Source organism: Rhizobium herbae (assembly GCF_017873135.1).
In the GTDB taxonomy this organism is placed as follows: Bacteria; Pseudomonadota; Alphaproteobacteria; order Rhizobiales; family Rhizobiaceae; genus Pararhizobium; species Pararhizobium herbae.
The window spans coordinates 165849-223519 of the sequence record NZ_JAGGJV010000001.1 but is presented as its reverse complement, the minus strand read 5'-3'; the positions used below and the strand labels follow the sequence as shown (position 1 = coordinate 223519).

47 protein-coding genes and 1 tRNA gene (2 of these 48 cut by a window edge) are annotated in these 57671 nt (G+C 59.9%); 13 read left to right on the top strand and 35 right to left on the bottom strand.

Annotated elements, in window-relative coordinates; genetic code table 11:
- The 4 genes in view from phaC to radC are tightly spaced (at most 30 nt apart) and all read left to right on the top strand, a layout consistent with a single transcriptional unit that may run on beyond the window.
- Positions 1–1832, top strand: partial view of a poly(3-hydroxyalkanoate) polymerase subunit PhaC gene (gene phaC, locus J2Z75_RS01135; protein WP_209846477.1) — the 3' portion only. It extends 22 nt beyond the left edge of the window; 1832 of the gene's 1854 nt are visible here — the last part of the coding sequence; its start codon lies beyond the left edge, outside the window; the stop codon is at positions 1830–1832.
- Between the two features lie 22 nt (positions 1833–1854).
- Positions 1855–2574 carry a DNA/RNA nuclease SfsA gene (gene sfsA, locus J2Z75_RS01130; RefSeq protein WP_209846472.1) on the top strand — a complete coding sequence of 240 codons (720 nt, stop codon included), beginning with the start codon at positions 1855–1857 and terminating at the stop codon, positions 2572–2574.
- A 30-nt stretch (positions 2575–2604) separates the two neighbouring features.
- Entirely contained in the window at positions 2605–3432 is an 828-nt protein-coding gene (gene map / locus J2Z75_RS01125; protein WP_209846469.1) for a type I methionyl aminopeptidase, read from the top strand.
- 8 nt (positions 3433–3440) lie between these two features.
- Positions 3441–4232 carry a RadC family protein gene (radC, locus tag J2Z75_RS01120; protein ID WP_209846467.1) on the top strand — a complete coding sequence of 264 codons (792 nt, stop codon included), beginning with the start codon at positions 3441–3443 and terminating at the stop codon, positions 4230–4232.
- A 12-nt stretch (positions 4233–4244) separates the two neighbouring features.
- Here radC and J2Z75_RS01115 read toward each other — a convergent pair whose 3' ends face one another.
- Positions 4245–5264 (bottom strand): magnesium and cobalt transport protein CorA, encoded by a 1020-nt coding sequence (locus J2Z75_RS01115; RefSeq protein WP_234937138.1) that lies wholly within the window; start codon positions 5262–5264, stop codon positions 4245–4247.
- A 311-nt stretch (positions 5265–5575) separates the two neighbouring features.
- On the opposite strand from J2Z75_RS01115, the gene sthA reads away from it, so the two are divergent.
- Positions 5576–6982 carry a Si-specific NAD(P)(+) transhydrogenase gene (gene sthA, locus J2Z75_RS01110; RefSeq protein ID WP_209846463.1) on the top strand — a complete coding sequence of 469 codons (1407 nt, stop codon included), beginning with the start codon at positions 5576–5578 and terminating at the stop codon, positions 6980–6982.
- A gap of 144 nt (positions 6983–7126) precedes the next feature.
- On the opposite strand, the gene J2Z75_RS01105 is transcribed toward sthA, so the two are convergent.
- Entirely contained in the window at positions 7127–7399 is a 273-nt protein-coding gene (locus tag J2Z75_RS01105) for a hypothetical protein (protein WP_209848868.1), read from the bottom strand.
- Between the two features lie 518 nt (positions 7400–7917).
- On the opposite strand from J2Z75_RS01105, the gene J2Z75_RS01100 reads away from it, so the two are divergent.
- Entirely contained in the window at positions 7918–10998 is a 3081-nt protein-coding gene (locus J2Z75_RS01100) for a M10 family metallopeptidase (protein WP_209846461.1), read from the top strand.
- Positions 10999–11200: 202 nt separating this feature from the next.
- On the opposite strand, the gene tig is transcribed toward J2Z75_RS01100, so the two are convergent.
- The 4 genes from tig to J2Z75_RS01080 all read right to left on the bottom strand — a co-directional run bounded on the left by tig (position 11201) and on the right by J2Z75_RS01080 (position 14834).
- The gene (gene tig / locus J2Z75_RS01095) at positions 11201–12676 is read right to left on the bottom strand and encodes a trigger factor (RefSeq protein ID WP_209846458.1); all 1476 of its coding nucleotides are present in this window, start codon (positions 12674–12676) and stop codon (positions 11201–11203) included.
- Between the two features lie 172 nt (positions 12677–12848).
- A tRNA-Leu gene (locus J2Z75_RS01090) sits at positions 12849–12933 on the bottom strand.
- 210 nt (positions 12934–13143) lie between these two features.
- A complete protein-coding gene (locus J2Z75_RS01085; RefSeq protein ID WP_209846455.1) occupies positions 13144–13725 on the bottom strand; it encodes a GDYXXLXY domain-containing protein in 582 nt (193 codons plus the stop codon).
- Positions 13722–14834, bottom strand: coding sequence for a DUF2157 domain-containing protein (locus J2Z75_RS01080; RefSeq protein ID WP_209846452.1), 1113 nt, complete (start codon positions 14832–14834; stop codon positions 13722–13724). The genes J2Z75_RS01085 and J2Z75_RS01080 overlap by 4 nt, the downstream gene beginning before the upstream one ends.
- A 1012-nt stretch (positions 14835–15846) precedes the next feature.
- Here J2Z75_RS01080 and J2Z75_RS01075 point away from each other — a divergent pair.
- From J2Z75_RS01075 to trmFO, 3 genes are all read left to right on the top strand, one after another.
- Positions 15847–15990 (top strand): DUF1127 domain-containing protein, encoded by a 144-nt coding sequence (locus J2Z75_RS01075; RefSeq protein WP_068955544.1) that lies wholly within the window; start codon positions 15847–15849, stop codon positions 15988–15990.
- A 494-nt stretch (positions 15991–16484) separates the two neighbouring features.
- Entirely contained in the window at positions 16485–16628 is a 144-nt protein-coding gene (locus tag J2Z75_RS29635; protein WP_081927849.1) for a DUF1127 domain-containing protein, read from the top strand.
- A 146-nt stretch (positions 16629–16774) separates the two neighbouring features.
- Positions 16775–18187, top strand: a complete 1413-nt coding sequence (gene trmFO / locus J2Z75_RS01065; RefSeq protein ID WP_209846447.1) for a methylenetetrahydrofolate--tRNA-(uracil(54)-C(5))-methyltransferase (FADH(2)-oxidizing) TrmFO — start codon at positions 16775–16777, stop codon at positions 18185–18187.
- Here the strand turns inward: trmFO and J2Z75_RS01060 are convergent.
- The 5 genes from J2Z75_RS01060 to yajC all read right to left on the bottom strand — a co-directional run bounded on the left by J2Z75_RS01060 (position 18184) and on the right by yajC (position 22978).
- Positions 18184–18624 (bottom strand): hypothetical protein, encoded by a 441-nt coding sequence (locus J2Z75_RS01060; protein ID WP_209846444.1) that lies wholly within the window; start codon positions 18622–18624, stop codon positions 18184–18186. The two genes, trmFO and J2Z75_RS01060, sit on opposite strands and share 4 nt — an antisense overlap.
- Positions 18625–18753: 129 nt before the next feature.
- Positions 18754–19629 (bottom strand): phytoene/squalene synthase family protein, encoded by an 876-nt coding sequence (locus J2Z75_RS01055; RefSeq protein WP_209846440.1) that lies wholly within the window; start codon positions 19627–19629, stop codon positions 18754–18756.
- A gap of 3 nt (positions 19630–19632) precedes the next feature.
- A complete protein-coding gene (locus J2Z75_RS01050; protein ID WP_209846437.1) occupies positions 19633–20019 on the bottom strand; it encodes an Mth938-like domain-containing protein in 387 nt (128 codons plus the stop codon).
- Between the two features lie 2 nt (positions 20020–20021).
- Positions 20022–22583, bottom strand: coding sequence for a protein translocase subunit SecDF (gene secDF / locus J2Z75_RS01045; protein ID WP_209846434.1), 2562 nt, complete (start codon positions 22581–22583; stop codon positions 20022–20024).
- Positions 22584–22642: 59 nt separating this feature from the next.
- On the bottom strand, positions 22643–22978 hold the full coding sequence (yajC, locus tag J2Z75_RS01040; protein ID WP_209846431.1) for a preprotein translocase subunit YajC: 336 nt from the start codon (positions 22976–22978) through the stop codon (positions 22643–22645).
- A 245-nt stretch (positions 22979–23223) separates the two neighbouring features.
- Between yajC and J2Z75_RS01035 the strand changes: the two genes are divergently transcribed.
- Positions 23224–24096, top strand: a complete 873-nt coding sequence (locus J2Z75_RS01035; protein WP_209846428.1) for an ATP-binding protein — start codon at positions 23224–23226, stop codon at positions 24094–24096.
- 62 nt (positions 24097–24158) lie between these two features.
- On the opposite strand, the gene J2Z75_RS01030 is transcribed toward J2Z75_RS01035, so the two are convergent.
- From J2Z75_RS01030 to J2Z75_RS00965, 14 genes are all read right to left on the bottom strand, one after another.
- Positions 24159–25697: a LysM peptidoglycan-binding domain-containing M23 family metallopeptidase gene (locus tag J2Z75_RS01030; RefSeq protein ID WP_209846425.1), complete on the bottom strand. Its 1539-nt coding sequence runs from the start codon at positions 25695–25697 to the stop codon at positions 24159–24161.
- A 297-nt stretch (positions 25698–25994) separates the two neighbouring features.
- Complete coding sequence (locus tag J2Z75_RS01025; protein ID WP_209846422.1) at positions 25995–26651, bottom strand: biotin biosynthesis protein BioC; 657 nt, start codon at positions 26649–26651, stop codon at positions 25995–25997.
- 310 nt (positions 26652–26961) lie between these two features.
- A complete protein-coding gene (locus tag J2Z75_RS01020; protein ID WP_209846419.1) occupies positions 26962–27615 on the bottom strand; it encodes a protein-L-isoaspartate(D-aspartate) O-methyltransferase in 654 nt (217 codons plus the stop codon).
- Positions 27612–28382, bottom strand: a complete 771-nt coding sequence (gene surE, locus J2Z75_RS01015) for a 5'/3'-nucleotidase SurE (RefSeq protein WP_209846416.1) — start codon at positions 28380–28382, stop codon at positions 27612–27614. The genes J2Z75_RS01020 and surE overlap by 4 nt, the downstream gene beginning before the upstream one ends.
- Positions 28383–28407: 25 nt before the next feature.
- Entirely contained in the window at positions 28408–29691 is a 1284-nt protein-coding gene (serS, locus tag J2Z75_RS01010) for a serine--tRNA ligase (RefSeq protein ID WP_209846413.1), read from the bottom strand.
- A gap of 71 nt (positions 29692–29762) precedes the next feature.
- Complete coding sequence (tatC, locus tag J2Z75_RS01005) at positions 29763–30581, bottom strand: twin-arginine translocase subunit TatC (RefSeq protein WP_209846409.1); 819 nt, start codon at positions 30579–30581, stop codon at positions 29763–29765.
- On the bottom strand, positions 30578–31204 hold the full coding sequence (gene tatB, locus J2Z75_RS01000; RefSeq protein ID WP_209846406.1) for a Sec-independent protein translocase protein TatB: 627 nt from the start codon (positions 31202–31204) through the stop codon (positions 30578–30580). The genes tatC and tatB overlap by 4 nt, the downstream gene beginning before the upstream one ends.
- Positions 31205–31276: 72 nt before the next feature.
- The gene (locus J2Z75_RS00995) at positions 31277–31483 is read right to left on the bottom strand and encodes a twin-arginine translocase TatA/TatE family subunit (protein ID WP_209846403.1); all 207 of its coding nucleotides are present in this window, start codon (positions 31481–31483) and stop codon (positions 31277–31279) included.
- Positions 31484–31741: 258 nt separating this feature from the next.
- The gene (gene scpB / locus J2Z75_RS00990) at positions 31742–32476 is read right to left on the bottom strand and encodes an SMC-Scp complex subunit ScpB (protein ID WP_407692724.1); all 735 of its coding nucleotides are present in this window, start codon (positions 32474–32476) and stop codon (positions 31742–31744) included.
- Positions 32469–33287 (bottom strand): segregation and condensation protein A, encoded by an 819-nt coding sequence (locus J2Z75_RS00985; protein WP_209848663.1) that lies wholly within the window; start codon positions 33285–33287, stop codon positions 32469–32471. Before J2Z75_RS00985 ends, scpB begins: the two co-directional genes overlap by 8 nt.
- Positions 33288–33368: 81 nt before the next feature.
- The gene (nagZ, locus tag J2Z75_RS00980) at positions 33369–34385 is read right to left on the bottom strand and encodes a beta-N-acetylhexosaminidase (protein WP_209846400.1); all 1017 of its coding nucleotides are present in this window, start codon (positions 34383–34385) and stop codon (positions 33369–33371) included.
- A 153-nt stretch (positions 34386–34538) separates the two neighbouring features.
- The gene (locus tag J2Z75_RS00975) at positions 34539–37538 is read right to left on the bottom strand and encodes an SPOR domain-containing protein (protein WP_209846397.1); all 3000 of its coding nucleotides are present in this window, start codon (positions 37536–37538) and stop codon (positions 34539–34541) included.
- A 63-nt stretch (positions 37539–37601) separates the two neighbouring features.
- Positions 37602–39362, bottom strand: coding sequence for an arginine--tRNA ligase (gene argS / locus J2Z75_RS00970; protein WP_209846394.1), 1761 nt, complete (start codon positions 39360–39362; stop codon positions 37602–37604).
- A 107-nt stretch (positions 39363–39469) separates the two neighbouring features.
- Positions 39470–40687, bottom strand: a complete 1218-nt coding sequence (locus J2Z75_RS00965) for a deoxyguanosinetriphosphate triphosphohydrolase (protein ID WP_209846391.1) — start codon at positions 40685–40687, stop codon at positions 39470–39472.
- 209 nt (positions 40688–40896) lie between these two features.
- Here J2Z75_RS00965 and erpA point away from each other — a divergent pair, with 209 nt between their 5' ends.
- Positions 40897–41229 (top strand): iron-sulfur cluster insertion protein ErpA, encoded by a 333-nt coding sequence (gene erpA / locus J2Z75_RS00960; RefSeq protein ID WP_209846388.1) that lies wholly within the window; start codon positions 40897–40899, stop codon positions 41227–41229.
- A 26-nt stretch (positions 41230–41255) separates the two neighbouring features.
- Here the strand turns inward: erpA and J2Z75_RS00955 are convergent, their stop codons facing one another.
- Positions 41256–42716, bottom strand: a complete 1461-nt coding sequence (locus tag J2Z75_RS00955; RefSeq protein WP_209846385.1) for a phospholipase D-like domain-containing protein — start codon at positions 42714–42716, stop codon at positions 41256–41258.
- Positions 42717–42860: 144 nt separating this feature from the next.
- Between J2Z75_RS00955 and xth the strand changes: the two genes are divergently transcribed.
- Positions 42861–43649 carry an exodeoxyribonuclease III gene (gene xth / locus J2Z75_RS00950; RefSeq protein ID WP_209846383.1) on the top strand — a complete coding sequence of 263 codons (789 nt, stop codon included), beginning with the start codon at positions 42861–42863 and terminating at the stop codon, positions 43647–43649.
- An 18-nt stretch (positions 43650–43667) separates the two neighbouring features.
- On the opposite strand, the gene exoR is transcribed toward xth, so the two are convergent.
- From exoR to J2Z75_RS00920, 6 genes are all read right to left on the bottom strand, one after another.
- Positions 43668–44465, bottom strand: a complete 798-nt coding sequence (gene exoR, locus J2Z75_RS00945; RefSeq protein ID WP_209846381.1) for an exopolysaccharide production regulator ExoR — start codon at positions 44463–44465, stop codon at positions 43668–43670.
- 618 nt (positions 44466–45083) lie between these two features.
- The gene (locus tag J2Z75_RS00940; protein ID WP_209846380.1) at positions 45084–46325 is read right to left on the bottom strand and encodes an OmpP1/FadL family transporter; all 1242 of its coding nucleotides are present in this window, start codon (positions 46323–46325) and stop codon (positions 45084–45086) included.
- 494 nt (positions 46326–46819) lie between these two features.
- On the bottom strand, positions 46820–49660 hold the full coding sequence (locus tag J2Z75_RS00935) for a valine--tRNA ligase (protein ID WP_209846378.1): 2841 nt from the start codon (positions 49658–49660) through the stop codon (positions 46820–46822).
- 127 nt (positions 49661–49787) lie between these two features.
- Entirely contained in the window at positions 49788–50651 is an 864-nt protein-coding gene (locus J2Z75_RS00930) for a PopZ family protein (RefSeq protein ID WP_209846369.1), read from the bottom strand.
- A gap of 225 nt (positions 50652–50876) precedes the next feature.
- Positions 50877–52265 (bottom strand): TolC family outer membrane protein, encoded by a 1389-nt coding sequence (locus tag J2Z75_RS00925; protein WP_209846367.1) that lies wholly within the window; start codon positions 52263–52265, stop codon positions 50877–50879.
- Between the two features lie 308 nt (positions 52266–52573).
- Entirely contained in the window at positions 52574–53239 is a 666-nt protein-coding gene (locus J2Z75_RS00920) for a protein-L-isoaspartate O-methyltransferase family protein (RefSeq protein ID WP_209846365.1), read from the bottom strand.
- 277 nt (positions 53240–53516) lie between these two features.
- On the opposite strand from J2Z75_RS00920, the gene J2Z75_RS00915 reads away from it, so the two are divergent.
- Positions 53517–54098: an acyloxyacyl hydrolase gene (locus J2Z75_RS00915; RefSeq protein WP_209846363.1), complete on the top strand. Its 582-nt coding sequence runs from the start codon at positions 53517–53519 to the stop codon at positions 54096–54098.
- Positions 54099–54112: 14 nt separating this feature from the next.
- On the opposite strand, the gene exbD is transcribed toward J2Z75_RS00915, so the two are convergent.
- The 3 genes from exbD to J2Z75_RS00900 all read right to left on the bottom strand — a co-directional run.
- Positions 54113–54538: a TonB system transport protein ExbD gene (gene exbD, locus J2Z75_RS00910; protein WP_209846359.1), complete on the bottom strand. Its 426-nt coding sequence runs from the start codon at positions 54536–54538 to the stop codon at positions 54113–54115.
- 4 nt (positions 54539–54542) lie between these two features.
- Positions 54543–55556 (bottom strand): tonB-system energizer ExbB, encoded by a 1014-nt coding sequence (exbB, locus tag J2Z75_RS00905; protein WP_209846356.1) that lies wholly within the window; start codon positions 55554–55556, stop codon positions 54543–54545.
- Positions 55557–55784: 228 nt separating this feature from the next.
- On the bottom strand, positions 55785–57671 hold the 3' portion of the coding sequence (locus tag J2Z75_RS00900) for a ComEC/Rec2 family competence protein (protein ID WP_407692735.1). The gene runs 552 nt beyond the window's last position; 1887 of the gene's 2439 nt are visible here — the last part of the coding sequence; the start codon falls outside the window, past its right edge — the gene reads right to left on this strand; its stop codon occupies positions 55785–55787.

Sequence of the window (57671 nt, the reverse complement as noted above, 5' to 3'; positions counted from 1 at the left end):
AGGGCCAGACGGGCACCAGCGCGGATGGTTTCACCGGTTTCGACCCGAAATCCGTCGATCCCTATATCGTCAAGGACCCGGAAGCCTTCGCGATGAATCTCGCACGCTCCGTCGAGCAGCTCGGCAAGGCTGCGTCCGCATGGCTGGCGCCGCGCGAAAGCGGCGAGAAGACAGACATGGTGGCCGATCCGGTCGTCGACATGGTCAAGACGCTCTCGAAAGTATCCGAATACTGGCTTTCCGATCCGCGGCGCACTCTGGAAGCGCAGACTTACCTTATGGGGAGCTTCTTCTCCATGTGGACGCGTACCCTGCAGAAGATGGGCGGCGAGACGGTCAGCGATCCCGACGACGTTCCACGCAACGACAAGCGCTTTTCGGATGCCGACTGGGTCGCAAATCCGTTCTTCGACTTCCTGCGGCAGGCCTATTTCATCACCTCTAACTGGGCTGACCGGATGGTGCGTGACGCCGAAGGCCTCGACGACCACACTAAGCACAAGGCCGCCTTTTATGTGCGGCAGATTTCCAGCGCCCTTTCGCCCGCCAATTTCGTCACGACCAACCCGCAGCTCTACCGGGAGACGGTCGCCTCCAGCGGCGCCAACCTCGTCAAGGGCATGCAGATGCTGGCCGAGGACATCATCGCCGGCAAAGGCGACCTCAAGCTTCGCCAGACGGACGTGAGCAAATTCGCCGTGGGCGAGAACATCGCGATTACGCCCGGCAAGGTAATCGCCCAGAGCGACGTCTGCCAGGTTCTGCAATATGACGCCTCCACCGAGAAGGTACTGAAGCGGCCATTGCTGATCTGCCCACCCTGGATCAACAAATTCTACGTGCTGGATCTCAACCCGCAGAAATCCTTCATCAAATGGGCGGTGGACCAGGGCCATACCGTCTTCGTCATTTCCTGGGTCAACCCGGACGAGCGCCACGCCAACAAGGATTGGGAATCCTACGCCCGCGAAGGCATCGGCTTTGCGCTCGACACCATCCGCCAGTCGACAGGCGAAGAGGATGTGAATGCCATCGGTTATTGTGTCGGCGGAACCCTGCTGGCAGCCACCCTCGCCCTGCATGCGCAGGAAGGCGACAAGCGTATCCGCTCGGCAACGCTGTTCACCACGCAGGTCGACTTCACCTATGCCGGCGACCTTAAGGTTTTCGCCGATGAGGAACAGATCGCCCAGATGGAAGAGCGGATGAAGGAGACCGGCTATCTCGACGGCTCGAAGATGGCCATGGCTTTCAACATGTTGCGGGCGTCGGATCTCATCTGGCCCTATTTCGTCAACAACTACCTGAAGGGCCAGGAGCCGACGGCGTTCGACCTGCTCTACTGGAACTCCGATTCCACCCGCATGCCGGCCGCGAACCACTCGTTCTACCTGCGCAATTGCTATCTCCAGAACAACCTGACCAAGGGTGAAATGGTGCTGGCCGGTAAGAAGATCTCGCTCGGGAACGTGACGATTCCGATCTACAATCTCTCCACCAAGGAAGACCATATCGCGCCGGCAAAGTCGGTGTTCGTCGGCAGCCAGTTCTTCGGCGGCGACGTAACCTATGTCATGTCCGGCTCAGGCCATATCGCCGGCGTCGTCAATCCGCCGGACAAGGGCAAATACCAGTTCTGGACCGGCGGCCCTGCCAAGGGCGATTTCGACGACTGGGTGAAAACGGCAAAAGAGACGCCGGGATCCTGGTGGCCGCACTGGCAGGCCTGGATCGAGGCGCTGGACGGCGAGCGGGTGCCCGCGCGAAAGACCGGGGGCAAGCTCAATTCGCTGGAAGAAGCGCCGGGCTCCTACGTTCGTGCCCGCGCCTGACCGATAACGGACGTCCAGAAACATGCTCTTCGACCGGCCGCTGGTGCCCGCCGTCCTCATCCAGCGCTACAAACGATTTCTCTTCGATGCCGTGCTTGAGGACGGAAGCGCGATCACCGGCTCGTGCCCCAATACCGGCTCGATGCGCGGATTGACGACGCCCGGTTCGCGCATCTGGCTTTCCGAACATGACAGCACGACGCGCAAATATCGGCATATGCTGGAGATGGTCGAAGTCGGCGGCACCGTCGTCGGCATCAACACCGGGCTGCCGAACAGACTGGCCGAGGAAGCAATTCGCGCCGGGCAAGTCGGCGATCTTCATCTCTATTCGATGCTGCAGCGTGAACAGAAATACGGCCGCAATTCACGCATCGACATGCTGCTCACCGATCCCGAGCGCGGCCGCGCCTATGTCGAGGTCAAGAATGTGCATTTCAGCCGGGCATCCGGCCTGGCAGAATTTCCCGACAGCCCAACGGCACGGGGCGCCAAGCACCTGGAGGAACTCGGCGATATGGTCGAGGCGGGTCATCGAGGCATCATGATCTACCTGATACAGCGCGACGACTGCGCGACGTTTCGGATCTGCGACGATCTCGATCCGCTTTATGCCCAGGCGTTCCTTCGCGCGATGCGGCGCGGCGTCGAGGCCTTTGCCGTCAAATGCCGGGTTTCGCCGCAGCAAATTGCGCCTGACGGCCTGATCCCGATGGACGAACCCGCCTGTGCTGATCTATGACAATTGCGAAAGACAACTGAAAGTATTGTAATGGTCACCTATATCGAGGCAGCGTCCGCGCCCTATAAGAATACCGGCGTCATCCGTCTCTATACGCCGGAGGATTTTGCCGGGATCAAGCGCGCCTGCCAGATTACCGCCCGCTGCCTCGACGAACTGGCAAGCCGCGTCAAGCCGGGCGTAACGACTGACGAGATCGATCGCTTCGTCTTCGACTTCGGCATGGATCACGGCGCCCTGCCTGCAACATTGAACTATCGGGGCTATACCAAGTCGTCCTGTACATCGATCAATCACGTCGTCTGCCATGGCATTCCCAACGAGAAGCCGCTGCGCGAAGGCGATATCGTCAACATCGACGTCACCTACATCATCGACGGCTGGCACGGCGATTCCAGCCGGATGTACCCGGTCGGCGAGATCAAGCGTGCGGCCCAGCGCCTGCTTGAAGTCACCCACGAGTGCCTGATGCGCGGCATTGCCGCCGTCAAGCCCGGCGCGCGCACCGGCGCCATCGGCGAAGCCATCCAGACTTTCGCCGAGGCTGAACGGTGTTCCGTGGTTCGCGATTTCTGCGGGCACGGCGTCGGCCGGCTGTTTCATGACGCGCCGAACATCCTGCATTACGGCCGGGCGAACGAAGGTCCGGAAATGCGCGAAGGCATGATCTTCACCATCGAGCCGATGATCAATCTCGGCCGTCCGCATGTGAAGGTACTGGCCGACGGCTGGACGGCGGTCACCCGAGACCGGTCGCTGTCGGCCCAATACGAGCACGCGGTCGGGGTCACCGCCGATGGCTGCGAGATTTTCACCCTGTCGCCGGGCGGCCTCGACCGCCCGGGCCTGCCAGCATAGGGCACGCGATGACCAAGCCCCCTTTCTCTTCCGACGGCGACAGTTCGCAACCGGCCGATGAGAGGGGCTTTTTCGCCGGGCAAAAGCCAAAACGGCCTGGCCTCGGAATGCCGGCAGCGCAGCAGGATGACGCGCACTATCACGGCCATCGCGACCGGTTGCGGACGCGCTACAAAGATCACGGCGACACGGCGCTGGCCGACTATGAAATCCTTGAACTCCTCCTGTTCCGGCTGATCCCGCGCAGGGACACCAAGCCGATCGCCAAGGCGCTGCTCGAGCGCTTCGGCACGCTTGCCGGCGTCTTCGGCGCCTCGCCGGCATTGCTGCAGGAAGTGAAGGGAATCGGCGAAGCCGTAGCCTTCGACCTGAAGCTCATTTCGACCGTTACCCATCGCACCTTGAAGAGCGACCTCAAGGGCAAGCAGGTGCTGGGCTCCTGGTCATCGGTGATCGACTATTGTCATGCTGCGATGGCGCATGAAACCCGCGAGCAGTTCCGCATCCTGTTTCTCGACAAACGCAATGCGCTGATTGCCGACGAAGTCCAGCAGACAGGGACCGTCGATCACACGCCGGTCTATCCGCGCGAAGTGGTCAAGCGCGCGCTCGAACTCTCGGCGACAGCGTTGATTCTCGTGCACAACCACCCCTCCGGCGATCCGACCCCGTCCAGGGCCGACATCGAGATGACCAAGACGATCATCGACACGGCAAAGCCGCTGGGTATCGCCGTCCACGATCACATCATTATCGGCAAGGACGGGCATGCCAGCCTCAAGGGCCTGCGCCTGATCTGAGCGAGCGCTGCCTCAGAGCCACTTTGCGCGTCGAAACATCCGGTAGAGCATGCTGCACACCATGATGATGAACCCCAGGATGACGAAATAGCCATACTTGAACTTCAGTTCGGGCATATCCTCGAAATTCATCCCGTAGATACCGGCAATCGCCGTGGGCACGGCGAGGATCGCGGCCCAGGATGCGAGTTTCCGGGAAATCTCTGTTTGTTCGGACTGCCCGATCATCAGGCTGGCCTCGAAGGTGAAGGCCAGCACTTCGCGCAGGGTGTCGATATCCTCCTGAACCCGGCGCACATGGTCGGTGACGTCCCGAAACAGCGCGTGCAGCGTCGCGTCCATGCCGGGAAGATCGAGATGCTCGTGCCGTCGGCAGACATCGACCAGGGGCACGACGGCATTGCGCAGGCGAAGCAGGCTTCGGCGCAGGAAATAGAGCCGCTCGATATCCTTCTTGTCGAGCCGATCGCGCAACACCCGCTCTTCCAACTCCTCCACTTCGGCATGGATGCCCTCGACAACCGGCATGTAGTTATCGACGATGAAATCGAGGATGGAATAGAGGATGTAATTCTCGCCGTGCGCCAACGCTGCCGGCGAAGCCTCGCAACGCTGCCTTACCAGATTGTAGGAGGTCGACGGCCCATGCCGCACCGAGACGACATAACCGCGGCCGACAAAAAGATGGGTTTCGCCGAAGACGATTTCCCCGCCCCCCATATGGGCGGTCCGCGCAACGACGAAGATCGAATCGCCGTAGATCTCAAGTTTCGGGCGCTGGTGGGCGTGATTGGCGTCTTCGATAGCCAATTCAGGCAGTCCGAATTCGGCCTGAACTTCCCGAAGCAGCGCTTCGTCCGGTTCGTGCAGGCCGATCCAGACCACGGCCTTTTCGCGGCCCCGCCATTTATGCGCTTCCTGTATCTCGATATCGTGGGTGCGCTGGCCGTGTTCGTAGACGGCCGCGGCAACAACGCCTGGTCGACTGCGCGGCCTTTCCGGTATCGCCGCACTCTCTTTTTCCGAAGGCATGGAGAGACCCGGGTCCTGTTTATCGTCCGTTTCAAGCAAAGCCATCATCACCTCCCGAATGCAAAACCACGTCTCTCCACGCGGCAATGTCCTGTCTCGACCATCCGCTTCCGACAGACCGCGCGCTGGCGCTCCCGGCGAACATCCCATGCTGATGCGCCAAATATAATCGCTTTCCATAAAATAAGCATCCGCAAGCGTTGGGGCAGTTCATAAGGCTTTATTAAACTGTAAGATTGACGTTATAGACGCTTGCAAGCGACATTTACCGCAACGCACAATGATTCTCACTCCATCATCGGAAACGCGTCATGAACCAGTACGATCTCGTGGTTGTCGGTAGCGGTCCTGCAGGGCGCAGGGGCGCTATTCAGGCCGCCAAACTGGGCAAGAAGGTTCTTGTCGTCGAACAGGGTAAGCGGGTCGGCGGCGTCTCGGTGCATACCGGTACCATTCCCTCCAAGACCCTGCGCGAAACCGCGCTGAACCTGACCGGCTGGCGCGAGCGCGGGTTTTACGGACGCGCCTATCGCGTCAAGCAGGAAATCAGCGCCGAGGACCTGCGCCGACGCCTTTTGATCACCCTCGATCACGAAGTCGAAGTGCTCGAACACCAGTTTGCCCGCAACCGGGTTCAGCACATCCGCGGCAAGGCGAGTTTCATCGACCCACAGACGCTGCAGATCGTCAAGGAAGACGGAGAGATCATCCAGGTCTCCGCGACCAGCATCCTGCTAGCCGTCGGCACGAAGCCCTTCCGTCCGGATTACATTCCGTTCGACGGAAAGACGGTGCTTGATAGCGATGAGCTTCTGGAAATCGAGGACCTGCCGCGCTCCCTGGCGGTGATCGGTGCCGGGGTCATCGGTATCGAATATGCAACCATCTTCAGCGCGCTGGATACGCAGGTCACCTTGATCGATCCGAAGTCGACCATGCTCGATTTCATCGACAAGGAAATCGTCGAGGACTTTACCTATCAGCTGCGCGACCGCAATATGAAGCTGCATCTGGGGCAAAAGGCCGACAAGGTCGAGCGCACGCCGGATGGAAAATGTGCGATCACGCTCGACAGCGGCCGTGTGATCAGCTGCGAAATGGTTCTGTTTGCCGCAGGCCGCATGGGTGCGACGGATTCGCTCAATCTGGCGGCGGCCGGCCTTGAAGCCGACAGCCGCGGGCGGCTCAGCGTCAATCCGGAAACGTTCCAAACCACGGTTCCGAACATCTACGCGGCGGGCGACGTCGTCGGTTTCCCGAGCCTTGCCTCCACCTCGATGGAACAGGGCCGCATCGCGGCGCGTGTCGCGGTCGGCGCGATCGCCAAGGAGCCGCCGAAATTTTTCCCCTACGGCATCTATGCCGTGCCCGAAATCTCGACCTGCGGCCTGACCGAAGAAGAAGTCAAGGAGCGCGGTATCCCTTATGAATGCGGCATTGCCCGCTTCCGGGAGACGTCGCGCGGTCACATCATGGGGCTCGATTCCGGCCTGTTGAAGCTGATCTTCTCTTTGAAGACGCGGCGGCTGCTCGGCGTCCATATCGTCGGCGAAGGTGCCACCGAACTCGTCCATATCGGCCAGGCCGTGCTGAACCTGAAGGGTACCGTCGAATATTTCGTCGAGAACACCTTCAACTACCCGACGCTGGCCGAAGCCTACAAGATCGCAGGCCTCGATGCCGGCAACCGGATGGGTGAGATCACGCCAAAGGCGTGATGTAAAGTTTACGACAGCACCCGGATGGGTTTTTGCGCAACATGAACGGCGCGCCATCGGTTACGTGCAAGATTGAAACAACTCACGACAGGCCGCCTTGAAACGCTTAACCGAGAAGACAAAAGTCGTCTGACGGCCAGAACATCAGCTGCCCCGCAGCTTTTTCAACTCTCGTCGCGCGTCATCTGCGAGTGGGTGGTCTGGGTGTCGCTCGATGAAAAGCTCGTAGGCTTCAATCGTCCCGCGTGCCTTGAGCAACCGGTATTCAGACAGTACGGCCTGCTCCGGATCCGGGGGTCTATCCATTGTTTCAAGGCCTTTGTTAGGTTGGCTCGCAGACACGGGCGCCGAAACAGCCATCGACGCCGCCACGAACGCAACTACAATCGTCACTAGCACACGAAGTTGGCTCTTCATGCCGCTTACTCCCTTTCACACGGCTCCGCTCCAGGGGGGCGTTCACTAAATTCTGCACATATATCCTGTCGCACGTCGGGGAGCTGTGAAAGCTTCACAGCCCACGGCCAGGGGACATTAGCCTTGTCATGCATCCTAAATTAGCGTAACCTAATTACTAGTGGTGATGGGGCGAGAATGAGGCGAAACCAAATATCATTTCGTCAATATTGTTCTTTGCCCTTTATATCTGGAGATAATATTTTGGTTGTATATCAACCGCAATTATATCCTTTCAGACCAGTCCATAGAACGAAACCTTTAGACCACAGTTGTTTCGATGCAGGTCGTCGCTATCGTCCCATTGTTTAAACACTGCGGCGAATGCAATGCAGTTGTCGATGGATATGCTGAAACCAGCGTGAAGCGGTTTTCGGCAGGTGTATTTCTGCGCTTTACGGAGGAGTTCGTAAATAAACGCCACAATGAGTGTTGCAAAAGCTGCATGGACGAATGCGGGATGCAACCAGGGAGGTATCATGAACGTCAGGGTACGAACCAATTCTCTCCTCGTTGATCCGGCAGGTTTGGATCAAAACGGGACCACTTGGTCTTTGGCACTTAACGGGCAAGCCAGCCAATCAACATCTTTGAACCGATTGTTCAACGTTGCAGTCCCCGACTGGACCGCCGGGTGGAGCCCCACCAAAACGATCATTGCACCGACGATCGGCGCTTCCGATGCGATAGGTGCCCCGGATTTAGGAGCGAGCCCCAGCAATGACGCACAGGTGCCGGAAGAAAACGGCGATGCCTCTGTGACTATCGCGGTCGCGGCAACCGGCAACGCGCTGATTGATGGTGTTCTCAGCGGCGTGCGCTGGAACGAGACATCTATCACCTACAGCGACACAGATTCAGCAGCCGACTACCAGGCCGGCTACAACTCGGACCAGAACGGCAATGCCATAAGCGCGCAGAATGAAGCCTTTTCGCAATTCACTGCGCAGCAAATGATTGCCTTCCACTCGGCATTGAACCAGTCGGTTTATACCCAGCTAACTGGCGCGGGCGGATTTTCGGTCGAGGGGTTTACCAACCTCAGCATTACCTACAATGGTGCAGGCACCAGCAATTCGACGATCCGCGCGGCAAATTCCGGCGACGCGGGAACCGCATATGCCTTCTACCCGAACAACAACGTCTATGGCGGCGATACGTTTTTCGGAAACACTTACGACGGGACAAGCAATAGCTTGAAGAACCCGATCGCCGGCAATTATGCCTGGCATACGATGATCCACGAACTGGGCCATTCGCTGGGCTTGAAACACGGCCATGAATTGGGGGGCCCCGGCAACACGGCTGTGCCGGCAGCATACAATTCGGTCGAATTCACCGTGATGACCTACTCGACCTACATCGGCGACGTAACCGGCGGCTACGACTACGAAACTTTTGGGGCGCCGCAAACTTATATGATGATCGACATTCTTGCCCTGCAAACAATGTATGGCGCGGATTTCACCATCAACAGCGGCAACACTGTCTATACTTGGGATCCGACCAACGGCAACTCCTACGTCGACGGTGTATTGGCCATCGACCCCGGCGCCAACCGCATCTTCTCAACCATCTGGGACGGCGACGGCATCGATACCTATGACCTGTCGAACTATACGACGAACCTCAGGCTCGACCTGCGCCCCGGTGAAAATTCAACATTTTCCGCTGCACAGCTGGCTTTCCTCGGCGGCGGCCCGAACGGCGGCTTCGCCCGCGGCAACGTCTTTAACGCTTTCCAGTTCGGTGGTGATGCGCGCTCGTTGATCGAGAATGCCAATGGCGGTTCCGGCAACGACACGATTACCGGCAACAATGCAAACAACACGCTCAACGGAAACGGTGGCAACGATACGCTACTCACCGGCACTGGCATCGACGTGATCAATGGCGGCGATGGCGATGATTGGATCGAGGGCGGCTTCTCCAAGGACACCGTCAATGGCGGTAACGGCAACGATACGTTTTATGTCCGCGAAGGCGAGTTCGGCGACGATACGGACGGAGGTACCGGGAACGATGTGCTCGATTTGAGCAACCATACAACAAGGGGCGCTATCGTCAATCTTGGCGCCAATACCTATGACTTCTCTCCGACCTTCGGCGGCCCGTATTCGATCGTTAACGTCGAAAACGTAAGGGGCACGCAGCTGGCCGACACGATCACCGGCGATGCTCTCGCCAACGCCATCGACGGCAATGGCGGGAATGACAGTCTGCTTGGCGGCGCAGGCAACGACAGCATTGACGGCGGCGACGGCAACGACACCATTCAGGGCGGCGATGGCGACGATGTGATCATTGGCGGTTCGGGCGTCGATCTGATGTACGGCAATGCAGGCAATGACACATTCCGGATTTTCGCAGGCTGGACTGGCGGCATCGGGGAAGCGGTCTTTGGCGGCGCGGGCTATGATAGTTTCGACACATCGGGAGTGCTTCTCGACGCGACCATCAACCTGCAAGATGGAACCTTTACTTACTTGCCTGGCGGAGCCGGTCCCATATCGCTTTCCAGCATCGAAAAGGCTGTTACCGGGGGCGGCACAGACGACCTGACGGGCTCTGCCGAGGCAAATGCCTTGCTGGCTGGCGCCGGTGACGACAAGCTCTACGGCCTGGCCGGCAACGACACCTTGGGTGGTGGTGACGGCAATGACCGCATGGATGGCGGCGCAGGTGCCGACTATCTGAGCGGCGGCACGGGTTCCGACACCGCCGATTATTCAAGTTCTTCGATTGGCCTGGGCGTCAGCCTCTACAATCCTGCGGTCAATACGGGAGATGCGGCGGGCGACACCTACAACTCCGTCGAGAACTTGACCGGCTCCGACTTCGATGACGGTTTGAACGGCACGCTGAGTGCGAACATCATCCGGGGTGGCGACGGCAATGACACCCTCAAGGGCTATGACGGGATCGATACACTCTATGGCGACGGCGGTAACGACATCCTGATTGGCGGCGAAGATGGGGATGCATTGCTGGGCGGGGCGGGTTCGGATACCGCTTCCTACAAAGGTGCGACTGCCGGTGTCACTGCCAGCATGGCCAACACAGCCATCAACACCGGCGATGCCTTGGGCGACACCTATACATCGATCGAAAACATCACCGGTTCGGATTTCGACGACTTGGTTTACGGCAATAGCAGCGCCAATATTGTCAACGGTGGCGCTGGCAACGACATATTAAAAGGCTATGCAGGAAACGATACGCTCACCGGCGGTGCCGGCAACGATCAGTTCAACTTCAATACGGCACTCAATGCCGCAACCAATCTTGATATCATTACCGACTTCAACGTTGCCGCCGACACGATCTTGTTGGACAACGCGATCTTTACTGCAATTGGCGCGCTCGGCACGCTGGCTGCAGCGGCATTCCGGGCAAACACCACCGGACTTGCCGGTGATGCCACCGATCGCATCATCTATGAGACCGACACGGGCGACCTCCTGTACGATTCCGATGGTACGGGCGCCGGCGCAGGTGTGCAGTTCGCAAGACTTACTGCGGGATTGGCGCTCTCGAACCTGGACTTTATAGTCGTCTGAGTTCGACCGACTGCGGCAGTCAATCATAAAAGGACCACCCCGACGCTTCGTCGGGGTGGTCCTTCTAAATTGGGAAATAAGCTGCGCGCAAAAACAGCGTCGCAAAAACATCTGGCTTGCGCCCGATCCGCCATGCCCCTGCAACGAAGAAGGCCGCCCCTTGCGGGACGGCCTTCTCAAACTCATTCGAAAACCGCAGAACTTATTCCGCGCTGTCGTCAGCGGCCTTCTTCTTGGACGGAGCCTTCTTCTTCGGTGCGGCGGCTTCTTCGCCTTCCGCAGCGTCAGCCTTGGCAGCGGCCTTCTTCTTCGGAGCGGCCTTCTTCGTTTCCGAAGCGTCGTCCTCATCGTCAGCCAGCAGTTCTTCCTTGCTGACGGTCTTGTCAGTAACCTTCACTTCGGACAGGAGATGATCGACGACCTTTTCTTCAAAGATCGGCGCGCGCAGCGAAGCGGCGGCACCCGGGGTCTTCTGGAAGTAGTCGATGATCTGCTTTTCCTGGCCTGGGAACTGGCGCAACTGTTCGAACAGCGAACGCTGCATTTCGTCGTCGCTCACCGTAACACCGGCCTTTTCGCCGATTTCCGAGAGAACGAGGCCGAGGCGGACGCGGCGTTCAGCCAGCTTGCGGTATTCGCCGCGGGCTTCTTCTTCCGTCGTCTCTTCGTCGGCGAAGGTCTTGCCGGCCTGCTCGAGGTCGGTGTTGATCTGGCGCCAGATGTTGTCAAACTCGGCATCGACAAGACGCGACGGGGTGTCGAACTGGTAGAGTTCGTCCAGCTGGTCGAGGATCTGACGCTTGACCTTCTGGCGGGTCATCGAGCCGTACTGGCTTTCGATCTGGCCGCGAACGACTTCCTTCAGCTTGTCAGCCGATTCGAGGCCGAGCTTGGTGGCGAGGTCGTCGTTGATTTCAATTTCGGCGGCAGCGGCAACATCCTTGACGGTGATGTCGAAGGTGGCTTCCTTGCCGGCGAGGTTGGCAGCCGGATACTCAGCCGGGAAGGTTACGGTGATGACCTTTTCGTCGCCAGCCTTAAGGCCGACGAGCTGCTCTTCGAAGCCGGGGATGAAGCGGTTGGAGCCGAGAACCAGCTCAGCGTCTTCGTCCTTGCCGCCGTCGAAGGCTTCGCCGTCGACCTTGCCGAGATAATCGATGGTGACGCGGTCGCCGTTGGCGGCCTTGCCCTTCTTGGTCTCGTAGGTGCGGGCATTTTCAGCGATCTTGAGGATCTGCTCGGTGACTTCGGCTTCGTCGATATCGACGACTTCGCGCGTCACCTTGATGCCGCTGATGTCCTTGAGCTCGATCGCCGGGATGATTTCATAGGCAAGCGTGAATTCGAAATCGGCTTCGGCGCTGAGAATCTTGTCCGCTTCGGCTTCGTTCTCGGTCATCGCGATTTCCGGCTGGGTCGCCGACTTTTCGCCGCGCTCCGACAGGATTTCGGTCGGCTTTTCGCGGACAAGCTCGTTGACGAGCTCGGCCATGATCGACTTGCCGTACATCTTCTTCAGATGGGCGAAAGGCACCTTGCCCGGACGGAAGCCGTTGATGCGGACCTTGTCCTTGGTTTCGGCCAGACGCTCGTTCATCCGAGCTTCCATGTCCTTGGCCGGGATAACGACCTTGAGTTCGCGCTTCAGCCCTTCAGCGAGCGTTTCGATAACCTGCATGTTCAAACCTTCATTTCACGTTGACAGGGCTCTGTCGGTGTTCTTGTACACGAGCACTTGAGCCGATCCATTTGCCGGGAGTGGCTTTACGCAAATCAGTCACCGTTTTGCAAGCAAAATGGCGCCGTCCTCTCGATCGACGCCAAGGACAAACCCTGGACGTCCTTCATTCTGGTGCGGGTAGAGAGACTTGAACTCCCACGCCTTGCGGCACCAGAACCTAAATCTGGCGTGTCTACCAATTTCACCATACCCGCGTTCAGAAAACCGCAGCGCCTGCTCACATCGATACAGGAAAGTCACGGCGACAACGCCTTTGACAAGCCCGCACCGGGTTCAGGGCGTTCCCGAGCGCGGCGTCTCTATATCACCCGTTTCCCATGGATCAAAGGAAAAATGGGGATCGCAGGAAAAATGCGGCTTTTGTCGTGTTCTTGTCACTTGCCCGGCGAATGCTGCTGCACACATCAATAAAGAGGCTCTTCATAAAGCGGCTTCCCGTCGATCGAAATGGACCGGATCTGCATCGTGCCGGCATCGCTGACCCCAGCCGTCACGGACAGCGCACTGGCATTGCGTGCTTCCTCGAGTACCTTCCCCTCGCCTTCCGGCACATAATATCGCTCTATGCCGTATTCGACATTCAGAGAGGATGGCGGGCTGTCCGGTGTCGGGTAGAAATAGAAGGGCGTGCTGTGGGCAATGACACTGCCTTCCTTGGGCGCAAGCGTACCAAAGGACGCTTCAGTAACACCCGAGAATCCGTCCGGCTGCCTTTCCAGACGCACCGAGATCTGCGCATCGGTCGCCTCGGCGGGAAAACCGCCGGTCAGCTTGTCCGCCGGAATCGTCGAAATGTCGTAGGCAAGGATGACATAGTCGCCGCGCAGGAGATCGCGCGGATCGACCGGCACGGTCTTTAGAACCACATCGACACCGTTGCGCAGGATCGAAGCGCGGCTTTCGATCATGTAGCCGAGGAAGGCTGTTTGCAGGAGAGCCACCAGAATGGCTGCGAACAAGGGGCGGACCAACGGATTTTTGATCATGCCACGCTCCCTTCAGCTGCTGTTTTCGCCGAGAGGCGCTTTTCCAGGCGGATCACCAGCCAGGCAATCAGGGCGACGACGACGCCGGAAATCAGGAAGAATCCGGATGTACCGAGGATGCTGCCCAGCGTCTCGGATGCCAGATAGAGGGTTTCGGTCGCGAAAACCGCATAGCCCAGAAAGCGGACGGCGCCATTCAGACGGCCGGCGATGGCAATGCCGCCGAGAGCCACCGCGAGTGTCGTTGCCCCGATCGCGATCTCCGGACCAAGGCCGTCCACTTCGGTATGCAATGCCGCCAAGCCCAGGACAGTCAGCGCGAAGCTATAAAAGGCGGGCGCGGCACCGGCGTCGCTGGCAAAACGATAGAGGGGCGAGACGGGAAGGCTTGTGACCAGGAACGCCAGCAAGCCGGCTCCAAACAGCAGCGCGGCAAGCCAGAGTTCCGGCAACTCAATATAAAACCACCCGAGCCATGCCAAAGCGAGCAGATAGGCAAGATGCCGGGCCATGCCGGCATTGGTATAGCGCACCAGGGCAATCACGATGACGATCAATAAAGGAACGAGATAGATGTAGCCGTTGCCTTCGAAACTGGCGTCATTGTCGAATACCAGCTGGCCGAAAACCGCCCATGCCAGAAATCCGGACAGGACAGACAGCGCGGGCGAGCGAAATACCAAAGTGGCGAAGCAGGACGCTGCGAACCAGACCAGCAGCGCATCGGCCGCATCGCCCGACAGATGATACATCTGCCCCACCAGCGCGATGGCACCGCCGAAAGTCATGGTCGCCAGAACAAGCAGTGCTGCGCCCATTCCGTTGAAGCCACGGCCAAGGCAGAAAGCGGCGGACAGATAAAACGCCCAGATCAGGCCAACGATACCGCCGACGCGAACGAGGCGCGGAATAGCCTCCCAATTAGCAGCCACCAGAAGAAGGATGGCGGCAGACAGCAGCACCGCCGCCAGCACCAGGAGGACCCTGCCCGCGCTGAAGACGGTTTCGCGGGCATCATATTCCGCCAGCATTGCTTTTGCCGCGCCAGCATCGAGCATGCCCTTTGAAACCCAGGTGTTGAAGTCCTTCTCGATCCGCCCCCGGTACATCGACCGATCTCCTTGCATGCGCGTGGTGCGCAACACATATCACAGGCGCCGGCAATTCCTAGACGAGCAACGCGGCGCGGCTCGAATCCACGGGCATGTCGGGAGCGCAATTATCGTTAACGGGATGTGAAGACTTTCGTGCGAATCTCTGATCTCCGGAGAGACATAGGACGACCGAGAAGGCTCATGCGGAATTTGCATATCATCCATGATGATATTGCACTGCACAAATCACGGCTTTCGACCTATCTTGAATTCAAGAAGACGGGACGAGATCAGCGCAAGCGATCGGGCCGTCAGCGGCAAGACCAGCCGCTTCCGCTTGAGAAGCGGAAAAGGTCAGCGGGCCGAAAGGTTCGCTTCATAGAATTCGGAGTGGCGCACTCCTCCTCCCAGCGCCGCTTCGATCCGATGGGCAACACTCCTCCTCCCAGTTGCCTATCACCATAAATGACGCCCGCTGGACCTCCTCCCCCAGCGGGCGTTATTCGTTTCAGGACATTAAAAAATCAATATATTTCCATGACTTGCTGCGTACCGGCTACGCAAGTGATGAAATTCTGACCATCTGCGTGCCACAACAATGAGCCAGCCATGCACCATCAACATAGGTGCCATTCCTCATTGGCTCTACCCATTTCCGATCGATGGATTTATCTTGAGGACAACTTCGGGGCAGCGCACTCCTCCTCCCAGCGCGCCTCGATGGGATTGGCAACACTCCTCCTCCCAGTTGCCAATCAGAACAAGCAACGCCCGTCGGATCTCCTCCCCCGACGGGCGTTGTTTTTTGTTCAAACCCCTTTCCAACGATCAGCACATTGTCTTTTAGCGTTCGCGCGCTCGCACAGAATTTGGTCAAACCCTGATCAGCGCGGCATCGAGGATTGCAAGAAGCGCATGGGTGCGATGCAGCATTGTCTCTGTAATTTCAAAGGGCGACGGCGTATATTCCAACCATCAGATGAGGGCCAGCAAACGGTGCTGGCAAACCCTAGAAAGGACCAGCATCATGAACATCGCTCGCTCGTTCAACAATTGGCGCAAGTATCGTCAGACCTGCAACGAACTCGGCCGCATGAGCGACCGCGAACTGAACGACCTCGGCATCGGCCGTGGCGACATCCAGTACGTTGCCCGTCAGGCAGTCAAGTAATTCTCGCAGCCGGCCGGCTTCCTCCGGCCTGATGCGCAGCTGCCAAACGCCCTCCGGTTCAGTCCGGCGGGCGTTTTTTTTCGCCCAAACTTTTCGGTGACATTCGCACGACAAACGCGCCGTCAGCCACGATCCCCAGGCATTTCGGTTGGGCAGCGATGCATTGTGAAATGCCCATTTTCTTCGCAACGAAATTGTGAATGCCTCGCCGCAAGCCGGTCGCTGGGCAGCCAGACAACATCGCGGCTTTTCGCAAAAAAACGCCTCTGAAAAACAAACAGTTAACGCAGACAGGGTCGCCCCTGACGCCCCGTTAACCTATGGCTCGTTTTTCATCATGAGAACTTATTGCTCAGAGAAACAGCATCGCATTGCACAAACGCATAGCAGATGCATTTTCTTTGCACTCCATCTTTTCCCGCGCAAGGCATATAAAGATCCCAACGAAGCAGGCAAATCACTGCACTGCTCATTTGTTTCTTGAGGAAAAGATCATGAACCCGATTCGTATCGCAAAAAGCTGGATCAACTATCGCCGCACCGTTGCCGAACTCGGCAACCTGTCCAACCACGCTCTGACGGACATCGGCATCACCCGCTTTGACATCCGTAACATCGCTTCGCGTTCCTTCCGTTAATCGGACCAGTCCGTTGACCGGACCGGGAATGCCGAGGGACTAAAAACGGCACCACAGGGTGCCGTTTTTGATTCTGGGGTTTTGCAATCATATAAGCCGTGCGGAATCGGTTTCCTTCCAGCCCGCCTTGCTCTAATAAACGGCGCATGACAGACAAATCTTCCTATTCTCCCATCCACGTCATCGGCGGCGGCCTCGCCGGCTCGGAAGCCGCCTGGCAGATCGCCGAATCGGGCATCCCGGTCATTCTTCACGAAATGCGCGGTGTGCGCGGGACGGATGCCCACAAGACCGACGGGCTTGCCGAACTGGTCTGTTCGAACTCCTTCCGCTCGGATGATGCCACCAGCAATGCCGTCGGCGTGCTGCATGCCGAGATGCGGCTTGCCGGTTCGCTGATCATGTCCTGCGCCGACAAGAACCAGGTTCCCGCTGGCGGCGCGCTTGCGGTTGATCGCGAAGGCTTCTCCGAGGCGGTGACCGCGGCGATCGACAGCCATCCGCTGATCGCCGTCGTGCGCGAAGAAGTGTCCGGTCTGCCGCCGAAGGACTGGGATCTCGCCATCATCGCCACCGGCCCCCTGACGGCGCCGTCGCTTGCAAGCGCCATCCAGGCCGAAACAGGCGCCGATGCACTGGCTTTCTTCGACGCCATCGCGCCGATCATCCATACCGAGAGCATCGATATGGATATCTGCTGGTTTCAGTCGCGCTACGACAAGGTCGGCCCGGGCGGAACGGGCAAGGACTATATCAACTGCCCGATGGACGAGGCGCAGTACAACGCCTTCGTCGACGCGCTGATTGCCGGCGACAAGACCGGCTTCAAGGAATGGGAAGGCACGCCCTATTTCGACGGCTGCCTGCCGATCGAGGTGATGGCGGAGCGCGGGCGCGAAACACTGCGTCACGGCCCGATGAAGCCGATGGGCCTGACCAACGCCCACAATCCGACGGTCAAGGCCTATGCCGTCGTGCAGCTTCGTCAGGACAATGCGCTTGGTACGCTCTACAACATGGTCGGTTTCCAGACGAAGCTGAAATATGGAGCGCAGGCAGAAGTCATCCGAATGATTCCCGGGCTCGAGAAGGCCGAGTTCGCTCGACTCGGCGGCCTGCACCGCAATACCTACATCAATTCACCGGTACTGCTCGACAACTCGCTGACGCTGAAATCGCGACCGGGTCTGCGGTTCGCCGGCCAGATCACCGGTTGCGAAGGTTATGTCGAAAGCGCCAGCATCGGCCTCCTGGCCGGGCGTTTCGCAGCCGCCGAGCGAAAAGGCCAACCGCTACCGCTGCCGCCGCAAACCACGGCGTTCGGCTCTTTGCTCAATCATATCACCGGCGGCCATATCGTTTCCGACGATGAACCGGGCAAGCGCTCGTTTCAGCCGATGAACATCAATTTCGGCCTGTTTCCGCTGCTGGAACCGGGCGCGATCACCAAGCCCGAAGGCGTCAAGCGCTTCCGGGGCAAGGACAAGACGGTAATGAAGAAGCAGCTCGTCGCAGCACGCGCGCTTGAAGACTGCGCGACCTGGCTGAAGGCCGTTTAACCCGCCGGGACGGCCTTGAAGTCAGATTGCGGATTGAAACTACCGAGCAGCCATAGGGAAACCTCGGCTGCTATCTCGGGGCTCACAAACTCATAGACACCGTCGAGATACGAGAAATCGGTAAAATGCACCTTGAGGCCGCGTCCGCTCTCAGCATTGCTGACATTGACTTTGCCGGCCTCGATGAGGTGGCAGACGAAATGCGTCCCGTGAGCAGCCATGAAACCGGCCTTGCCGTCGTGCAGGCGAACGAAATAGGCTTTCTCATCCGCCGTCGCATGAATGGCTCTGATGGCCTCTTCGGGAAAGGCGCGGCCAAAATCGAGGATCGCGACACCGGTATCGGGCTCACGCCGGTCTTTTTCGGCACGCGCCTTCATCCGCAGATAGAAAATACTTGCGAGCAGAATGCAGATGATGACGATCGGCCAGCCCATGACGCCGACTCCCTTTTTGCGCCGTTTATGACGATAACACGAGCGCGACCCTAGAAGGCGAAACTTGCGCCAATGTGCCGTGGGTTTCACAAAACAGCATTTATGAATATAAAAAATGCCGCCTGCGTTTTACCACCTGCCGCTGCGGGCGGCTCTCCACATCCACCATTGCCGGCGCCATTGCGACGGCACGATCGAGTGCTCGAAGAGTTTTGACCCGACGCGCTCGGCACGGTCGAAAACGGGCTCCGCCAGGGCCAGTGTGATGAAGGCGTGGCGATTCCCGAGGGAAATAGCACCCGATGCCGCGCGCGCTTTGGCAAGATGGTCGCGGCCGAGACCGGCGAACGCCCGGATTGCCAGACCAACCGCCTGCTCGTCCTCTCCAGACAGAAAGCTGTCCCGGTCCAGCCCGGTCGCGGCAAGGAGCTCCGCCGGGAAATAAACCTGCCCGCGCCGGCGATGAAGCGGCAGGAGCAGCAAAAGACCGGCAATCGCCTGGGCCACGCCCGCATGACCGGCAGCCGACGCCGATTGTTGCGCATGCGCAGGATCAAGAATGAGACTTGCGAGCTGGATGAGAGCCGATGCCGTCTCGCCGGCATAACCTTCGAGCGAGGAGCGGCTTTCCATCGGATCGTCGTAGAGATCGAAGATACGCGCGTCGATCATGTCCTGAAGTACGGAGACCGGCAGTTCATGGCTTTTGACGCAGGCGAGCAGCGCCTCCGCCAGCGGATGCCCCTCGCCGCCTGCGCCGCTCGGGTCGCCGAGCACGTCGCGCCACCACTGCAGGCGAATTTCGCCGGGCAGCGGTTCACGCACCAGATCGCGCACCCGGGCGATTTCGGCATGGAATGCATAGAGCGCCGACAGCGGACCGCGCTTGTCCTGCGGCGACAGCAGACAGGCAAGATAACGATCGCGATCGCTGTCGCGCAAGGCAGCCAGGCTGACGTCGTAGACCGGCTTGGGAGTGGCGGTTGAAATGTCAGGATTGTTCATCGTTCAGACGGCAATGAGGGCTGCAGCCACGGCGCGGGATTCTGCAAGCATGATGTTGTAGGTGCGAATGGCGGCGCCCGTGCTCATCGGATCGGACGAAATCGCATATTCCTTGAACTTGGCCTTCAGGGCGGCAGGCAAGGGCCTTATGTCCTTGCCCGTCCCGACAAGGATCACCTCGATCCCCTCGGCTTCCTCGAAAACACGCTGGAAATAGTCGGCAGTCAATGGATCGCCTTCCACCATCTCCCAGCCGTAGATACCCGAAGGCAGCATCAGCAGCGAACCGCGATGCGACATGTCGGCGAAACGGAAGCCGCCGTTGCCGTAGCTGTCGATCGGCGCCCGGCCCGGAAAATGCGCCTGGCGGATTTCTAGGGGTTTGCGCACGGCTATTGCGCTCCCTTGACCGGGCGCATGTCGGCTCTACCGGTTTTTTCGGCATCGCCGCCCGGCGCGCCATGCCTCAGCTTGAAGAGGATGAGAACAGGACCCGCGACGTAGATGGAGGAGAACGTGCCGACGGCGACGCCGAACAGCATGACGAAAGCAAACGCCTGGATGGCCTCGCCGCCGAAGATGCAAAGCGCTGCCAGCGCCAGCATTGTCGTCGCACCGGTCAGGACCGTTCGCGACAGAGTCTGGTTGATCGAGGTGTCGATCAGGATCGGCAGCGGCATGCGCGGAAAGCGCCTGAGATTTTCACGGACACGGTCGTAGACGACCACCGTGTCGTTCAGCGAATAGCCGACGATGGTCAGAAGCGCTGCGATGCTCGTCAGGTTGAACTCCATGCCGGTGACCACGAACAGGCCGATGGTCAGAAGCACATCGTGCAGCGTGGCAACGATGGCGCCCGCGGCGAACTGCCATTCAAACCGCACCCAGATATAGATCAGGATCGCCAGAAGCGAGGCAAGCACGCCTATGGTTGCCGCCGTCGTCAGGTCGCCGGAGACCGAAGGCCCGACGACTTCGACGCGGCGGAACTCGTAGGCATCCTCAAGCTCACCGCGGATCATGATCACAGACGTCTGCTCGGCATTCTCGCCGCCATCGCGCGAATGAACACGCACCACCACATCCTGTGGCGAGCCGAAAGGCCTCACCGTGATATCGCCGATGTTGAGTTCATACAGCCGCCCGCGAATATCCTCGATATCGGCATTGCCCTCGCGCGCCTTCAGCTCGATCACCGAGCCGCCGGAAAAATCGATGCCGAGATTGATGCCGAGTGCACCGAACAGCAGCATGCTGACGACCGACAGTATCGTCGTCAACGAGAAGACATAGTTGCGGATCGCCATGAACCGGAACGCGGAACGATCGAAGATACCGGTGCGAATACCGTCCGGCAGCGCCGTCGGCCGGCGGCGATCGATCCAGATCTCCAGCATCACCCGCGTCAGGGTAAAGGCGGTGAAGAGCGTGGTGACAATGCCGATGGCGAGTGTCACGGCAAAGCCGCGAACCGATCCCGTTCCGAGGAAAAGCAGGATGATGGCGGCAATCAGCGTGGTGATATTGGCATCGACGATAGCGGCGAAGGCCCGTGAGAAACCGTACTGCATGGCTTCCGGTATGGACCGGCCATGCCGCACCTCTTCGCGAATGCGCTCGTAGATGAGCACATTGGAATCGACCGCCATGCCGATCGTCAGCACGATACCGGCAATGCCCGGCAGTGTCAGCGGCAGCCCCGTGGCCGACAGAACGGCGATGATCATCACAACGTTGAGAGCAACCGCCAGGCTGGCGACCGCGCCGAAAAGCCCGTAGAAGCCCACCATAAAGACAATGACGAGGACAGCTCCGATCGCCCCGGCCGTCATGATAGAGTGAATGGAATCCGCGCCGCGCCCGGCGCCGATCGAGCGCTCTTCGACAACGGTGAGCGGCGTCGGCAAGGCTCCGGCGCGCAGGAGAAGCGCCAGATCGTCAGCACCTTCGGGGCTCATATCGGCGACAAGCTGCACCGTGCCGTCGGTGATCGCCTTGCGCACCAGTGGCGTCGCAATCACCGACCCGTCAAGCACAACCGCAATCGTCGTCCCGGCATTGTCGGCTGTTGCCTTTCCAAACCGGGCCGTGCCATCCTGCCCAAGGCGCAGGTTGACGACAGGATTACCCGATTGGGCATTGATTGCCGATTTGGCGTCGATGATGTCGCTGTTTGCGATGATCGGCTGCCGGCGGACGAGATACCCGATCGGCGGATCGTCTGCCGAATAGAGCACTTCCGAATTGACCGGCGGCTGGCCGTTGACCGCGTCCTGGACGGCCATCGACATGTCGATGCTTCGAAACGACAGCGCTCCAGCCTGGCCAAGGATATATTTGATCTGTTCCGGATCGTAGCGCCCGGGAATCTGGACGACAATCCGGTCGGCACCCTGCCTGCGGATTTTCGGCTGCAAGGAACCAAGTTCCGCAAGGCGCCGGTGCAGAACCGCGACAGCGCTGTCGAGCGTTGTGGAGATACGATGATCGAGGCCTTCGTTCGTTATATCAAGGCTGAGGGTACCACCGAGGAAACTGCCGATGGTCACTTCGCTGACGGCATCCTTCGTCAGACCACCCTCTTTGACCGGCTCGGTCAACGGTTTCAGTGCAGCTCGCGCAGCATCGGCCTGCGCCGGGTCGCGAAGGCTTAGCTGAATGGCCTGGCCAGTGCCGGACAGGCCGGAGTACCCGATATCCGCAGCCCGCAATCGCGCGCCTACCGCGTCGATGGCGGCTTCGAGGCGGGCCTTGACCACGTCTTCCCGCTCGATCTTCAGCGTGATCTGGGATCCGCCCTGAAGATCGAGGCCAAGCATCAGCTGCTTCTTTGGAACCCAATCCGGCAGACCATCCAGCGCGGTGTTCGAAACCGCATTCGGTAAGGCGACCACGATGCTGAGAAGCACGATGAGCCAGACGATGATGGTTTTCCAGCGGGAAAAATACGGCATGAAGCTCTCAAAGATATGTCGTTACAAGGTGACCAGTGTATCCCGGCCTCCCCGCAAGCTCACTCCTTGACAGGTTCGCCCTTCACACGGACTTCGGATACACCACTGCGTACCACACGAATCTTCACGCCGTCAGCAATTTCGACTTCGAGTTCGCTGTCATCGATGACCTTGGTCACCTTGCCGAGAATACCACCACCGGTAACGACCTGATCGCCGCGGCGAATATTCTTCAGGAGCTCCTCGCGGCGCTTCATGTTGGCGCGCTGCGGACGGATGATGAGGAAGTACATCACGACGAAGATCAGCAGGAACGGCAGGATCGACATGAGAATATCAGCGCCGCCAGCGCCAGTGCCGGGTGCCGTCTGGGCGAATGCCTCGGTAATGAACATCAATCACTCCTTGAATGCAGTTTGGCGGACGGATGCCCGCGTTTCGGATCGCCGGAATATAGGAACGGCCGATGTGAATGCAACAACGGACCAACCGGCTTCTTCTTCAGCCTCATACATGAAATCGGCCCAAGGAGAAGCTCTTTCTCATGAATTTCACGGCTTTTACCGTTAGAACAGCCATGCTACCGGACAGTTCAAACCCGGCAAGCAGCGCCTGGTCCAATCTTTTGGGAGGCTCCCTGATGCAGGATACGAAAATCGACCTTCTGATCGCCGAAATGCGCCAGCTGTCGGCAGCCATTGAACGGATCGCAGGGCCGGCGCCCGCCGTCAACGACTGGGACGCGGCAGAATGTTTCGTCTGGTCTCCACAGCGCCTGCATCTCCAGCCGGTCACCAAGCCGAACCGCGTCGCGCTCAAGCTGATCCGCAGCGTCGATCATGTGCGCGACATCCTGTTCGACAACACGCTGCGGTTTGCGCAAGGGTTTCCGGCAAACAACGTGCTTCTCTGGGGCGCGCGCGGCATGGGCAAGTCCTCACTGGTCAAGGCGGTTCATGCCAGCGTCGCCGAAGAAGCGGGTATTCGGCTGAAACTGGTCGAGGTGCATCGTGAAGACATCGCCACGCTGCCGACCCTGATGGAAATCCTGAAGTCCGCCCCGGTGCCGGTCATCGTCTTCTGCGACGACCTGTCCTTCGATCATGACGATACGTCCTACAAGTCGCTGAAGGCAGTTCTCGACGGGGGCATAGAAGGCAGGCCGGCAAACGTGCTGCTTTATGCGACATCCAACCGCCGTCACCTGCTGCCGCGCCATATGATGGAAAACGAGCAGTCGACCGCGATCAATCCATCCGAAGCGGTTGAGGAGAAGGTGTCGCTGTCCGATCGTTTCGGGCTCTGGCTCGGGTTCTACAAGTGCAGCCAGGATGACTATCTGGCGATGATAGACAGCTATGCCGCTCATTTCGGGCTGGAGGCCGACCCGGCGCAGCTTCACGCCGACGCGCTGGAATGGAGCACGACGCGCGGCGCGCGCTCCGGCCGCGTCGCCTGGCAGTTCATCCAGGACCTCGCCGGCCGCTCCCAGAAGAAAATCGATCTTGTCTGACACAAAGGAAAAGCCCCGAAACGGGGATTTTCCTTTGATGATTGCATGGCCGTAAGGTTCGACTACTCCAGGAACGTGGCCGGGTTGACGGCGCTGGCGTTCTTGCGCACTTCGAAATGCACCTGCGGCTGCGTTGCCGTGCCGCTCATGCCCGACGCCGCCAGCGTCTGGCCGCGCTGGATCTTCTGGCCGCGCTGGACCTTCAGCTCCGAAGCGTTGCCGTAGACGGTGACCGTGCCGTCGTCATGGCGCACCAGGACGGCATTGCCGAGTTCCTTGAGGCTGCTGCCGGAATAGATGACCACACCGTTTTCGGCTGCCTTGATCGGGGTCCCCTCAGGAACCGAGATATTGATGCCGTCGTTGCGATTGCCCTCGACATTCGCCCCGTAGCCGGCAATGACCGCGCCGCGGACCGGCCAGCGATACTTGCTGATGCCCGTTGCCTTCGGCGACGTCTCGGAAGCATCTTCCTTGGAAGCGACTTCCGTGACCGACTGCTTGGCGACCGGCGGCGTGTATTCGGCCGGCTTTGTTGTATCGGCCTTGGCGACTTTCACATCGGCCTTCTTGTCGGGAACCGAGGCTGTGACGACATGGTCCGGAGCAGACGTGCTTGCGCCCGGGATCTTCAAAGGCTGACCGATGCGGATCGCGGCAGTGGTCAAACCGTTGGCCTTGCGCAGCGCATCGACCGACACGCCGTTTGCCTTGGCGATCCGGTTCAAAGAGTCACCCGCCTTGACCGTATAAGTTCCGCCCTGACCGGTGCCATCGCCGGAAACCGGCTGCTTGCCGGCAGCCATATCCGTGCGCTTAACGCCCTTTTCACGCGATTGCGACTGACCGGGCAGGATTGCCACGTCGCGACTGTCCTGCTGAAGCGGGACATTCTTCTGCTTGTCGACATCGAGGCTTGCCGCTGCATCGGACGCAGCCGCCTTGGCAGCACTTCCGGCAATGCCGAAAGTCGGGATGAGGATTCGCTGGCCCGGCTCTGCGTCAGACGAGGACTTCAAACCGTTGGCCTTCAGGATTTCCTTTTCCGGGACGCCGAAACGCTTGGAAAGCGTCGCAACCGTATCGCCCTGGCGCAGCAGGACCGCAGGCGCATTGGCCGTCGACCAGCCGCCTTTCGTCGTGGTGCCGGTGGCAATCGGGTCAGCCTTGATCTTCTGCTCGGCCTTGGCCGTTTCGCGAACAGCAGGGAAAGGCTGAGCGAGCGACGTATCGCGCGGCTTCGAAGCCGGATCGGCGAGCGCCACGCGCTGAACGTTGATGGGCGTCGAGGCTTCGCGAGCACGCGAGACCGGCGTCGTCGCCGTATTCACCGGATCGGGGAAAGGCTGACTGACCGCCTGCTCGCGGTTGTCGGGGATCATCGCCGGCGCGGCTGCCAAGCCGCCGCCCTGTATATCGCCGCGCGGAATGGGGACATTGTTGCTGGCGATCGAGCTTGTCGTCAGACCATCGGACTTGGAGAAAAGCCCTCCGAAACGTGTCGCATCCGAGCTGCAACCTGTCGCGGCACTTGCCAGCAACACCGCCGCAAGCAGGCGAACGACGGACTTTCCCACACTCGACGAAACTCTAATACGCATGACGCTTTACCCACTTGGAACACAACTCGGTGTAAGATGATTAAAACGCATTAGAGTTACCGCGCGGTTAAAACTGCTATTGGCACGCATGTTTTTGATAAATTGATAACCATGATCGGCGGCTGGAGCCGAAGGCATCGGCAATTCGGCGAACCGCATATGCCGGAAGACTGCGTCAGCAACATGTGAAAGATATTGAAAATTGCAGCTCGCCCTGCCCGCCGCTTGCAGACAGTCCATGAGAATGGATGGAGTGAATCGTTTTCAAATGATCGAAAAAATCAGCGGCAAGGAAGCTCAGAAGCTTTCCTGGTAGAACTTTTCGATCTCCGAGAGAGTACCACGGGTCTGCGACACGTCCTCGTAGCTGATCGTACCGGTATCCCAGCCGAACATGTCGCCGGTGATCATGCCGCTGGCGTCCTGGGTCGCGGTCAGATCCGACTGCGCCTTGTCCGTATCCAAAAGCACGCTCACGAGCGTCTGGAAGGTCGAGCTGCCGTCAGTGCCGCTTTCGTCGCTGTATTCCACCGAGCGCGAACCGGCAATCGCCGCGTCCCGCGTACCGAAATAGCGAAGACTGTTCTGATCCTCCGGCCGGAGGTTGTCGTAATACTCGATGAAGGCGCGGTAATAGGCCTTGTGGTCGCCTGTCTCGCTGTATTTACCGAAGGCCTGGTACTCGCGGGCGGCAAGCTGCGGCGAAAGCTTGTTGCTCCACTCATCCTTGGTCAAGGCCGGATATTTTTCCTGGACACGTTTGGTTCGGCCGAGAAACAGAAGCGCCTCCGCCGAGAGCGAAACGCGCGAAGATGGATCGTAGCCACCGGTCAGCGCCACCGTCGCGCTTCCGTCTTCCCGATTGCCGGACGTCCCCTGGGCGGCAGCGCGACCGGCAAGGTTGCTCAGGCCGTCACCGGAAGCCGCCGAAGTCAATCTGTTCGCGATCTGCATCTGCCGTCTCCTGCGTTTTGACGCCTGGAATAGAACTGACAAACACGCTTCAAGTCAGAGGTCAGCTCATATGTATGACTTTTATGCGCCTATTTCGGTTAGGCCTCGAAGCTTGCGCGAGGCTGACCATTATTAACGGAAAATTAACGTTTTGTTTTCGCTATGCTAAATTGCTTATCAAGCAGGAAGCCACAGCCTTGCTCTGCTGCAATGCAGCAGAAAATCATGGAATCAATGTTCCATGGCGATGAAATCGCGGAACTTCGCGCAAGGAAATTCGCGCTGGCGGTGGACGCATTGTCCATGGATGTCAGAGAAAAGAAGCGACCTGCGGGACGATCGGCAGATACGGTGCTTCGAACAGGTCTTCGCGGTCGAACCGGCTGCCTGTCCGCGTCAACCGGACGATCCGGCATTCGGTTTCACTCATCATGATAGGCACGACGAGAATACCGCCCGAGACGAGATGGTCGGAAAAGATGCGCGGCAGGCTGGAGAAGGCGGCGGTGACCAGAATTCGGTCGAACGTCCCCTCACCCGCCGGACCAATGCTGCCGTCCGCCTGCCGCACAATCACGTTGCGGATACCGGCCTTTTCGAGATTTCGCTGCGCGCCGGTGACAAGCGTCTTGTAGCGGTCGATCGTCAGCACGCGCTCTGCGATCCGCCCCATGACACCGGCCGTAAACCCGCTGCCGGTCCCAACCTCGAGGATGCGCTGCCCCGGCTTGACGTTGAGGCTGTGGAGCAGCCGGACTGCAAAGTCGAAACCCTCCATGAACGCACCGCAATCGAGCGGAACGAGCCGGGAGGAATAGGCATTATCCTGATATTGCGGCGGCGCGAAAATTGTTCGCGGCGTCTGCTCGACGGCGTTGAGCAGCTCCTTGTTGGAGATGCCCTCGGCCCGCAGCCGCAGCACCAGGGCGGCGAATCCTTCCTGCTCGATGACGCGCGGGCTCAATCGGCCGCTCCGTCGAGAAGAGCACGGGCAACGCGGTCCTGCACGGCATAGTCCGTCAGGTCGAGCTTCAGCGGCGTCACGGAAATCTTGTGTTCGCGGATCGCATGAATATCAGTCCCCGCCCGGAAATCGCCAAAGCGCTCGCCGAAACGAAGCCAGAAATAGGGGTGGCCGCGCCCATCGGAGCGCTCGTCGATCGTCAGGCCGAAATCGAGCTTGCCCTGACAGGTGACTTCAGTACCGGCGACGGCGTCCGGCGAGCAGTTCGGAAAATTCAGATTGAGGAACGTGCCATCCGGCAGGTCGAGCAGCATCAGCTTCTTCAGAAGTTTTGGCGCATGCGTTTCCACGACATCCCACGGGACCAGACCGCCACCCGCATGATGATAGGCCTGGCTGAGGGCGAAGGAACGGATGCCCTGCAGCGTGCCCTCGATGGCGCCGGCGATCGTGCCGGAATAGGTGACGTCATCGGCCATGTTTGCGCCGACATTCACGCCGGAAAGGATCAGGTCGGGCTTGAAATCGAGAACCTTGCGCACCGCCATGATGACGCAGTCGGTGGGCGTGCCGCGCAACGCAAAATGCTTCTCGGAAATCTGCCGCAGACGCAGCGGTTCCGACAAAGTCAACGAGTGCGCAAGTCCGCTCTGGTCTGTTTCCGGCGCGACCACCCAGACATCGTCGGAGATCGTCCTGGCAATCCGTTCGAGAACGGCAAGGCCCTCGGCATGGATGCCATCGTCATTGGTCAGCAGAATTCGCATCTCTACCCCTGCCGCCGGACGCGGCTCAACCGGCCTTTTCGATCTTGGTGAGGCCGCCCATATAGGGCAACAATACGTTCGGGATAGTTACCGATCCGTCTTCATTCAGATAGTTTTCGATGACGGCGATCAGGGCGCGACCGACAGCGGTACCCGAGCCGTTCAGCGTGTGAACGAACTTGAGAGCCTTGTCGTCCTTCACCCGGTAGCGCGCATTCATGCGCCGCGCCTGGAAATCGCCGCAGACCGAGCAGGACGAGATTTCGCGATAGGCATCCTGTCCCGGCAACCAGACTTCGAGGTCGTAAGTCTTGCGCGCGCCAAAGCCCATGTCGCCGGTGCACAGCGTCATCACGCGGTAATGCAGGCCGAGGCGCTTGAGAACCTCTTCGGCGCAGGCCGTCATGCGCTCATGCTCGCCGATCGAGCTTTCCGCGTCGGTGATCGATACCAGCTCGACCTTGTTGAACTGATGCTGGCGCAGCATGCCACGGGTGTCGCGGCCGGCGGAGCCCGCTTCCGAGCGGAAGCAGGGCGTCAGCGCGGTGAAGCGCAGCGGCAATGTTTCGGCTTCGAGGATCTGCTCGCGCGCCATGTTTGTCAGCGGCACCTCGGCGGTCGGGATCAACCAGCGGCCATCCGTGGTCTTGAAAAGATCCTCGGAGAATTTCGGCAGCTGTCCGGTGCCATACATGGCCTCATCGCGCGTCATCAGCGGCGGCTGAACTTCGAGATAGCCATGCTCGGTCGTATGCAAGTCGAGCATGAACTGGCCAAGCGCCCGTTCGAGTCGTGCAAGCTGGCCCTTGACGATGGTGAAGCGCGAGCCGGCGATCTTGGCGGCACCTTCGAAATCCAGCCAGCCGAGTTCCTCGCCGATTTCGAAATGCTCCTTCGGCTTGTGATTCCAGCCCGGCTTCTGGCCATGGCTGTACTTGACCACGTTGCCGTGTTCGTCGCTTCCGACCGGCACATCGTCCAGCGGAATATTGGGAATGCTCGACAGCGCGTCGGCAAGCGCTGCATCCGTCTGGCGGTTTTCCTCTTCGAGCGCCGGCATCGTCGTCTTGAGCTCGGCTACTTCCGCCTTCAGCATGTCGGCAAGCGCGCTGTTCTTCTGCGCCATCGCCGCGCCGATCTCCTTGGAGGCAGCGTTGCGGCGGGACTGCATGTCCTGGAGCGCCTGCACGAGGGAACGCCGCTTTTCATCAAGTGAAATCAGCGCAGCCGACAGAGGCTCCGCACCGCGCTTGGCCAGTGCTGCATCCAGCGCTTCGGCGTTGTCCCTAATCCATTTGATATCAAGCATGGTCGTTCAGGTCCTGATCGGTCTTGTCGAAAACTGAAACCCGAACACGTCGCGCTGGCACGAAAACCGTATCAGCCGACGTTTTCTTCCGCCTCGGCAACCGCGCGCGCAGCCGCGTCGCGTGCCCGTTGCCGCTCGACGAGTCGGGCCGTATAGATGGAAACCTCGTAGAGAAGGATGGCCGGGAGGGCAAGGCCGATCTGGGAGACCGGGTCCGGCGGCGTCAGGATCGCCGCGGCGATAAAAGCGATGACGATCGCGTATTTGCGTTTTTCCTTAAGCCCCTGCGCGGTGACAAAACCGACGCGCGCAAGCAGGGTCGTGATCACCGGCAGCTGGAATACCAGGCCGAAGGCGAAGATCAGCGACATGATCAGGCTCAGATATTCCGAGACCTTCGGCAGGAGCTGGATCGACACCTGCCCCTCGCCGCCGTCCTGCTGCATCGCCAGGAAGAACCACATGACCATCGGCGTGAAGAAAAAGTAAACCAGGCAGCCGCCCATGATGAAAAGAAGCGGAGAGGCAACCAGAAACGGCAGGAAAGCCGCCCGCTCGTTCTTGTAGAGCCCCGGTGCCACGAACTTGTAGACCTGCGCGGCGATCACCGGAAAGGCGATCACCAGCGCGGTGAACATCGCAACCTTCACCTGCGTGAAAAAGAATTCCTGCGGCGCCGTGTAGATGAGTTCCACCGCCCGGTGGTTCAGCCCGGCCCACTCGACAGCCCATTTGAACGGCTGCACCAGGACATTGAAGATTCCCTTGGCGAAATAGAAGCAGACAAGGAACGCCACGAAAAACGCGCCGACTGCCCACATCAGGCGGGCGCGCAGTTCGATCAGATGCGCCATCAGCGGCTGGGGCTTATCGTCGATATCGCCGCTCATGCGTCACCTTTTTTCTTGGTCGTCTTGGCAGCGGCCTTGCGGACAGCCGGCTTTACAGTGTCGGAGGCAGCTGCCGTTGCCTTTTTCGCCGGCGTCTTCACCGGTGACAAAACGGCGGCTTCCGCCATGACGGTCTTCGCCTTGGAAGCTCGCTTCGCCTTTGGCTTCTCAGCTTCGGCCGCACGCTCCATTTGCTTTGCGGCGGATGCAATCGCAGCGGCCGCAACCGGACCGGCTTTCGGCGGTTCCTGCGGGACAACCGCCTCCGCCGACACCTCGGCAGGAGCTGGGACGACCGGCTCCTTCGGCTTCGTGTCGACCGCCGTCGCTTTCTGCAGATCGGCCTTGATGTCGTTGCCCATCTGTCGAAGCGGATTCATCGCCTCGCGGATGCTATGCGCCGGATTGAGCTTCTGCGCGTCAGCAAGGGTCTTGCGCACATCATCAAGGTCGGCCTCCTTGAGGGCCTCGTCGAACTGCTGGCGAAAATCATTCGCCATGCCGCGCATCTTGGTCATCATCTTGCCAAACGCGCGCAACATCGGCGGCAGGTCCTTCGGGCCCACCACGAGGATCATAACGATGGCGATAACGACAAGCTCGGTCCAGCCGACATCAAGCATTCTCAAGGACTCCACGAAATCGAAGACGACAGGGCCCTTCCTAAAAGGTCAGGCCCTGAACAGAATGCATGATCAGCGGACTTCGTCGGATTTGTGTTCGACCGTCTTGCCGTCGACGGTCTTGTCGGCCGTCGTCGTGTCTTCCTCGGTCATGCCCTTCTTGAAGCTCTTGATGCCCTTGGCAACGTCACCCATCAATTCCGGAATCTTGCCGCGACCGAACAGCAGCAGAACCACGACCAGAACGATCAGCCAATGCCAGATACTAAAGGAACCCATATCCTTACTCCCTTGAAGCCTGTAACCCCGATTTAAGATGTTCGACCATCTTTTTCAAACAGCAATCTATTCCGCTCGTTAACGGAAAGCCGCACGTCGCGCAATCCTTACACCGAGAGTTGGGCGGGGATACAGTCAACAGTATGATTATCCGTTCTTTCCAGCGCATTCTCGCTGGAAACTCACGCAGACGTGACCAATGCGCGCAGCCCCGAGGTTTCGGACGCCGCTGGGGAATTCACGACAAACAGGCGTGACCTACTCCCCGTCGCCACCGGTCGGCGCCAGAAGGCCAAGTTCTTCGAGGTCGAGCTGGGTGATCGGATCTTCGTCCTCGCCAAAGCCATCGTCGCCGAGTGGCACGGGTATCTGGAAGTTTGCAGGAATGCGGCCGGACAACAGCCCCGCCCCCTTCAACTCTTCAAGACCGGGCAGATCGCGCAGTTCCTCAAGACCGAAATGGTCGAGGAAGTCGCGGGTGGAGCCGAAGGTCACCGGCCGGCCGGGTGTCCGGCGGCGGCCGCGAAACCGGATCCAGCCGGCTTCCATCAAAACGTCCAGCGTACCCTTAGAGGTCTGCACGCCGCGAATGTCCTCGATTTCAGCACGCGTGACGGGCTGATGATAGGCGATGATGGCCAGCACCTCGAGGGCTGCCCGCGACAGCTTGCGCACCTCATTTTCATCCGTCTGGACGATGAAGGAGAGATCGGCGGCGGTGCGGAACGCCCAATGATCGGCGACCTGCAAAAGGTTGACCCCGCGTCCGGCATAGAGGGACTTCAGACGCATCATGATGCGCGGCACGTCAGCACCCCGCGGCAGGCGTGAGGCGATATAGCCTTCGGAGACAGGTTGGGCCGATGCAAAGACGAGTGCCTCGGCGATACGCTCGGCTTCCAGTTCAACTCTCGGGTCAAGGATGGTTTCCGTTACGCCAGCCTCATCCTGCTCCTCGACCATGCCCGGCAGACGCTCTTGCGGATCAATCACGCCCCGCCTCCATATCCGCCAGCACCTCTGCCGTCAGCGGGTTCGGCCCCTGGCGCAGGTAGATCGGCGAAAACGCACCGTCCTGACGGATTTCGAGACGCCCTTCGCGCACCATTTCGAGCGAAGCCGCAAAGGAACTGGCAATGGCCGTTGCGCGCTCCTTCGGGCTGGTCATGTAGCGCAGAAGAAAATGATCGAGCGCCGTCCAGTCGACCATCTCGCCGATCAGCCGGGCAAGGATAAGCCGCGCATCGGCCAGCGACCAGACCTGCCGCTTCTCGATGGTTACCTGCATCACCGCCTCGCGCTGGCGCAGCGAAGCATATGCATTGAGCAGATCGTAGAGCGAGGCCTCGAACGCCGATTTCTTTTCGACAGGGATATGTTCGGGCGCGCCGCGCGCAAAGACATCGCGGCCGAGCCGGTTGCGATTGATCAGCCGGGTGGCTGCCTCGCGCATGGCTTCGAGGCGCTTGAGGCGAAACGCCAGGGCCGAAGCCATTTCCTCACCGGAAGGGCCTTCGTCCTTTGCCTGCTGTGGAATGAGCAGCCGCGATTTGAGGAAAGCCAGCCACGCCGCCATCACCAGATAATCGGCGGCGAGTTCCAGCCGGATGCTGCGGGCGCGCTCGATGAAGGCGATGTACTGTTCGGCGAGCGCCAGGACAGAAATACGGGAGAGATCGACGCGCTGGTTGCGGGCGAGATGCAGCAAAAGGTCAAGCGGACCTTCGAACCCGGCGATATCGACGACAAGTTCTTCCTCATGCAGGCCGCGATCGGAGGTTTCATCCTGCCACAGCGGGTCCATCGGCGCCCGTGTCGCCGGTTTCTTCTGCGTGTCGCCGGCGTTGTTCACGATTGCCCTGCCCCTGAAATCAGCTCATATCCCCTATGCGATGGCAAATATACCATTGAACTCGTCGCGCAATGCTACCTCGTCCGAGGCGTCGGGTTTGGTAAAGCCTGCTTCCACCGCCTTCACACGGCGCAACCTATCGCCGGAAATGACCGGGACCACGCGCGCCACCTGATGCATTTCATCCATGATGCCATGGCAATGCAACACCAGATCGAGCCCAGCGGCAATTATGCCGCGTGCCCGCGCCTCGATATCACCCGCAAGCGCATTCATCGAGACATCGTCCGACATCAGCAATCCGTCAAAACCGATATGGCCGCGGATGACATCGCGCACGACCTTGGCGGACGTGGTCGCAGGATTGTCCGGATCGATCGCCGTGAAAACAATATGGGCCGACATGCCCATCAGTTCATTCTTCATGGCGACGAAGGGCAGGAAATCGCTTTTGGTCAATTCGTCGAAGGAGACATCGACCACCGGCAGCTTGTGATGCGAATCGACGAAGGCGCGGCCATGGCCGGGCATATGCTTCATGACAGGCAACATGCCGCCTGCCTTGAGGCCGGCCGCCGCGGCAGCGCCAATTTCGGCAACGGCATGCGGATCATAGCCATAGGCGCGATTGCCGATCACGTCGCTGCTGCCCTCGATCGGCACATCCAGCACCGGCAGGCAATCGATCGTGATGCCGAACCGCATCAGATCGAAGGCGTGCAACCGCGACATCAGCCAAGCGGCGCGCAGGCCCTGCTCGCGGTCGCGGCGATAGATTTCGCCGATCGCGTCACCATTCGGATATTGCGCGACGATCGGCGGGCGGATGCGCTGGACACGGCCGCCCTCCTGGTCGATCAGCACCGGCGCATCGGGATTGCCGATGCTGTCGCGCAACGACGCGGTCAGATCGGCGATCTGCTCGGGCTCGCTGATATTGCGTCCGAACAGAATGAAGCCCCAGGGGCGTTCACCGGCAAAGAAGGTCTTTTCGTCCGACGTGAGGGTCAGGCCCTTGCAGCCGGAAATGAATGCTTTTGATTCGGTCATTTGGAAATAATAGTCGCTGACGTCCGCAAGGCGAATGCCAGTTTTGCCGCTGTATCCAGTCATTCACAGCTATTGCAGCCCTGGCCTGCTCCCGACGCAAAAAAGACGCGGCCATTTCGCCGCGTCTTTTGATGATTTGGTTGTTCGATCCAGCTACTTCGTGACGAGGCAGCTGCCGCCGGCGCTCTTGTATTGCGAGCACAGGGCATTGGCAGCATCGCGGGTGCCGGCCGGAATACGAACCCGGAAATAGGTCCCCTTGCCGGCGATCTCCGCCTTCTTGATATCGACGCCCTTGCCGCCGATGACACTGCCGAACTTGCCGGACAATGTCTTGTAGGACTTCTGGGCTTCGGCTTCCGACGGCAGCGAGGCAATCTGGATCACGTAGGTGCCCGGCGCGATCGAGGCCGTCTCGACCGGTTTGGCGTCAGTAGCCGGCTTGGCTTCTGCGACCGGCTGGGCTGCGGCCTGATCGGTCTTGAAGGTGTCGACGACCTTGGCCGGCTCTTCGACCGGGCGGGTCTGAGGCACCGGGCTGTTGTCGGCAACCGCTGTGGTCTTGACGGACCGAACCGGCGCCGTTTCCTCGACCGTCGCATCGGCGGCTTCGGCAAGTGCGCTCTTCTGCCCTTGTTCGGCAAGCTGCTCGACAACCGGCAGGGATTTGGGCGTGGAGGCAGTCTCTGTTTGCTGCGTCACTGTCGTCGTCTTGACGACCTTGACCTGCGGATCGCCCTTGTTTGCAGCGGTCTCCGCCGAAGCCACGTTCGTCTCAGGCTGCGCGGCCGGTTCCTCGCGAGCAACCAGCGTACCGTCCGGCTTGACGATCATTGTGCGGACCTTACGCGGTGAAACGGCTGGCGATTGATCCTCATCAGCAGCGGCGTTTTCCGCCGCCTGTCCGTCCGGCAAAAGCCGATCACTGCCGTCATCATCCACCGGCGTGACGCCAGGGATTTCGTCACCGGCGCCCTCGAGCGGCAGGTTCTCCGGCGTCAGCGTCCGCTGAACCACGTCGACGGGCTCTTCGGTGGAGGAGACCAGGGTACCTTGCTGCGGTGTCGTATCCTGCGCGCCGGCAACGCGGTCGTAGACGGCCTTGTCCTGGTTCGGAACGGTCTTGCCGCCCTTCTCCACCGGTACCATCTTCACCGGCGACTTGTCCGCCAGGATGATTTTCGGCTCTCCGCCGGAAAGCGCGGAACCGCTGCCGCCCATGAAGGCGTAAACGCCGACGCCGCCAAAGATCGCCAGACCGGCAACGGCCGCGGCGAGCAATATCAGCCGACGCTTGCCGGAGCCGCTTTGGTCGTCATCGTAGTCGTTGTTGGCAGCGTAACCCGAGCCAACCGCCAGGCGATCCGAGGATGGGTCGGCGTCCTGGCGCTGGCTCAGCGACAGCCGGAAATCCTCTTCCATGGCCTTTTCGAATTCATCGAAATCGTCCTCGACGCTGGCGCCGGAAGAATGAGCCGCCGGGGCGGCCTGGGCCACGGCACCAAAGCCGCTCTCGTCAACCGTACCCCGATCTACGCCATGCGCGTTACGGCTCGGCGTTCCAAAAAGCTGAGCCATTTCAGCGTCGATGTCGAGGTCGTAGTCCGGCTGTTGAACGGCTGGGCGCTCCTGTTCGACAACAGGCAATTGCGGAACGTTGAGATCGCCGATCGTCGCCAGGCTTTCTTCCGTCTCCGCGATCATCGACGGATCGAAAGGCAGCACGCTTTCCGGCTCTTCGCTGATCCGCTGCTCGATTTCCGGAATATCGACGACGGGCGCCGCAGCAAATGCGATGACCGGCTCGACGGCAACAGGCTCGACCGGTGCAAAGGCAGTCGCGCGCGCGGCGCTCTCGAACTCCGACGGATCGATATCCAGATCGATGCCGGAAAGATCCAGTTCGAATGTGTCGAGATCGAAATCCGGCTCGTCATCGACCATCGGCTTCAACGAGGGAGCCGCCTCGATCGCCACCGGCTCGACCGGAATTTCGGCCGGCTGGTACGTGGTTTCGGTGAAAGCGGCAGGCATAACGGGCGCGGCAAGCGGCGTCGCGAACGCCTTCTGCGACAGCACACCGCCGGTCGAAGCGACGGGCGTTGCCCGGCTGAAGGTCGGCGTGAAGGGATAATTGACCTTGCGCGTGACGTCAGGAGACGGGACTGCCTTTACGGCAGCCTTGGCGGGAACCGGAAAGCGCTCGATATCGGCCAAAAGGGCGTCGATGCCATGCGGATCCTTTGGCGAGATGACGATGTCGCCCGATGCATGCGCGGGCTCAGGCTGCCATTCCGGCAGGTCGTCCTGCACCTGAGTTTCAGGCACCGCAATATCTGCGACCCGTTGTTCGAAATCTGGGTGGTCGTCGCCGGCAGGCTCGAATGCCGCGGGCTCTTCGAAGGCAGGCAAAGCGACGGCTTCCACAGGAAGCTCTTCGACTGCGGTGGCGTCAACGCTGAAATCCAGTTCGGGCTCAAAGCGCGGCGCCTGCACGGGCTGCGCTTCGATCTCCGGCGCGTCGTCATGACCGATGGAGAGTTCAAGTTCGCGTTCGAGATCGACACCGTCAAAAACCGGCTCGTCCCACTGCTCGACCGCCCAGCCATTGTCGATTTCCGGGGCGGCAGCCCCCGGCCCCTGCGACCAGGATTGGGCTGCGGACGCTTCCTGAGCGTTGGTCTCGAAAATATCTGATCTGGCGAGAACGGGTTCCTCAGCGGCAATCGGTTCGATCTCAAACACCGGTGCGGCGGCATCAACCAGGGACTCGGCAACCAGTTCTTCAGGCTGATATTCGACCACCGCCGGCGCGACGGGCTCCACGGGAGCTACATGGTATTGTTCGTCAAGCGGCGCGAAGGAGACGGGTTCCTCGACGCGGACAGGCTCTGACACATGCACCGGCGGAGCAGCCTGCGGCGCATCGTAGACATCGAATTCCCGCAGGAGCTCGTCTTCCAGATCGAGGGCCGGCGCATCCATCACAGGTTCACGACGAACCATTTCACGATGTTTCTCGAGTTCCTGCAGCTGCTGGACCGCGGGACGATTGTCATAGCCGACAATGCGGGCGAGTTCGGCCAATGGATCATCATCCGCCAAAACGTCGAATTCCGCAGTCCCGCTTCGTGCGAATTGTTTGTCTGCCATGCGCTCCACTCACAACTTACTAGCCAGTCATTGCCAGTGCATTGTGGGGAAATGGTGTCAATACTATCGCATCTCATCCGGTGCAGCGGTACCTGTAATAGACAGGCCCGACTTCAACACCGAGGCGACAGCACGCACCAACCCTAGTCTGGCAATCGTCAATTCTCTATTTTTATCGTTAACAAAACGTAATTCATGAGCATCTTTACCTTTATTCCAGTGCGCATGGAAGGCGCTGGCAAGATCATAGAGGTAAAACGCGATCCTGTGAGGCTCCTGCGACAGTGCCGCAGCCTCGATGACGCGCGGATATTCTGCAAGCTTGGCCACCAGCTGCAACTCGTTCGAATCGGAAATGTTGCCTTCGATGGCACCGGCAAGATCGATGGTGGCGAAATCGACATCCGGAAAAGCTTCCCCGGCCTGCCGGAAAACCGACATGCAACGCGCATGGGCGTACTGCACGTAGAAGACCGGGTTATCCTTCGACTGTTCTGTCACCTTGGCAAAGTCGAAGTCAAGCGGCTCGGAACTCTTGCGATAGATCATCATGAACCGGACGGAATCCCGGCCGACTTCCTCGACCACGTCCCGCAGCGTGACGAAATCGCCTGAGCGCTTCGACATCTTCACCGGTTCGCCGTCGCGATAGAGCTTGACGAGCTGGCAGAGAAGCACCGTCAGCTTTGACGAACCGCCGGAGACCGCGCGCGCCACAGCCTCAAGCCGCTTGACGTAACCGCCGTGGTCGGCGCCGAGCACATAGATCATCTCGTTGAAGCCGCGGTCGAACTTGTCCTTGAAATAGGCAACGTCGGCGGCGAAGTAAGTATAGGAACCGTCCGACTTGATCAGCGGCCGGTCGATATCGTCGCCGACTTCGGTCGAGCGGAACAGGGTCTGCTCGCGGTCTTCCCAGTCTTCCGGCAGCTGCCCCTTCGGCGGCGGCAAGGCCCCCTTGTAGACATGGCCCTTGAAGGTCAGGTCGTTGATGGCATTGCGGATCCGTCCGGCGCCATCGGCATGCAGGGTCCGTTCAGAGAAGAAAACGTCGTGATGAACATTAAGCGCCGCCAGATCCTCGCGGATCATCACCATCATCGCATCGATGGTGCGGTCCTTGACCAGCGGCATCCACTTGTCTTCCGGCATGAGCCGGAGGCTGGTGCCGAATTCATCGACCAGTGCCTGCCCGACCGGAACGAGATAATCGCCCGGATAGAGCCCCGCGGGAATTTCGCCGATCTTTTCGCCAAGCGCCTCGCGGTACCGCAGGAAAGCGGACCGGGCGAGCGTATCGATCTGCGAGCCGGCGTCGTTGATATAGTACTCCTTGGTGACTTCGTAACCGGCAAACTGAAGCAGGTTGGCAAGCGTGTCGCCGACGACAGCGCCACGGCAATGGCCGACATGCATCGGGCCTGTCGGATTGGCCGAAACATACTCGACATTGACCTTGCGGCCGGCACCGACTGCGCTCCTGCCGTATGCGGTGCCTTCGGCAACCATCCCGGTCAGCAACTTCTGCCAATAGGCAATCGAGAGCTTGACATTGATGAAGCCCGGTCCGGCCACCGAGACGTCGATGACTTCCGGGTCTTCTTTCAGCCTGACGACGATCTGTTCGGCAAGCGCACGCGGATTGGTTCCGAGCGGCTTGGCCAGCACCATGGCAGCGTTGGTCGCCACATCACCGTGGCTGGCATCCCGCGGCGATTCTACGCTGACCCTGTCAAAATCAATTTCGGATCGCTTTTCACGTACGATATCAATCGTCTCCAGGACGTTTTTAATTCTTGCTTCGAAGTCTGTGAAAAGGTTCATGTCATCCATCCGCTCTGCTGCGCCAGAAGCGCGCGAGGTCGCATTATTATCGTTCAAAACCGGAGACAGCTTACAACGCTCGCCGCTGTCTTCAACCGGCGCGGTGACTATCGCAAATCGGGAGTATGGTCAAACAAGCGCTGGTGCACCGCAATGGCATAGGTATCGGTCATTCCGGCCAGATAGTCGCCGACATGGCGGGCCTTTGCCGGCTCGGCCATGCCGGCGATCAGGTCGATCCAGTAATGCTTCTGCATTTCGCGCGGGTCGGCCATGAAGGCCTTGTAGAGATCGGTGACGATCAGGGCCGCATTCTTGCGCACACGCATGACTTCGGGGTGACGATAGATCCGTGTCATCAGCATTTTCTTGATCTGCTGGTCGGTCTGGAACATGGCGCCGGAGAAGGTCGCAATCACCCTGCCCGCATTGCGCACATCCGCTGCACTCTGCGGGCGAATATCCTTGAGATTGTCCTGCGCGACGGTGATCACATCCTCGACCATGGCGGTGATCTGGCGGCGCATGATTTCGTGGGTGAACCGGCTTGCTTCCAGTCCGGGGTAACGATCGCCGACCTCGCGCATCAGACCGGCCAGGAAAGGAATTTCCTCCAGCATTTCGAACGTCAGATAGCCCGACCGCAATCCGTCGTCGATATCGTGGGTGTTGTAGGCGATGTCGTCGGCAATCGCCGCCACCTGCGCTTCAAGGCTTGCAAAGCTTGCCAGTTCCAGATCGTGCAGCGCGCAATAGTCGCGGATCGGCTGGGGAACCGGGCCGCGCGTGCCCTCGCCATTTGCTGCCACCAGCGGTCCGTTGTGCTTGACCAGGCCTTCCAGGCTCTCCCAAGTCAGGTTGAGGCCATCGAATTCGGCATAGCGGCGTTCGAGCTTGGTGACGATGCGGAGCGACTGCGCATTGTGGTCGAAGCCGCCATAAGGCTTCAGCATCTCGTGCAGCGCGTCCTCGCCCGTGTGGCCGAAAGGCGTATGACCGAAATCGTGGACGAGCGCGACCCCTTCGGCGAGATCCTCGTCGAGTTTCAACGCCCGCGCCAGTGCCCGGGCGATCTGCGCCACTTCGATCGTGTGGGTCAGCCGCGTGCGATAGTGGTCGCCGTCGGCGGCAATGAAGACCTGGGTCTTGTGCTTCAGCCGGCGAAAGGCGGTGGTGTGGACGATCCGGTCTCGGTCGCGCTGGAAATCCGACCGCGTCGGGCTGCCGGTCTCGGGATACAGCCGACCGCGGCTCGCCCACGGATCGGAGGCGAAAATCGCACGTTCACCGGCACCGAAACCAAGAGCATGTCTGTCCAATGTCATTTCCCACTCAGCATCCCATTGACGCGGTATTAAAGCCTTCATACCTATAGTGTGCGCTGCAGGAAAGCACCGAGTGGAAATCACTCGTGACCTTGAACGAAAACAAGGATTTGCTGCGCAATCGATCCTTCCCGGCTGCCGGCAATACTGGGCAACGGGTGACGTAAACAGCGAATCTCTCCGGTTCTTGACCCCGGCAGGAGGTAGATATGACAGCAGAAACCGTAACTCTCTCGGACTCGGCGGCAAAACGCATTGCCGTGATCCTGAAAACGGACGCCGACAAAAAAGCCATGCGCGTTTCCGTCGAAGGCGGCGGATGTTCGGGCTTTTCCTACAAGTTCGACCTGGTCGGCGATGCCGGCGACGATGACCTCGTTCTGGAAAAGGGCGACGCGAAAGTGCTGATCGACAGCCTGTCGCTGGTCTATATGAGCGGCTCCGAAATCGATTTCGTCGACAACCTGCTCGGCCAGTCCTTTCAGATCAAGAATCCGAATGCGGTTGCAAGCTGCGGCTGCGGCACGAGTTTCTCGGTCTGACGAAAAATGCCTGACGGCGCATCGCCCTACAGATAGGGCGACCCCAGCCAGAAAATCTTGTTGAGCAGGCGCGTGGCAAACGGCTTTGCGCGCAGGTCCGCGAGCGTCACCGGCTGCGCATTCTTCAGCACGGCCCGGATTCTCTGGCCGACGGCCCCGGCAAAACCGGCGTCGAGTACTTCCAGATCGATCTCGAAATTCAGCCGCAGCGAGCGCGGGTCGAGATTCGAGGAGCCGACATAGGCCCAGCGATCATCAACCGTCATCAGCTTCGAGTGATTGAACGCACCGGTGGAGCGCCAGATGCGGCAACCGCCCTTCAAGGTCTGGTCGAACTGCGCCGTCATCGCCCGATCCACCAGCACGAGGTTATTGACGGCCGGGACGATGATATCGACCTCGACCCCGCGCATCGCCGCCGTGACAAGGGCACTGATCAGTTCCCTGTCTGGCAGGAAATACGGCGACATGATGCGGATATTCCGTCTTGCGATGGAAAACGCACCCATCATCATCTTGTGGTTGGATTCGTTTGCCCGGTCGGGTCCGGACGGCACGGCGCGCATCAGCATGGAGGGCTTCTGCTGTTGCGGCGCGAGCGAAATTTTCCACGCCTCCCGGTCCAGCGCCTCCCGGCTGGCAAACCGCCAGTCTTCGGACGCGACCTGGAAGAGATCGGCAACGACCGGGCCAGACACGCGGAAATGCGTATCGCGCGCCTGAGCGTCGCCGGCAAACTCCGCCGTAAAACCCGACCGGATGTTCATGCCACCGGTAAAGGCAACGGCGCCGTCAACGACGAGGATTTTTCGGTGCGTGCGCAGATTGGCATAGGGAAGCCGCAACCCCATGATGATGTTGCCGTTGAAGACCCGCACCGTCACGCCACCGGCCTGCAGGTGGCCGACAATGCTCGGGACCGAATATCGCGCACCAACCGCGTCGATCAGCACCCGCACCGCGACGCCGCGTTTGGCTGCCGTGATCAAGGCATCGGCAAAGCGCAGGCCGATGGCATCGCGATCAAAAATATAGGTCTCGAGCAGGATGGAACGCGTCGCGCCGGCGATCTGCTGCAGCATCATCGCATAGGCTTCGTCACCGCTTTCGAGCATGGTGATGCTATTGCCGGTGCACATGCGGTGGCGGCTGACGCGGTCACCGAGCAATTTCATGGCTCCGAATCGCGGGCCGAACCGGTCCGCCACGGCGGGGACAGACACGTCGAATTTGCCCATGGCATCCGAACCATGTTCCCTGAACTGAGATCTTTGCTGTTCGATCGAGGAGCGGCGAATGCGGTTGATGCCGGCAATCGCATAAAGCAGCGCGCCCAGCACCGGTGACAGCAGAATGACGCCGACCCAACCGAGCGCCGAGCGCACCTCCTCCTTGGTCATCGTGGCATGGATGGCCGCCGGGACGCCGAGGACGACGGAGAGCACGGCCAGGAAATGCGGCCAGTAGGTGGTGAGCATGACAATCATGGTCGGGAATATAGCGAGGCATAATCAGGAAGCAATTCGGGCGGACGTCATACAGCCTGCGTTGCGGATCGGGTTTGTCAAAAAAATCCGACGACGCTAAAAGGAGAGCAGGCTCCGCGCCGTCAGCGAAAAGGACGTGACTCCATGAAAATCGTTACCTGGAACATCAACGGCGTCAGGGCCCGCATCGACGTTCTCGTAGCCTGGCTGAAGGAATCGCAGCCCGATATCGTCTGCCTTCAGGAAATCAAGACGATGGATGAAGGCTTTCCCCGCGCGGAGATCGAGGCGCTCGGTTATCATGTCGAAACGCATGGCCAGAAGGGCTTCAACGGCGTGGCGATTCTTTCGAAGCTCCAGCCGGACGAGATCAATCGCGGGCTGCCCGGCGACGATTCGGACGAGCAGTCGCGGTTCATCGAAGGGGTGTTTTCCGTCAAGGGCGGCGCAATCCGCGTCTGCTCGATCTACCTGCCGAACGGCAATCCGGTCGAGACGGAAAAATTCCCCTACAAGCTTTCCTGGATGGATCGCCTCGGTGCCTTTGCGGCAAGCCGTCTTGCATTGGAAGAGCCGCTGATTCTGGCGGGCGACTACAATGTCATCGCCGAACCGCACGACTGCTGGGACGTCAAGGTCTGGCAGAACGACGCTCTGTTCCAGCCGCGCACCCGGCAAGCATTTCGCCGCCTCGAAAACCTTGGGTTTACCGACGCCGTCCGCTCAACGACGGATGCAACGCCGCTCTATACGTTCTGGGATTATCAGGCCGGCTGCTGGCCGAAGAACTTCGGCATCCGCATCGATCACCTGATGCTGTCGCCGGAAGCGGCCGACAGGTTGATTTCGACGGATGTCGAGAAGCACGTGCGCGCCTGGGAAAAGCCGTCCGATCACGTACCGGTGGCAGCGGAATTCAATTTTGCCGCATGACGCAGAAACCTTGACGGTTCAGTCGCTGTCGAGGTGAATGCTGTGTGACATGGCGACGGCCGTCCGGCGGTCGTCTTCGCTGGCAATCGAGAAGGCCTGCTCCTGCAGGGATTGCAGCCAGGGCCGTTCCTTCGGCGTACACTGGTCGAGTGCAGCGGTCATATAGGCCAGTCCACGCGCCGTCTGACCTTCCTGGAAGATCACATTGCCGAAAACGCCCATGGCGCCAGCGTGGCCGTTCTTACGGGCGCGATTGAGCCATTTCTTCGCCTGCTGGACATTGACGCTGCCGCCGTCGCCGGAGAGAAGCATCTTGGCGAGCTGGAATTGCGCCTCGGCGACACCGAAGGTCGAGGCGGCCTGGAAATAGAGCTGGCGGGCCTGGCTGAGATCACTCTTGATGGGACTATCGGGAATACCGCGGCGATAATAGCCGGCGAGCGAAATCAGGGCGTTGACGAAATAGCCCGTATCCTCGGAACCCGGCTCGACGCCTTTTTCGGCGATCTCGCTGTAGATCTTGAAGGCTTCCAGATCGTTTTCAGCCACGCCGTCGCCATAGGCGTACATGTTGGCGAGTGCCCAGCGGGAGCCCGTATGGCCCTTTTCGGCCGCATAACGATAGGCTTCGACCGCCTCATCCTTGCGGCCGTTCTTGTAGGCCGAAAAACCGAACTTGAAGAGCGCGAAAGGGCCGGATTCCTTGGTGACGCCGGCATTCGGATCGAATGCGTAAGCCGTGCGCTGCTGCGCAGAGAGCGCGAGCGCCATACTCAGAACAAGAAACGTCAACGAGCGGTAACCGCGTATCAGCATGATAGTCTATTTCTTCCGTTCAAACCCAAGAGCCGGTCAGCGCCGGTCCAGATAAGCCCCCTGCCGTCAGCGCTGTTCGCCGCGGCAGTTCTCCAACAGTAGTCAACGTTTCCGGCAAGAGTGCGGCCTGCCCCAGCCGCTCGATCCAGCTCGCAGCGATACGGCCTGCCCGGTAGCTCCGAAAAGCTGTTGCAAGGCCACGTAACATCACCGGAGACATGGATTTTTTCGAAAACGCGATAACTCATATTCCCTCAAACGCAGCATGCTCAAAACTTACTGGCACGTTTGTCAAGTCCATCGGTGCTCCCAGTTTGTGGCGGGAAATAGACACAATCGCCTGCCAGCAGGCCGCTACAAACTATAGAAAGAATGTGTTGCTGAATCGTCACAAAACGTGATGCCGGAAAAGCGAAAAATCTGATTTTTACTGTTGCAATTCCAGGAGGGAAACCCGCGGGAAATGGGAATTTTACCGTTCCGCGGCGCAACAATGCTTATTATGCGGCTGCAAGCCTGCGTTCGCGTCCAGGGCGTTCGTGAACAAAAACAAGCACACCCAAAAGCACAAAAAGCCCGATGCGAACACCGGGCTTTTTGATCTGTTGTGTCGGAAGATCAGAACTTGACCTTCAGCGACGTGGAAATCGCGCTGACGATGTCGGTTCCAAAATCATAAGTGACGTTGGTACCAACGGGCACGCCATTATATGTCTGCGGTCCGGAGCTGCCGCTCGTCAGCAGGCCGATCGCACCCGCAAGCCGAAGCTCGACATTTTCCGTCGGCATGTAGGACACACCCGTACCCAGCGTCCAGCTGTCCGTCTGGTTGCCATAGCCGTGGCTCGTCCCGCGATCCCAGGTCAGGCTGACGGCACCGCTCCACTGATCGTTGAACTTGTGGCCAACGCCGCCGGAGATCGTCCAGCCGTCGCGGTAGAGCAGATCGAGGCTGGTCGGTGGGCGAACCGGGCTGGGGTCGTCGGCGGTGACGCTCACGATCTGCAGTTGGCTCCAATCGGTCCATTTGACAGAACCGAATACCAGCCAGCCGGGGGCGATGCCCGTCTGCACCTTCAGTTCCAAGGAATCAGGCATCGAAGCGAAGCTGGAGACGTCATAACGCGAGCCGAAAATCGGTCCTGTCGGGCCAACGCCGAGAATGACGCGGCTGAGATCAATGGTGCCGTCGAGATTGTCGAGATCCACCTTGCTGTTGTAGACGAGGCTCGCACGGAGGGCATATTCAGGAATTTCGTAGGCGACACCCGCACGCCAGCCCCATCCGCTGCCCTCAAGGTCCATCCGACCGACGCCAGTGATCCCGAGCGCGGGAACCGCAGGCGATACGAGCCGCTCCTTGAAGCCGCCGACCTCTTGGTAAAAGCCGCCGCCGATCACGCGGAACTGGCCCTTGCCCATGTCCCACTTGTAGGAGCAGGTTGCAGCGTAGTTGTCGCTTTCGATCTTGGTTTCGATATTGTCATTGGCACCCGCCCAGTTGGCGCCCGGACTCGTATGCGCACCCCAAGGCTGCGAATAGTCGGCCATGCAGTCAACGCTATCGCCAATGCCGGCCTTTACGCCGATACGCGGAACCCAATAACCCTCTGTATCCCTAACACCGCTATTCGGAAGACCGTTCAAATCGCCGTTGGCCGGATTGATATCAACTACATTGTCGAGTTCGCGCTGCGGATTGACATAGGTTGCCGCAGCTTCGGCCGCATATGTCGACGGGTCGAACAGCAGGTCTATATTGTAGCCGCCACGTTCCAGACCGCCTGCATTTGCCGCGCTTGCGGTTAATGCAGCAGTCAGTGCCGCCATCATGGCAGTCTTGATTTTCTTGTGAACCATTCGTCCCTCCCCTGAACACAGATCGGTCGCCAGCGTTGAAATCAGCGACCGAAACAAAAGTATTCGGCGGGACGGCCCAGATAGCAAATACCTAGATCTGGGGGTACAAGGCTTCCGATCACGGAAAATTTACGTAAGAAAATTACGACGCAAGGAAAATCGACGATATTCAGTACATAATTTCACATTTTCGAAAAAAATAGAAACAACTTGAAAAATAATTCCTCAAAATCATCAAAGTGTCACTTCGACACAACAATGCCGCTTTTTGCAGGAATCGCCTTACCGATCGTGAATATTCAGGCGCAATCATGGCGATGTGGGGTTTTGAGACGAGAATTGCAGCTAAACACAGAATCACCGATAACTCCGGCGTTATTCCGTCTTCACGCTTATGGGCACCGTAACGCGATCCGCTCGCCGCAACGATAAAAGCGACCGGTTGATCCGCAACCAGTCGCTTTTCGATTTTCTATCCGACGCGAAGCCGTCAATCAGCCGGCTTCCGAAATCCTTGCCAGCGCCACGCCCAGAGACGCTTTCTGGCCGTCGAGTTCGGCCAGACGTTCACGCTCCGCCTCGACGACATCCGGACGCGCATTGGCAACGAATTTTTCGTTCGAAAGCTTGCCGAGGATACGCTCGCGCTCCTGGTCTACCTTGCCGACCGCCTTTTCAAGACGGAGCTTTTCAGCCGCCAGATCGATCAGGCTGCCGAGCGGCAGGCAAACCGTCGCCTCGCCGACCACGATCTGGGCGCTTCCCTTCGGTGCCGCAGCGGCAAGATCGATCGCATCGACGCGCGCCAGCCGGCGGATGGCCGCGGCGTGGCGTTCCAGCCGTTCCTTGGTCAGCATGCTCGCCTCGACGACGACCAGGGGGGCGATGGCAGCCGGCGGAACGTTCATTTCCGAGCGTACCGAGCGGATGCCCGACACCAGGTCGATCAGCCAGTTGGTTTCGCCGGCCGCGGCGTCATCCGCGTAGGAGGCTACAGGCCAGTCCGCATGGCACAGCAGGCTGTCGCGCGTCTTGCCCTCGCCTGCGGTCTGCGCCCAGAGTTCTTCCGTCATGAACGGCATGAAGGGATGCAGCAGCTTGTAGGTCTCGTCGAGGACATAGGCGACGCAGGCTCGCGATTCCGCCTTGCCGGCCTCATCATCGCTGCCAAAGACAGGCTTCAGCAATTCCAGATACCAGTCGCAAACCTGGTTCCAGACGAAACGATAGAGGCTGCCGGCCGCTTCATTGAACCTGTAGCCTTCGATTGCGTCGGTGACGTCGCGGATCGTCCGGGAGAGTTCCGTCAGAATCCAGCGGTTGATGGTCAGCGAGCAGGTTTCAGGCACGAACTTCGGGTCGTTGGCAACACCGTTCATGCCGGCGAAGCGCGTCGCGTTCCAGAGCTTGGTACCGAAATTTCGGTAGCCGGCGATACGGGCCGGATCGAGCTTCACGTCGCGGCCCTGCGCCGCCATGATCGCCAGCGTGAACCGCAGCGAATCCGCGCCATATTCGTCGATCAGATCCAGCGGATCGATGACGTTCCCCTTCGACTTCGACATTTTCGCGCCGTTCTTGTCGCGAACCAGCGCATGCACATAGACCGTGTGGAACGGCTCGACGGGCGTGCCGTCGGTGTCCTTCATGAAATGCAGGCCCATCATCATCATCCGGGCGACCCAGAAGAAGATGATGTCAAAGCCGGTCACCAGAACGTCGGTCTGATAGTATTTGTCGAGTTCCGGCGTCTTGTCTGGCCAGCCGAGCGTCGAGAACGGCCAGAGCGCGGAAGAGAACCAGGTGTCGAGCACGTCCTCGTCGCGGACGAGAATTTCGCCCGGGCGGAAGTTTTCGAGCAGATCCTCGACGTAAGCCTTCATCGGGCCTTCATGTGAAAGATAATGCTGGATCGCAGCGTGCAGCGCCTCTTCCTCGGTCTTTTCGACGAAAACCTGACCGTCGGGGCCATACCAGGCCGGAATCTGGTGTCCCCACCAGAGCTGCCGCGAAACGCACCAGGGCTGGATGTTCTCCATCCATTCGAAATAGGTCTTTTCCCAGTTCTTCGGGACAAAGTTCGTCCGTCCCTCGCGGACAGAGGCGATGGCCGGTTTGGCAAGCGTCTTGGCATCGACGTACCACTGCTCGGTCAGCCGCGGCTCGATCGGAACGCCACCACGGTCGCCATGGGGAACCGTGTGCTTGTGCGGCTCGATCTTGTCGAGCAGGCCGCGTTCCTCGAACATCGTGACGATTGCCTTGCGGGCGGCGAAACGCTCCACGTTGTCAAGGGCGGAGATCAAGGCTTCCAGCTCATCGCTTGCAGGCAGGCCCTCAAGAAAATCCTCGTTGCCGGCCAGCGTCAGATGGCCATCGATCGTCAAAATGTTGACCTGCCGCAGATGGCGCCGCTTGCCAACCTCGAAGTCGTTGAAATCATGGGCGGGTGTCATCTTGACGGCACCGGTGCCGGCGGTTGGGTCCGGATATTCGTCGGCAACGATCGGGATGAGCCGGCCGACCAGCGGCAGCACGACATGCTTGCCGACGATGGCCTTGTAGCGCTCGTCGTCCGGGTGAACGGCTACACCGGTATCGCCAAGCATGGTTTCCGGCCGGGTCGTCGCAACGACCAGATAGTCGCGCGTTTCCCATTCCGTCGCCTTGCCGTCCTCGTCGAAGGCGATCGGATGCTGGTAGGTGACGCCCTCCTCCAGCGGATAACGCAGGTGCCAGAGACTGCCGGCAACTTCGATCTGCTCGACCTCAAGGTCCGAGATCGCCGTCAACAGCTTCGGATCCCAGTTGACCAGCCGCTTGTCCTTGTAGATCAAGCCATCCTTGTAGAGCGAGACGAAGACTTCCAGAACAGCCTTCGACAGGCCTTCATCCATGGTGAAGCGTTCGCGCGACCAGTCGCAGGAGGCGCCGAGGCGCTTCAGCTGGTTGAAGATCAGTCCGCCGGATTCGGCCTTCCATTCCCAGACCTTGTCGATGAAGGCCTCGCGGCCCATCTCGCGGCGATGCTGCTGGCGTTCCATCAGCTGACGCTCGACGACCATCTGCGTGGCGATGCCGGCATGGTCCATGCCCGGCTGCCAGAGCACGTCCTTGCCGCGCATGCGCTCGAAGCGCACCATGATGTCCTGCAACGTGTTGTTCAGCGCATGGCCCATATGCAGCGAACCCGTAACGTTCGGCGGCGGAATGACGACGCAGAAGCTCTCGGCACCCGGTTTTGCACCTGCGCCAGCGCGGAAGGCGTCCTCATCATCCCAGATCTTGGCGATGCGCGGTTCGACAGCGGCGGAATCATAGGTTTTTTCAAGCATTCTGAAGCCAAACTTGCTGATTGATATCGGTGGGTTGTAAATCGGAACGAGGCATTGGTGTCAACAATAACACCAAAAAAGCCGCCAGTGTGGTTGCTGGCGGCTTTGTAAGCGGGAAAAGCGTGGTCTACCGCCTGGGACCGCGCGCAACGCGTTCGATTTCCTCGCGCACAAGGCGTTCGACGAGGGTTGGCAGATTGTCATCAAGCCATTCCTGCAGCATCGGGCGCAGCATGTCTTCGGCAATCTCATCGAAGGAACGGCGCGCGCTGCTGTCGACGGCCAAGGCCAGATCGCCGAACGACCGCGCAACCTGCTCACCGACGGCCGGCGAAACGATCGCGGCGACGTCCTTCTCAGCGACCACGGCCAGCGGCTGATGCTGCTCTGCCGGATGCTCGACAGCAATGGTTGCTGTCGGCTCGGCTTTCTCTTCAGCCGCCACGATCGACCGGGCGACTGAAACCGCTTCAGCTGTCGCCGGTGACTGTTCATGCCTGACGTCCGGCTGTGAAAGCAAGGCCGCAGACGAGGGCGCCATGCGGGAGGTCACCATCGGATTGTCGGACCTGGCGCGAAAGGCGGTAGATGGGGTTTCCGGTTCCCGTGGCGGCGCCGAGTGCCGCTCCGAAGCTGCACGAACACGCGCGGCGACGTCGGCAAGTGACAGCGGCGGCGTCGATGTCGTCGATACCGAGGATCTTACGCTCGCGTCCTGGGGCTGCCGCGACGGAAGCTCCACGGACGGTGCCTGATGCCGCTGCTCTGCTTCGAATTCCGGCGCAAGCACTTCGTCGTCGATCGTCAGGTGAATGTCTTCGGCGCTTCCGTCGTCATAACCGCGATCAGCGCGATAGGCATCGTCCGGAGCGGGACCGAGATCGTTGGCAGGGAAACCGGGAATACCGGGCTCGTTGCTTTCGATGATCTTTCTAATCGAGGCGAGAATCTCGTCCATCGACGGCTCACGCGCTACATTGGGCTGTGCCATTATTATCCCCGTTTCTGCGGTCGCGTTTGATCGAGACATTGCCGCGCAGTCATTGGCACGAACTGTATGCGAGTTCGGCGCCGAACAAAACGCCGCGAATCACCAAGTTGAAATCATGCACAGGTTTGTTCGCAGCGCCACCTGCCGCCGGCCAACGGAAAACGGCCGCCCCGCTCATGGCAGGAGCGCAGCTGTTGAAATAACGCACACAATCAGACTATTGGATCAGCGGCCGTCGACGGTGCGCAATCCGAACCATTTGTCCTTGACGGCCTCGTAATGTTCCTCGGCGCGGTACTCGGCAACCTGCAAGCCCTGGCTCTTGATCGTCAGGCGCCCCATCGCCGCCAGCAAGGAATAGCTGGCTACCACGGCGTTACGCTGCGACGAAACGAGGCTTTCCTCGGCGGCGAGTACACTCTGCTGCGCATCAAGCACGTCAAGCGTCGTGCGCTGGCCGACCTTTCGCTCCTCGATCACGCCCGCCAAGGCCATGTTGGCCGCGTTGACCTGCGCCTTGTTGGCGGTGATCGTCGCAAGAGCACCTTCAAACTGAGCATGGGCGGTCACGATCGTCTGCTGCACGTCGGCGCGCGCAGAATCGACCAGAATGCGCTGCTGGCCGAGGCGCTCCTTGGCCTGCCGAATCTGGCCGTATTCGGCACCGCCCTGATAGAGCGGCACCTCGAGGCGGGCGGTGATGGAGGCGTTCGCAGTATCGGAGTTGCGATCGCGGTCCGTCGTGTTGCGGCTCAGTGCCCCCTGGACCACCACACCCGGCAGCATCGTCCCTTCGGCGGACTTGACCCTGTAACCGGCGGCATCGACATTATACTGTGCTGCAATGATCGACGGGTGATCGCGCAGACCGGCAGCGACAGCTTGATCCAGACTCTTCGGCAGCGCTTTCGACGCGGGCGACGGTTGCTTGATCCCCTTCGGCGCATCTCCAACGATCTGGACGTATACCGCTTCGCTTTGCTTCAGTTGAGCCACGGCATTGACGAGGATCGCCTGTGCACCCGCCAGCTCGGCCTCCGCCTGACTGACGTCGGTGCGTGTCCCTTCCCCAACATCCAGCCGGGATTTGGCAGCGCTCAACTGTTCCTTGAGGAAGGCAAGGTTCTGTTTGCGGATCGCCACGATCCGCTGGTCGCGCGAGATGTTCGCATAGGATTGGGCGGCGGCCAACAGAATGGAAATTTCGTTGGCCTTCAGCGTTTCCCGGCTTGAAAACACATTCGCTTCAGCAGCCCTGACGTTATTCAGAGTTTGGAAACCGTCGAAAATCTGCTGCGTGATGGTGATACTGGCAGATCCGGTGGTAAAATCCTCGCTGAGGAGGGGCGTGCCTGACCTGAACAAACTCTCGGTGCCCAGACGCGTCGCTGTGCCGGTAGCAGTCGCGGAAATCTGCGGGCGGTAACCGGACTTGGCGATCGGCACGCCTTCATCCGTTGCGCGAAGCCCGGCGCGAACGGCATTGAGTTCCGGATTGTTTTGATAGGCCTTCGCCATCGCGCCGAAGATTGTTTCAGCAGAAACGGCATGCGGCAGGAGCCACAAGGCGGTGGAAAGAGCGGCCGCCACAGCCGTTTTACGGAAAATTAACACAAATTTTACTCCAGTACGGAAAAGCTGGCGCAACCAAACCTTCCCAGTTCTTCAACGCGCAGACATTCCCCATTCACCGGAAAAGATCGCTGCGTTCTGTCGCGTCGCCCCCCTATATGGAAAACACGGCAAAATCACGCCTTACCGACCGCCCACAAGCTTTTCTTTAAAGCCCGGATTTGACGCGGCAACAACCACTCGCCCTCGCCAATCATAGAAATTGACGAGAAACGAACATCATTTTGCCAAATCGCAACATTGCATTTTACGCGCCGGCAACCAGGTGTTGAGTGCCTCAATATGGGGCATCAAAATACGAATTCGCGGGCAAGCCGGAAGCCCGGCAGCGGCTTCACCGCCGTGTTGAACGCCAACCGCTCCGATGTCTTGCCGTTCTCGCGAAGGAAGACCTGGGCACGCGACGCATTCCCAAAGCCGACCACCGCGACAAGACTGCCGCCGTCGCTCAACTGGGCAAGCAGCGAGGCCGGGATGGTTTCGACGGCACCGTGAACAAAGATCACATCATACGGTGCACCCGCAGCATGCCCCTTTTCCATATCACCCGTAACGACCGAGACATTCGCATGACCGAGGCGAGCCAGGGTTGTCGATGCTTCAGCCGCAAGCTTCGCATCGCTTTCGAGCGCCACGACCGATCCAGCAAGTTCCGAAAGAATGGCGGAGGCGTAACCTGTGCCGCAACCGATCTCGAGAACCTTGTCGCCCTTTGAGATTTCGGCAAGTTGAAGGAGCTTTGCCAGGGGCGACGGTTCCATCAGGTAACGCTTCCCGGCGGCAGGGTCTGACGGCAGTTCGATGTCGGTGTCGATATAGGCCAGCGGCTTCATCCCGGCGGGCACAAACTCTTCTCGCGGGACCGACAGGAACGCCGAGAGAACGGCGTGCGACGTCACATCCGTGGTGCGGATCTGGTTGTCGACCATCTTGATGCGTGCTGCTTCGAAATTCATCTTGCCTGCCCTCGTAGTCCGGATCGTGTTCCGGCGTTTGCGCGCTTTTGGCTTGCGCAGATAAAACAACCGGTGGCGCTTCAGCCGACCGGGCATGGCCAAGCTCATAAATCCGCGCACCCGCCGTTTCAAGCTATGGAATGCAGTTCTTGCAAAAAAGCAAGCTTCGCAAAAGCCGGGAGATATATTCTGACTTTCCGGCGAGAGAAAATATGGGCCTAATATCCATTACGCATCACAACCGAATCGCCGGGTCGAGAGGTGTAGAAAAGTGCCAGTGCGTTTTAAACAGCCACGTCAGTCCGCCACCCGGGTTGGGCTTCTTTCGATCGCCCTGTTCTTTTCTATCTCGTGGCATCAGAGCGCAGTGGCCGCGGAAACGATTTTCGATGAACTCCGTTTCGGAACAAGTGCGTCCATCAGTGCCGGCGACACACACGAATCAGGCATCTTTCCGTCCGCCACGATCTTTTTCGATCCGCTGTCGAGCGGCAAGGCAGCAACATGGCAGCAGTCCATCCTTGAGCCGAGGATTTACCTTGGTGCCTCGGTCGGCACAGGCGACGGGGTCGACCAGATCTATGGCGGCATCAGCTGGACTGCCGATATCACCGACCGCTTCTTCGTGGAACTGGGCCTTGGTGGTACCGTTCACAATGGCAATCTGGACCGCCACGAAGCAAGCGGGCCGGACCTCGGCTGCCGCCTGCTGTTTCGCGAACAGATCGCGGTGGGTTATCGCGTGACGGACAATTGGCAGATTCTGGCAACCGCGGACCATTCGTCGCACGCCAGTCTCTGCGACGGGCCGAACGATGGCCTGAGCCATGCGGGTCTGGCCGTCGGCTACAAGTTCTAACGAAGCCGCCTGCCTCAGCCGGCAGGCGCAGCTTCCAGGCCGACAAGCCCGATTTTCGTATAGCCTGCCCTCTGGATGAGGTTCATGACCGTCATCAGCTCACCGTAGTCGACGGCCTTGTCGGCGCGCAGAAGGATGCGTGTCTGTGTATTGCCCTCGGTCATGCGGTTGAGTTCCGCAACGAAGGTGTCGCGCCCTGTTTCTTCGTTGCCCAGCGCCAGGGAAAGATCGGCTTTCAGGGTCACGAAAACCGGCTTGTCATCGCGTTTGACCGGAGTTGCCGCCGATTGCGGCAGGTCGACCTTCATATCGACGGTGGCAAGCGGTGCCGCCACCATGAAGATGATCAACAGAACGAGCATGACGTCGATGAACGGTGTGACATTGATCTCGCTGTTTTCCTCGAGGTCGCCGCCGCCTTCGCTGATCTTGCTGGCCATGGTCTTATCCGATCCGCGCGATGCCGGCTTCCGAATGCGCATGGCTCTCGGCCTTGCGCGGCGCGAGACGACGCGCCTGGCGGAAGTCGAGATCACGGCTGACGAGCCGCTCGACCGCAGCCGAGGCATCGGCAAGGATCAGGCGATAGCCGCTGATCGAGCGGGCGAAGTAGTTGTAGATGACGACGGCCGGAATGGCGGCCACCAGGCCGATGGCCGTTGCCAGCAGCGCTTCGGCGATACCGGGGGCGACGATCGCAAGATTTGTCGTCTGCGCCTGGCTGATGCCGATAAACGAATTCATGATGCCCCAGACAGTGCCGAACAGTCCGACGAACGGCGAAATCGAGCCGATCGTCGCGAGAATACCGGTACCGCCGGCAATGCGCTTGCCGGCCCCGGCCTCGATGCGGGACAGTTGCGATGCCACCCGCTCCTTGACGCCTTGCGTCGAGACGAGATCGAGGATCGCTTCCGATTTCGACAATTCGTCGCTTGCGGCCGCAATCATCTGCACTGCCGGGCCTTTCCTGGCGGTCAATGTCTCGCGAACGTCCCGCAGGACCACCGCATCGGACAAGGCCCGCACCGCCCGCTTGGCACTGCTCTTGGCGGCAGCAACCTCGAAAGACTTGGCAAGCAGGATTGCCCAGGTCGCCACCGACGCCAGTGCCAGGGCACTCATGACGCCTTTGACGACGATGTCGGCGGCCATGAACATGCCAAGCGGCGAGAGGTCGTGCGGCAATACCGGATTGGGTGCTGCGGTCTCCGCGTTGCTCTCAACAGCAGCATCCGCCGGCACTGCCTGCGTCGCTTCGCCTGCGGGCGCGACTGGGGTGGCGTCATTCGCTGCCGTTGACGGCAATGCGCCGCCTTCGGGGGCGGTCTGAACGGGCTGTTTCGTTTCACTGGTGGCCGCAGCCGGGGTTTCCTGCGCGCGAAGCGCTCCGGCATTCGAGAACGCCAGCAGCACGGCCGCAAGCATCATCCATTTCGGCATTGCCCGGTTCGGCATGACCTGTCCTTACCTTGTAATCGTCCGCCGCCCCCTGGGAGGACGGAGTGGCGGGAACGCGCAAATCCTTCATTTGACAGCCGGCACCGAACGCGCCTGCGTCAATCGCGGCTTCATATGACATACTATGGCCGAAAGACAAGGATTTGTGGAGTGCTTTAATCAAGAATAAACAGGTCGACCGGAATTGGCATTGCGCGGTTCATATCTTTCCCCTTGGCACCCGCTTCATTCGCCCGGTTCGCGCGCGTCGAACTGTCCGGTCCGCCAGTCATAGATCCTGTGCCGCGCCCAGGGCCGTTGCAACTGCTCCAGCGCAAAAATCAGTTGCATCCCGGCCTTTTCCGCCTGCTTGCCGGAGGATATGCCATAAATCTCGACGGCACCCGTGCGCCGCAAACTCCGGCCGCTCAGCAACAGCGCGCGCGAGCGGCAGGTCCGGAACCGCACGTTGACCGGTGTCACGACGATGTCCGCCTCGTCGCAGGCAATGCCGACAAAGCGCGGGTCTTCAACGGTGACGACGCGCCATCCCTGCCGCGTCGTCGCGGCACACCATTGCTTTGGCACGCAGGCAAAACGGCCGGGCGCTGCCTCGGCCACAAGCCGCCGGATGGCGGAGCGGGCCGCTTCCTTGTCGATCGGCGGTTTGTTCCTACGCGTGTCGCCGGTCTCTCGCTTGTCTAAGATCGGAACTTCAGCACCCTTGATCGCCAGGTCATCCCGCTGCGACGGCTTGTAGTGATCCTTCAGGCGCAACGCCCGCTGCCATTGGGAAAAGACGAAATCCGGCGGCTTGCTGCGATTGATGGCGGCCCCATCCTGTTCGAGCATCGCGACCAGACGCCCATCTTCGGCGACGACGATATCCGGCCGTGGCGCGGCGCTGCTCCACCCCACGAGAAGGCCGGCGGCGATGACGGCGAGACCGGACGCGGCAAGCCAGGTTCGAAACAGGCAGGCGAGAACGCCACCGGCGGCTATGAGCATGAAGGCATGGTCCGGAATCCGGCCGGTCGTCACCTCGCCACCCCAGGAGGATACCATCGTGGCGATCGAGATCATCCAGTCCAGCCCCTGCCCCATGACCAGCAGCGGATAACGATCGAGGCCGAAGGGCATCAACAGCATTGCGAGCAAAGCGAACGGCATGACGAAGATGCTGATGACCGGCATGGCCAGCACATTGCCGACAAGCCCATAGGCGGCGAGCCTGTGGAAATGCCCCGCCGAATAAATCATCGTCGACATGCCGCCGATGAAGGAACTGAGCAGCAAACCGGCAAAAAACCCGCCGACAGCTTTTAGCGGCCCGGTTTTGGGGCTGGCCGGCGACACGTCACGGCCCGGCCGCTCGCGCCAATGGGCATAGCCGGCGACCAGCGCCAATGTCGCGGCAAACGACATCTGGAAACCCGGCCCCGTCACGGCGGACGGCGTGATCACGAGAATGATCAGGGCAGAGAGCGCCACATTGCGCAGGCTGATCGACGGCCTGTCGAAGAACACGGCGACAAGCATGATGGAGATCATGATCCAGGACCGCACCGCCGAAACCGCGCCACCGGAGATGAGGATATAGGAGAACACCATGATCAGCGCACCGGCGGCGGCAAGTTTCTTGATCGGAAACCGATGCGCCAGCCCCGGAACAAGACTGAGAAGTGTCCGGGCGCCGATCAGGAAGGTTCCGGCGGCCAGAACCATGTTCAGCCCGGAGATCGCCAGTACATGCGCAAGCCCGGCTTCGCGCAGCGCCTCGATCGTCGGCCGGCTGATGGCGCGCTCCTCCGCCGTCACCAGCGCCGCAGCGATCGCGCCTGCATCACCGCCGATCGTGCCGCGAATGCGCGCTCCAACCGCCTCGCGCCATCGGGCAATGGTTTCCCCCGTGCGAGCGCGCCATTCTGCGATCATGCTTTTAGCGCCGTCTTCCGGAGCCGCAACAGCTTCCGGCTTTCCGTAGAAATAGCCGACGGCACCGATACCCTTGAAATAGCTGTCGAAGGCGAAATCGTTGAGACCGGGAAGGGCAGCGCCGGAGGGCGGCGATAACCGCGCCCTGCCCTCGATCCCCGCGCCGATTTCGACCGGCCTTTCGCGGCTGCGGGAAAG

Coding starts and splice junctions, on each gene's coding strand:
- sfsA (WP_209846472.1), top strand. CDS start 1,855: ATGCTCTTCGACCGGCCGCTGGTGCCCGCCGTCCTCATCCAGCGCTAC.
- map (WP_209846469.1), top strand. CDS start 2,605: ATGGTCACCTATATCGAGGCAGCGTCCGCGCCCTATAAGAATACCGGC.
- radC (WP_209846467.1), top strand. CDS start 3,441: ATGACCAAGCCCCCTTTCTCTTCCGACGGCGACAGTTCGCAACCGGCC.
- J2Z75_RS01115 (WP_234937138.1), bottom strand. CDS start 5,264: ATGCCTTCGGAAAAAGAGAGTGCGGCGATACCGGAAAGGCCGCGCAGT.
- sthA (WP_209846463.1), top strand. CDS start 5,576: ATGAACCAGTACGATCTCGTGGTTGTCGGTAGCGGTCCTGCAGGGCGC.
- J2Z75_RS01105 (WP_209848868.1), bottom strand. CDS start 7,399: ATGAAGAGCCAACTTCGTGTGCTAGTGACGATTGTAGTTGCGTTCGTG.
- J2Z75_RS01100 (WP_209846461.1), top strand. CDS start 7,918: ATGAACGTCAGGGTACGAACCAATTCTCTCCTCGTTGATCCGGCAGGT.
- tig (WP_209846458.1), bottom strand. CDS start 12,676: ATGCAGGTTATCGAAACGCTCGCTGAAGGGCTGAAGCGCGAACTCAAG.
- J2Z75_RS01085 (WP_209846455.1), bottom strand. CDS start 13,725: ATGATCAAAAATCCGTTGGTCCGCCCCTTGTTCGCAGCCATTCTGGTG.
- J2Z75_RS01080 (WP_209846452.1), bottom strand. CDS start 14,834: ATGTACCGGGGGCGGATCGAGAAGGACTTCAACACCTGGGTTTCAAAG.
- J2Z75_RS01075 (WP_068955544.1), top strand. CDS start 15,847: ATGAACATCGCTCGCTCGTTCAACAATTGGCGCAAGTATCGTCAGACC.
- J2Z75_RS29635 (WP_081927849.1), top strand. CDS start 16,485: ATGAACCCGATTCGTATCGCAAAAAGCTGGATCAACTATCGCCGCACC.
- trmFO (WP_209846447.1), top strand. CDS start 16,775: ATGACAGACAAATCTTCCTATTCTCCCATCCACGTCATCGGCGGCGGC.
- J2Z75_RS01060 (WP_209846444.1), bottom strand. CDS start 18,624: ATGGGCTGGCCGATCGTCATCATCTGCATTCTGCTCGCAAGTATTTTC.
- J2Z75_RS01055 (WP_209846440.1), bottom strand. CDS start 19,629: ATGAACAATCCTGACATTTCAACCGCCACTCCCAAGCCGGTCTACGAC.
- secDF (WP_209846434.1), bottom strand. CDS start 22,583: ATGCCGTATTTTTCCCGCTGGAAAACCATCATCGTCTGGCTCATCGTG.
- yajC (WP_209846431.1), bottom strand. CDS start 22,978: ATGTTCATTACCGAGGCATTCGCCCAGACGGCACCCGGCACTGGCGCT.
- J2Z75_RS01035 (WP_209846428.1), top strand. CDS start 23,224: ATGCAGGATACGAAAATCGACCTTCTGATCGCCGAAATGCGCCAGCTG.
- J2Z75_RS01030 (WP_209846425.1), bottom strand. CDS start 25,697: ATGCGTATTAGAGTTTCGTCGAGTGTGGGAAAGTCCGTCGTTCGCCTG.
- J2Z75_RS01025 (WP_209846422.1), bottom strand. CDS start 26,651: ATGCAGATCGCGAACAGATTGACTTCGGCGGCTTCCGGTGACGGCCTG.
- surE (WP_209846416.1), bottom strand. CDS start 28,382: ATGCGAATTCTGCTGACCAATGACGATGGCATCCATGCCGAGGGCCTT.
- serS (WP_209846413.1), bottom strand. CDS start 29,691: ATGCTTGATATCAAATGGATTAGGGACAACGCCGAAGCGCTGGATGCA.
- tatC (WP_209846409.1), bottom strand. CDS start 30,581: ATGAGCGGCGATATCGACGATAAGCCCCAGCCGCTGATGGCGCATCTG.
- tatB (WP_209846406.1), bottom strand. CDS start 31,204: ATGCTTGATGTCGGCTGGACCGAGCTTGTCGTTATCGCCATCGTTATG.
- J2Z75_RS00995 (WP_209846403.1), bottom strand. CDS start 31,483: ATGGGTTCCTTTAGTATCTGGCATTGGCTGATCGTTCTGGTCGTGGTT.
- J2Z75_RS00985 (WP_209848663.1), bottom strand. CDS start 33,287: ATGGACCCGCTGTGGCAGGATGAAACCTCCGATCGCGGCCTGCATGAG.
- nagZ (WP_209846400.1), bottom strand. CDS start 34,385: ATGACCGAATCAAAAGCATTCATTTCCGGCTGCAAGGGCCTGACCCTC.
- J2Z75_RS00975 (WP_209846397.1), bottom strand. CDS start 37,538: ATGGCAGACAAACAATTCGCACGAAGCGGGACTGCGGAATTCGACGTT.
- argS (WP_209846394.1), bottom strand. CDS start 39,362: ATGAACCTTTTCACAGACTTCGAAGCAAGAATTAAAAACGTCCTGGAG.
- J2Z75_RS00965 (WP_209846391.1), bottom strand. CDS start 40,687: ATGACATTGGACAGACATGCTCTTGGTTTCGGTGCCGGTGAACGTGCG.
- erpA (WP_209846388.1), top strand. CDS start 40,897: ATGACAGCAGAAACCGTAACTCTCTCGGACTCGGCGGCAAAACGCATT.
- J2Z75_RS00955 (WP_209846385.1), bottom strand. CDS start 42,716: ATGATTGTCATGCTCACCACCTACTGGCCGCATTTCCTGGCCGTGCTC.
- xth (WP_209846383.1), top strand. CDS start 42,861: ATGAAAATCGTTACCTGGAACATCAACGGCGTCAGGGCCCGCATCGAC.
- exoR (WP_209846381.1), bottom strand. CDS start 44,465: ATGCTGATACGCGGTTACCGCTCGTTGACGTTTCTTGTTCTGAGTATG.
- J2Z75_RS00940 (WP_209846380.1), bottom strand. CDS start 46,325: ATGGTTCACAAGAAAATCAAGACTGCCATGATGGCGGCACTGACTGCT.
- J2Z75_RS00935 (WP_209846378.1), bottom strand. CDS start 49,660: ATGCTTGAAAAAACCTATGATTCCGCCGCTGTCGAACCGCGCATCGCC.
- J2Z75_RS00930 (WP_209846369.1), bottom strand. CDS start 50,651: ATGGCACAGCCCAATGTAGCGCGTGAGCCGTCGATGGACGAGATTCTC.
- J2Z75_RS00920 (WP_209846365.1), bottom strand. CDS start 53,239: ATGAATTTCGAAGCAGCACGCATCAAGATGGTCGACAACCAGATCCGC.
- exbD (WP_209846359.1), bottom strand. CDS start 54,538: ATGGCCAGCAAGATCAGCGAAGGCGGCGGCGACCTCGAGGAAAACAGC.
- exbB (WP_209846356.1), bottom strand. CDS start 55,556: ATGCCGAACCGGGCAATGCCGAAATGGATGATGCTTGCGGCCGTGCTG.